Annotated in this window: 70 protein-coding genes and 1 tRNA gene (1 of these 71 cut by a window edge); 45 read left to right on the top strand and 26 right to left on the bottom strand. The window is 58.0% G+C overall.

Annotated elements, in window-relative coordinates; all coding sequences use genetic code 11:
- The 6 genes from CFBP6623_RS11075 to CFBP6623_RS11055 all read right to left on the bottom strand — a co-directional run.
- A protein-coding gene (locus CFBP6623_RS11075) for a hypothetical protein (protein ID WP_080841881.1) crosses the window boundary here: on the bottom strand, positions 1-239 show its 5' portion. The gene continues 106 nt to the left of window position 1, outside the view; 239 of the gene's 345 nt are visible here — the first part of the coding sequence; the start codon lies at positions 237-239; its stop codon lies beyond the left edge, outside the window.
- 67 nt (positions 240-306) lie between these two features.
- Entirely contained in the window at positions 307-489 is a 183-nt protein-coding gene (locus CFBP6623_RS11070) for a hypothetical protein (RefSeq protein ID WP_080841882.1), read from the bottom strand.
- A gap of 58 nt (positions 490-547) precedes the next feature.
- The gene (locus CFBP6623_RS11065) at positions 548-778 is read right to left on the bottom strand and encodes a hypothetical protein (RefSeq protein WP_080841883.1); all 231 of its coding nucleotides are present in this window, start codon (positions 776-778) and stop codon (positions 548-550) included.
- A gap of 55 nt (positions 779-833) precedes the next feature.
- Positions 834-1,025 carry a hypothetical protein gene (locus CFBP6623_RS11060; RefSeq protein WP_080841884.1) on the bottom strand — a complete coding sequence of 64 codons (192 nt, stop codon included), beginning with the start codon at positions 1,023-1,025 and terminating at the stop codon, positions 834-836.
- A gap of 58 nt (positions 1,026-1,083) precedes the next feature.
- Positions 1,084-1,230 (bottom strand): hypothetical protein, encoded by a 147-nt coding sequence (locus CFBP6623_RS26800; RefSeq protein ID WP_155276033.1) that lies wholly within the window; start codon positions 1,228-1,230, stop codon positions 1,084-1,086.
- Positions 1,231-1,232: 2 nt separating this feature from the next.
- Positions 1,233-1,655 carry a tellurite resistance TerB family protein gene (locus CFBP6623_RS11055; protein WP_080841885.1) on the bottom strand — a complete coding sequence of 141 codons (423 nt, stop codon included), beginning with the start codon at positions 1,653-1,655 and terminating at the stop codon, positions 1,233-1,235.
- A gap of 448 nt (positions 1,656-2,103) precedes the next feature.
- Here CFBP6623_RS11055 and CFBP6623_RS11045 point away from each other — a divergent pair, with 448 nt between their 5' ends.
- Positions 2,104-2,412, top strand: coding sequence for a hypothetical protein (locus tag CFBP6623_RS11045; protein WP_080841887.1), 309 nt, complete (start codon positions 2,104-2,106; stop codon positions 2,410-2,412).
- On the opposite strand, the gene CFBP6623_RS11040 is transcribed toward CFBP6623_RS11045, so the two are convergent.
- Positions 2,409-3,125, bottom strand: coding sequence for a helix-turn-helix domain-containing protein (locus CFBP6623_RS11040; protein WP_232370393.1), 717 nt, complete (start codon positions 3,123-3,125; stop codon positions 2,409-2,411). The genes CFBP6623_RS11045 and CFBP6623_RS11040 overlap by 4 nt on opposite strands.
- Before the next feature lie 77 nt (positions 3,126-3,202).
- Between CFBP6623_RS11040 and CFBP6623_RS11035 the strand changes: the two genes are divergently transcribed.
- The 32 genes from CFBP6623_RS11035 to CFBP6623_RS10885 all read left to right on the top strand — a co-directional run bounded on the left by CFBP6623_RS11035 (position 3,203) and on the right by CFBP6623_RS10885 (position 29,863).
- Positions 3,203-3,463: a carph-isopro domain-containing protein gene (locus tag CFBP6623_RS11035; protein ID WP_080841888.1), complete on the top strand. Its 261-nt coding sequence runs from the start codon at positions 3,203-3,205 to the stop codon at positions 3,461-3,463.
- 209 nt (positions 3,464-3,672) lie between these two features.
- Positions 3,673-4,170, top strand: a complete 498-nt coding sequence (locus CFBP6623_RS11030) for a hypothetical protein (RefSeq protein WP_080841889.1) — start codon at positions 3,673-3,675, stop codon at positions 4,168-4,170.
- Entirely contained in the window at positions 4,167-4,418 is a 252-nt protein-coding gene (locus CFBP6623_RS11025) for a hypothetical protein (RefSeq protein WP_080841890.1), read from the top strand. Before CFBP6623_RS11030 ends, CFBP6623_RS11025 begins: the two co-directional genes overlap by 4 nt.
- On the top strand, positions 4,418-5,803 hold the full coding sequence (locus tag CFBP6623_RS11020; protein WP_167379136.1) for an SAM-dependent methyltransferase: 1,386 nt from the start codon (positions 4,418-4,420) through the stop codon (positions 5,801-5,803). Before CFBP6623_RS11025 ends, CFBP6623_RS11020 begins: the two co-directional genes overlap by 1 nt.
- Positions 5,800-6,357: a hypothetical protein gene (locus CFBP6623_RS11015; protein ID WP_080841891.1), complete on the top strand. Its 558-nt coding sequence runs from the start codon at positions 5,800-5,802 to the stop codon at positions 6,355-6,357. The genes CFBP6623_RS11020 and CFBP6623_RS11015 overlap by 4 nt, the downstream gene beginning before the upstream one ends.
- A complete protein-coding gene (locus CFBP6623_RS11010; protein ID WP_232370394.1) occupies positions 6,354-6,995 on the top strand; it encodes a hypothetical protein in 642 nt (213 codons plus the stop codon). The genes CFBP6623_RS11015 and CFBP6623_RS11010 overlap by 4 nt, the downstream gene beginning before the upstream one ends.
- On the top strand, positions 6,992-7,285 hold the full coding sequence (locus CFBP6623_RS11005; protein WP_080841892.1) for a hypothetical protein: 294 nt from the start codon (positions 6,992-6,994) through the stop codon (positions 7,283-7,285). Before CFBP6623_RS11010 ends, CFBP6623_RS11005 begins: the two co-directional genes overlap by 4 nt.
- Positions 7,285-8,553 (top strand): helix-turn-helix domain-containing protein, encoded by a 1,269-nt coding sequence (locus tag CFBP6623_RS11000; RefSeq protein WP_080841893.1) that lies wholly within the window; start codon positions 7,285-7,287, stop codon positions 8,551-8,553. The genes CFBP6623_RS11005 and CFBP6623_RS11000 overlap by 1 nt, the downstream gene beginning before the upstream one ends.
- Positions 8,543-9,229, top strand: coding sequence for a transcription termination/antitermination protein NusG (gene nusG / locus CFBP6623_RS10995; protein ID WP_080841894.1), 687 nt, complete (start codon positions 8,543-8,545; stop codon positions 9,227-9,229). Before CFBP6623_RS11000 ends, nusG begins: the two co-directional genes overlap by 11 nt.
- A 241-nt stretch (positions 9,230-9,470) precedes the next feature.
- Positions 9,471-10,040: a hypothetical protein gene (locus CFBP6623_RS10990; protein WP_080841895.1), complete on the top strand. Its 570-nt coding sequence runs from the start codon at positions 9,471-9,473 to the stop codon at positions 10,038-10,040.
- A gap of 160 nt (positions 10,041-10,200) precedes the next feature.
- Entirely contained in the window at positions 10,201-10,935 is a 735-nt protein-coding gene (locus tag CFBP6623_RS10985) for a MerR family transcriptional regulator (protein WP_232370395.1), read from the top strand.
- Positions 10,850-12,631 carry a phage terminase large subunit family protein gene (locus CFBP6623_RS10980; RefSeq protein WP_080841897.1) on the top strand — a complete coding sequence of 594 codons (1,782 nt, stop codon included), beginning with the start codon at positions 10,850-10,852 and terminating at the stop codon, positions 12,629-12,631. The genes CFBP6623_RS10985 and CFBP6623_RS10980 overlap by 86 nt, the downstream gene beginning before the upstream one ends.
- Positions 12,631-12,825 (top strand): phage head-tail joining protein, encoded by a 195-nt coding sequence (locus tag CFBP6623_RS10975; RefSeq protein ID WP_080841898.1) that lies wholly within the window; start codon positions 12,631-12,633, stop codon positions 12,823-12,825. Before CFBP6623_RS10980 ends, CFBP6623_RS10975 begins: the two co-directional genes overlap by 1 nt.
- Positions 12,825-14,369 (top strand): phage portal protein, encoded by a 1,545-nt coding sequence (locus CFBP6623_RS10970; protein WP_080841899.1) that lies wholly within the window; start codon positions 12,825-12,827, stop codon positions 14,367-14,369. Before CFBP6623_RS10975 ends, CFBP6623_RS10970 begins: the two co-directional genes overlap by 1 nt.
- Complete coding sequence (locus CFBP6623_RS10965; RefSeq protein ID WP_080841900.1) at positions 14,356-15,006, top strand: hypothetical protein; 651 nt, start codon at positions 14,356-14,358, stop codon at positions 15,004-15,006. Before CFBP6623_RS10970 ends, CFBP6623_RS10965 begins: the two co-directional genes overlap by 14 nt.
- A gap of 98 nt (positions 15,007-15,104) precedes the next feature.
- Complete coding sequence (locus CFBP6623_RS10960; protein WP_080841901.1) at positions 15,105-16,766, top strand: hypothetical protein; 1,662 nt, start codon at positions 15,105-15,107, stop codon at positions 16,764-16,766.
- Positions 16,767-16,841: 75 nt separating this feature from the next.
- Complete coding sequence (locus tag CFBP6623_RS10955) at positions 16,842-17,165, top strand: DUF2190 family protein (RefSeq protein ID WP_080841902.1); 324 nt, start codon at positions 16,842-16,844, stop codon at positions 17,163-17,165.
- Between the two features lies 1 nt (position 17,166).
- Entirely contained in the window at positions 17,167-17,544 is a 378-nt protein-coding gene (locus CFBP6623_RS10950) for a hypothetical protein (RefSeq protein WP_080841903.1), read from the top strand.
- A gap of 8 nt (positions 17,545-17,552) precedes the next feature.
- Positions 17,553-18,299 (top strand): hypothetical protein, encoded by a 747-nt coding sequence (locus tag CFBP6623_RS10945; RefSeq protein WP_080841904.1) that lies wholly within the window; start codon positions 17,553-17,555, stop codon positions 18,297-18,299.
- Entirely contained in the window at positions 18,299-18,853 is a 555-nt protein-coding gene (locus CFBP6623_RS10940; protein ID WP_080841905.1) for a phage baseplate assembly protein V, read from the top strand. Before CFBP6623_RS10945 ends, CFBP6623_RS10940 begins: the two co-directional genes overlap by 1 nt.
- A gap of 9 nt (positions 18,854-18,862) precedes the next feature.
- Positions 18,863-19,060: a hypothetical protein gene (locus tag CFBP6623_RS10935; RefSeq protein WP_080841906.1), complete on the top strand. Its 198-nt coding sequence runs from the start codon at positions 18,863-18,865 to the stop codon at positions 19,058-19,060.
- Positions 19,011-19,388, top strand: coding sequence for a GPW/gp25 family protein (locus tag CFBP6623_RS10930; protein ID WP_080841907.1), 378 nt, complete (start codon positions 19,011-19,013; stop codon positions 19,386-19,388). Before CFBP6623_RS10935 ends, CFBP6623_RS10930 begins: the two co-directional genes overlap by 50 nt.
- A gap of 2 nt (positions 19,389-19,390) precedes the next feature.
- Positions 19,391-20,338 (top strand): baseplate J/gp47 family protein, encoded by a 948-nt coding sequence (locus tag CFBP6623_RS10925; protein ID WP_232370396.1) that lies wholly within the window; start codon positions 19,391-19,393, stop codon positions 20,336-20,338.
- Entirely contained in the window at positions 20,335-21,000 is a 666-nt protein-coding gene (locus CFBP6623_RS10920; protein ID WP_080841908.1) for a phage tail protein I, read from the top strand. Before CFBP6623_RS10925 ends, CFBP6623_RS10920 begins: the two co-directional genes overlap by 4 nt.
- Before the next feature lie 12 nt (positions 21,001-21,012).
- Complete coding sequence (locus tag CFBP6623_RS10915; RefSeq protein WP_080841909.1) at positions 21,013-23,277, top strand: hypothetical protein; 2,265 nt, start codon at positions 21,013-21,015, stop codon at positions 23,275-23,277.
- Positions 23,278-23,286: 9 nt separating this feature from the next.
- A complete protein-coding gene (locus CFBP6623_RS26795) occupies positions 23,287-23,460 on the top strand; it encodes a hypothetical protein (protein ID WP_167379137.1) in 174 nt (57 codons plus the stop codon).
- Between the two features lie 61 nt (positions 23,461-23,521).
- Entirely contained in the window at positions 23,522-24,547 is a 1,026-nt protein-coding gene (locus CFBP6623_RS26790) for a hypothetical protein (RefSeq protein WP_175415495.1), read from the top strand.
- Between the two features lie 9 nt (positions 24,548-24,556).
- The gene (locus tag CFBP6623_RS10905) at positions 24,557-25,126 is read left to right on the top strand and encodes a hypothetical protein (RefSeq protein ID WP_080841910.1); all 570 of its coding nucleotides are present in this window, start codon (positions 24,557-24,559) and stop codon (positions 25,124-25,126) included.
- A 125-nt stretch (positions 25,127-25,251) separates the two neighbouring features.
- Positions 25,252-26,718 carry a phage tail sheath subtilisin-like domain-containing protein gene (locus CFBP6623_RS10900; RefSeq protein WP_080841911.1) on the top strand — a complete coding sequence of 489 codons (1,467 nt, stop codon included), beginning with the start codon at positions 25,252-25,254 and terminating at the stop codon, positions 26,716-26,718.
- A 12-nt stretch (positions 26,719-26,730) separates the two neighbouring features.
- Entirely contained in the window at positions 26,731-27,243 is a 513-nt protein-coding gene (locus tag CFBP6623_RS10895) for a phage major tail tube protein (RefSeq protein WP_080841912.1), read from the top strand.
- A 75-nt stretch (positions 27,244-27,318) separates the two neighbouring features.
- A complete protein-coding gene (locus CFBP6623_RS10890; protein WP_080842516.1) occupies positions 27,319-27,588 on the top strand; it encodes a phage tail assembly protein in 270 nt (89 codons plus the stop codon).
- Between the two features lie 52 nt (positions 27,589-27,640).
- Complete coding sequence (locus CFBP6623_RS10885) at positions 27,641-29,863, top strand: phage tail tape measure protein (RefSeq protein ID WP_233282611.1); 2,223 nt, start codon at positions 27,641-27,643, stop codon at positions 29,861-29,863.
- Here CFBP6623_RS10885 and CFBP6623_RS10880 read toward each other — a convergent pair.
- On the bottom strand, positions 29,860-30,477 hold the full coding sequence (locus CFBP6623_RS10880; protein ID WP_080841913.1) for a hypothetical protein: 618 nt from the start codon (positions 30,475-30,477) through the stop codon (positions 29,860-29,862). The genes CFBP6623_RS10885 and CFBP6623_RS10880 overlap by 4 nt on opposite strands.
- A 62-nt stretch (positions 30,478-30,539) precedes the next feature.
- On the opposite strand from CFBP6623_RS10880, the gene CFBP6623_RS10875 reads away from it, so the two are divergent.
- The 6 genes from CFBP6623_RS10875 (at position 30,540) to CFBP6623_RS10850 (ending at position 33,774) form a co-directional block, all read left to right on the top strand.
- On the top strand, positions 30,540-31,004 hold the full coding sequence (locus tag CFBP6623_RS10875) for a phage tail protein (protein WP_080841914.1): 465 nt from the start codon (positions 30,540-30,542) through the stop codon (positions 31,002-31,004).
- Between the two features lie 4 nt (positions 31,005-31,008).
- Entirely contained in the window at positions 31,009-31,221 is a 213-nt protein-coding gene (locus CFBP6623_RS10870; protein ID WP_080841915.1) for a tail protein X, read from the top strand.
- 2 nt (positions 31,222-31,223) lie between these two features.
- Complete coding sequence (locus CFBP6623_RS10865) at positions 31,224-32,384, top strand: phage late control D family protein (RefSeq protein ID WP_080841916.1); 1,161 nt, start codon at positions 31,224-31,226, stop codon at positions 32,382-32,384.
- 44 nt (positions 32,385-32,428) lie between these two features.
- On the top strand, positions 32,429-33,070 hold the full coding sequence (locus tag CFBP6623_RS10860) for a M15 family metallopeptidase (protein WP_080841917.1): 642 nt from the start codon (positions 32,429-32,431) through the stop codon (positions 33,068-33,070).
- Positions 33,070-33,315 carry a hypothetical protein gene (locus CFBP6623_RS26785; RefSeq protein ID WP_167379138.1) on the top strand — a complete coding sequence of 82 codons (246 nt, stop codon included), beginning with the start codon at positions 33,070-33,072 and terminating at the stop codon, positions 33,313-33,315. The genes CFBP6623_RS10860 and CFBP6623_RS26785 overlap by 1 nt, the downstream gene beginning before the upstream one ends.
- Before the next feature lie 135 nt (positions 33,316-33,450).
- Entirely contained in the window at positions 33,451-33,774 is a 324-nt protein-coding gene (locus CFBP6623_RS10850) for a phage holin family protein (RefSeq protein WP_080841919.1), read from the top strand.
- Between the two features lie 112 nt (positions 33,775-33,886).
- Here the strand turns inward: CFBP6623_RS10850 and CFBP6623_RS10845 are convergent, their stop codons facing one another.
- From CFBP6623_RS10845 to CFBP6623_RS10805, 9 genes are all read right to left on the bottom strand, one after another.
- A complete protein-coding gene (locus CFBP6623_RS10845) occupies positions 33,887-34,939 on the bottom strand; it encodes a sensor histidine kinase (protein ID WP_080841920.1) in 1,053 nt (350 codons plus the stop codon).
- A 120-nt stretch (positions 34,940-35,059) separates the two neighbouring features.
- Complete coding sequence (locus tag CFBP6623_RS10840; protein ID WP_080841921.1) at positions 35,060-35,383, bottom strand: BrnA antitoxin family protein; 324 nt, start codon at positions 35,381-35,383, stop codon at positions 35,060-35,062.
- On the bottom strand, positions 35,383-35,628 hold the full coding sequence (locus CFBP6623_RS10835; RefSeq protein ID WP_080842519.1) for a BrnT family toxin: 246 nt from the start codon (positions 35,626-35,628) through the stop codon (positions 35,383-35,385). Before CFBP6623_RS10835 ends, CFBP6623_RS10840 begins: the two co-directional genes overlap by 1 nt.
- 63 nt (positions 35,629-35,691) lie before the next feature.
- Positions 35,692-36,000, bottom strand: coding sequence for a hypothetical protein (locus CFBP6623_RS10830; protein WP_137002525.1), 309 nt, complete (start codon positions 35,998-36,000; stop codon positions 35,692-35,694).
- A complete protein-coding gene (locus CFBP6623_RS10825; protein WP_080841922.1) occupies positions 35,997-36,305 on the bottom strand; it encodes a hypothetical protein in 309 nt (102 codons plus the stop codon). Before CFBP6623_RS10825 ends, CFBP6623_RS10830 begins: the two co-directional genes overlap by 4 nt.
- Position 36,306: 1 nt before the next feature.
- Positions 36,307-36,501: a hypothetical protein gene (locus tag CFBP6623_RS10820; protein ID WP_080841923.1), complete on the bottom strand. Its 195-nt coding sequence runs from the start codon at positions 36,499-36,501 to the stop codon at positions 36,307-36,309.
- Between the two features lie 74 nt (positions 36,502-36,575).
- The gene (locus tag CFBP6623_RS10815; protein WP_080841924.1) at positions 36,576-36,815 is read right to left on the bottom strand and encodes a hypothetical protein; all 240 of its coding nucleotides are present in this window, start codon (positions 36,813-36,815) and stop codon (positions 36,576-36,578) included.
- 374 nt (positions 36,816-37,189) lie between these two features.
- Positions 37,190-38,533 (bottom strand): DUF6602 domain-containing protein, encoded by a 1,344-nt coding sequence (locus CFBP6623_RS10810; protein ID WP_080841925.1) that lies wholly within the window; start codon positions 38,531-38,533, stop codon positions 37,190-37,192.
- 130 nt (positions 38,534-38,663) lie between these two features.
- Positions 38,664-38,740 (bottom strand) — tRNA-Arg (locus tag CFBP6623_RS10805).
- Between the two features lie 520 nt (positions 38,741-39,260).
- Between CFBP6623_RS10805 and CFBP6623_RS10800 the strand changes: the two genes are divergently transcribed.
- Both CFBP6623_RS10800 and CFBP6623_RS10795 read left to right on the top strand, forming a co-directional pair.
- Positions 39,261-39,767, top strand: coding sequence for a MarR family winged helix-turn-helix transcriptional regulator (locus tag CFBP6623_RS10800; RefSeq protein WP_046797848.1), 507 nt, complete (start codon positions 39,261-39,263; stop codon positions 39,765-39,767).
- A 251-nt stretch (positions 39,768-40,018) separates the two neighbouring features.
- Positions 40,019-40,294, top strand: coding sequence for a hypothetical protein (locus CFBP6623_RS10795; protein WP_046797849.1), 276 nt, complete (start codon positions 40,019-40,021; stop codon positions 40,292-40,294).
- A 52-nt stretch (positions 40,295-40,346) separates the two neighbouring features.
- Here CFBP6623_RS10795 and CFBP6623_RS10790 read toward each other — a convergent pair whose 3' ends face one another.
- Both CFBP6623_RS10790 and CFBP6623_RS10785 read right to left on the bottom strand, forming a co-directional pair.
- Positions 40,347-40,808: a hypothetical protein gene (locus tag CFBP6623_RS10790; protein ID WP_046797850.1), complete on the bottom strand. Its 462-nt coding sequence runs from the start codon at positions 40,806-40,808 to the stop codon at positions 40,347-40,349.
- Between the two features lie 102 nt (positions 40,809-40,910).
- Positions 40,911-41,915, bottom strand: coding sequence for a LysR family transcriptional regulator (locus tag CFBP6623_RS10785; RefSeq protein WP_046797851.1), 1,005 nt, complete (start codon positions 41,913-41,915; stop codon positions 40,911-40,913).
- Between the two features lie 255 nt (positions 41,916-42,170).
- Between CFBP6623_RS10785 and chvE the strand changes: the two genes are divergently transcribed.
- From chvE to araD1, 4 genes are all read left to right on the top strand, one after another.
- Entirely contained in the window at positions 42,171-43,235 is a 1,065-nt protein-coding gene (chvE, locus tag CFBP6623_RS10775; protein WP_046797852.1) for a sugar ABC transporter substrate-binding protein ChvE, read from the top strand.
- Between the two features lie 90 nt (positions 43,236-43,325).
- On the top strand, positions 43,326-44,864 hold the full coding sequence (gguA, locus tag CFBP6623_RS10770; protein WP_046797853.1) for a sugar ABC transporter ATP-binding protein GguA: 1,539 nt from the start codon (positions 43,326-43,328) through the stop codon (positions 44,862-44,864).
- Positions 44,861-46,057 carry a sugar ABC transporter permease GguB gene (gguB, locus tag CFBP6623_RS10765; RefSeq protein WP_046797854.1) on the top strand — a complete coding sequence of 399 codons (1,197 nt, stop codon included), beginning with the start codon at positions 44,861-44,863 and terminating at the stop codon, positions 46,055-46,057. Before gguA ends, gguB begins: the two co-directional genes overlap by 4 nt.
- Before the next feature lie 115 nt (positions 46,058-46,172).
- Entirely contained in the window at positions 46,173-47,168 is a 996-nt protein-coding gene (gene araD1 / locus CFBP6623_RS10760; RefSeq protein ID WP_046797855.1) for a 2-keto-3-deoxy-L-arabinonate dehydratase AraD1, read from the top strand.
- Positions 47,169-47,384: 216 nt separating this feature from the next.
- Here araD1 and CFBP6623_RS10755 read toward each other — a convergent pair whose 3' ends face one another.
- The 7 genes from CFBP6623_RS10755 to CFBP6623_RS10725 all read right to left on the bottom strand — a co-directional run bounded on the left by CFBP6623_RS10755 (position 47,385) and on the right by CFBP6623_RS10725 (position 52,882).
- The gene (locus tag CFBP6623_RS10755) at positions 47,385-48,017 is read right to left on the bottom strand and encodes a histidine phosphatase family protein (RefSeq protein WP_046797856.1); all 633 of its coding nucleotides are present in this window, start codon (positions 48,015-48,017) and stop codon (positions 47,385-47,387) included.
- A gap of 19 nt (positions 48,018-48,036) precedes the next feature.
- Positions 48,037-48,453 carry a VOC family protein gene (locus CFBP6623_RS10750; protein ID WP_046797857.1) on the bottom strand — a complete coding sequence of 139 codons (417 nt, stop codon included), beginning with the start codon at positions 48,451-48,453 and terminating at the stop codon, positions 48,037-48,039.
- A gap of 48 nt (positions 48,454-48,501) precedes the next feature.
- A complete protein-coding gene (locus CFBP6623_RS10745) occupies positions 48,502-48,966 on the bottom strand; it encodes a GNAT family N-acetyltransferase (RefSeq protein WP_046797858.1) in 465 nt (154 codons plus the stop codon).
- Positions 48,967-49,083: 117 nt separating this feature from the next.
- Positions 49,084-49,680: a class I SAM-dependent methyltransferase gene (locus tag CFBP6623_RS10740; protein ID WP_046797859.1), complete on the bottom strand. Its 597-nt coding sequence runs from the start codon at positions 49,678-49,680 to the stop codon at positions 49,084-49,086.
- 4 nt (positions 49,681-49,684) lie between these two features.
- Positions 49,685-50,506, bottom strand: coding sequence for a transglutaminase family protein (locus CFBP6623_RS10735; protein ID WP_046797860.1), 822 nt, complete (start codon positions 50,504-50,506; stop codon positions 49,685-49,687).
- A gap of 21 nt (positions 50,507-50,527) precedes the next feature.
- Entirely contained in the window at positions 50,528-51,469 is a 942-nt protein-coding gene (locus CFBP6623_RS10730; RefSeq protein ID WP_046797861.1) for an alpha-E domain-containing protein, read from the bottom strand.
- Positions 51,470-51,472: 3 nt separating this feature from the next.
- Positions 51,473-52,882: a circularly permuted type 2 ATP-grasp protein gene (locus CFBP6623_RS10725; protein ID WP_046797862.1), complete on the bottom strand. Its 1,410-nt coding sequence runs from the start codon at positions 52,880-52,882 to the stop codon at positions 51,473-51,475.
- Between the last annotated feature and the right edge of the window lie 413 nt (positions 52,883-53,295).

Here is a 53,295-nt window from a genome sequence, read left to right as displayed (position 1 = left end):
TCCTTGCGCTGGCCGGGGCGGTCTTTGTGGCGGGCGCTGAAACGGCCGGCATCGGCGGGAACCTCGCGCACCTCGTCGCCGACCTTGACCTTTTTCCAAAGGTGCCAGAAAGCGCACTGTTCGCAGGTGCGGCCAGCAGGCCCGGTTCCGGCAATGTGCGCCTGTCCAACATGGGTCGCGGCAATCGCCAAATGCGCGGCGTCTTCCTTGAGCTTGGGGGAAACTTCAACGTGGACCATGTCACGCCTCGCTTTTTACGGCGCGAGGCGCTTGAGGGGGCTGCTTAAGCATGACGGCTCCTTTCAGTCACGTGCTCCCGGCGGCTACGTGGTGGCGCTTGATCTCTGCGAGGCTGGCGGCGCAAAGCGCCGCGCCGCCGATGATTGCGAGGATGAGGACGCCGCACGCGCAGGCCAGAAAAAAGCGGCCATAGGCCGGCGCTGCCTGCTGTGGGCGCTCTGTCGGAATCATGGGATAAATCTGGATCAAGGCTGTCTCCATCCGTTCGGGAAACCGCCTCGCGTGAGGCGGAAACCGGAGCGGATGACTAGGCCGCGAAATCGCTGATGTTGGCGGTGAGGTCTTCGAGGCTGGAAACGGCTTCTTCAAGCGCGTCAATTGCCTCTTGGGCCGTGCTGCCTTTTTCGCCGTCCTGAAAAGATTCCGGCATGTTGTCGTAATATTCCTGCTCTTCGTCGCGGCAGGTTTCCAGTATGCCTTTGGCCTCATCGATCATCGCGGCGGCGCGTGCGATTTCCTTGCGGCGTTCCTTGTTCATGTTTTTCTCCGTTGATGCTGTTGGATGATGGCCCGAAGGCCATCGCCAAACCGCATCAGGCCGCAGCACGCGCGTCCTGAACGCGCATGTCATGGAGCCGGGCAGTAGCGGCATCGCCGCAGCGGTGGATTTCATCGGCGGTGAACCATTCCCGAAGGTCGGCTTTTGTGCAGCCTTCGCCCACGCGCTGGATGGCATCCGCCATCGCCTGCGTCAGTTCGGTGTCGTTTGCGGTATTGATGCGCATTCCGGTATCTCCTGATTGGGTTGGGGCGAGCCTTTTTCCTCATGCTCAGGAGGGCTTTTCAGCGGGACAAGCGGCCTGCGACGAAGCCGATTGCGACCAGCAGGACGCTGGAAACGAGGTCCATGGCGAAGGAAAAGAAGAGGGCCTGCATCGTGACGAGAAGGCCCGCCGCCGTCGCCAAGGCGATATTCTTCGCGGTCGCCATGGTTAGAGGTACTTGGCCAGATCAAGCCCGACAGTGGACGCGATCTTCGCGAGCACTGCTTTTTCGTCGTCGGAAATACCGCCGCTGTCTGCCACGTCCAGCGCGACCAGAAGCACAGTTTCGCTCATGTCGTGGTCGGCCTTGATGTCTTCGATTTCCTTGAAGAGACCCGCCTTGCCCACGCGGCCCACGGCGCGGCTGCACATTTTGTCCATCGTGGTTTCGATGGCGCGGGCATCGAACGCGCCGGAAAGGGCGGCGTTGGACTTCACTGCGGCGACAGCGGCCAGAAGCTCACTATCGTCAAGCTCGCCGTCAGCCGTGGCGACGAGGGCGGAGGCGGCGCAAACCGCTTCCAGAAAATCAGTCTTGCCGGAAAACTTCTTTGCCTTGTCACCGACGAGGCTTTTGAACATTGCAAGCATAAGTCTCCATCCTTCTTTCGTTGAGGGAGCCGGGCGGCTTGTTCACATTTCGAGGGTGCGCCGCCCGGCAGTCTGCCCGAGCCGCAACGAGGTTGAGCGGCTTGGTTGACTTGGAAAATAAATCCAATTATTAGTTTGTCAATCCATAATTGGAAATAAAATCCAATTTACGAAAACGACTCGACTCTCCATGCGTTTTTGCAAATATTAGAACGGAAGGAGAACAAAATGGGCTATGCGTTGATGAAATATAAGATGTTCACACTGTTTCTGCGGTGTGAAAACTGCCTTCGGGAGACGTCTAGGGCGATTGAAATCCCTCCTGGGGATGATAGCCCGCGCGACGTGGACGAGTTGCTTGAAAGCGGCTTCCTAGCGCAAATCCCGTTCGCGTGCGGTCCTTGCGGCAACCCGATTGCGCAATTGATCGGAGTAAAGGAGTAAAGCCATGCGGGAAACCGAAGTTCTGGAATTTGTTATTGTTCCACCGTACCCAAAGCGCCACCAGATAGCGGCCTCAGAGGCGCATTTCGCTGACTTCCTCAGACGGCGTTTCCGGGGTTACTCTTTCAAGGTGGCGGGGATCGCGCCTGTTGGGTCGGATGACGATGATAGTTTTCACGTCATCCCTGTTATGAGCTTTCTAGATGACGCGGGAAACATGCGGATGTGTGAACCGCCCCAGCCTTGGATTATCAATGAGATTAGCGACGCATGCCGCGAGTTTTCGGCAAACAAACGCCGTTGGCTTTCTTAAAACGACAAGTCGTTTATGACGCGGCGCGCAAGCGCGATAATCTCAACCTGTGTGCCGTCGTCCGCCGAATAGTCCCGATTTATGATAATCGGCTTGTGTCTTGCGTTCGTAGAGCGTGGGTGGAATTCGGTCCTGTCTTGATAGATTTCCACCTGCTTGACGGACCATTCGCGCGTCATGCCGCCGTCCTTTGACCGCTCCACTACGACCACCATGCCATCCCGCAGCACCACTTCATTGGCGATATCTTCGAACGATACGGCGACAATTCTGTCGCCTTCGAGGATTGGGCGGGGTTTCAGGTCGTTCATCGAATCCCCGGATACGTCGAATATCATCTGCCGCGCATGGGGGAACCGTTCATCGGGCGGCACGGAGACTAGTTCTCGCTCTCTTTGGTCGAAGGCGTCAACTTCTCGGAATGTTCCAGCTTCGACCCTGCCGATGACAGCGGCTGTAACAAGCTGGCCCTGAATGGGCTTGACGTTCTGATGGTCTGCTACCTCGATCCCATCTCTCAACCAGAGAAGCGAAACGCCCAACGTATTAGCCAAGATTTTCAGCGTATCGCCGCGAGGCTGGCTGATATCTCCGCGCAGATATTTGTTTACGCTGTCATAGGGAATGCCGGAGCGCTTCGAAAGCTCCTTCTTCTTCCAGCCCTTGGCGTCCATCGCCACTTGTAATCTTTGCCACCAATTCATGTTTGCCATCATAGAGCCGGAGTTATTTTCCGTTTTGGATTTCTGTTGCCTTGTAATTGGATTTTAAATCCATTATTGGTGCGTGCATGGACACGACGCCGACTCTCACAATTGCTGAAATCATCAGCCGCGCTGGCGGACCCAAAGCAATTGCGGACGCGAGCCGGTTGACTGCCGATCCCTTCTCGAAGGATGCGGTTTACAAGTGGGCTAAAGGCGGGATTCCAGATCGCCATTGGCCAATTATTATCGCGCTTACCCATCTGGAAGTTTCGGCGATCTATTCGGCAAATCTCGCGGCGAGGGGCAACGTCTTTCCGCAGCTTTTTCATGAGGCCGTAGAATGAACGGCCTCTTTTCCCTTTCGCGCGGCCAATCCTCCCGGCCTGCTGCGACCCGCGCCGGTGCGCTTTCCTTCTTCTCGCCCGGCGCGGGCAACTCTCGTTTTGCATGTGGGCCTCCGTAGCTTCCTGACGCCCTGAAACTCTCATCTCCAATCAATTCCCACCACGGGAAAAACGCCGGGGTTTTCCCGGCGCGGGAAAGGTATTGTCTCATGATTTCAAATGCATGGTTTCACCGCATCAAAGCCGCGCAACGTGACCTTATCCGCCTCGTGGGCGGTATCGAGCGTGCGGCGGACATTTCCTCGATCTCAAAAAGCCACATCGGGCGCATGAACAACGCGACCGACCCGGAGTTGATGCCGCTGCACGCCGTCTACGCGCTGGAAAGCGAATGCGGTGTGCCTGTTGTCACCTCTGCCATGGCGGAACTGAACGGGCGGCGGCTGTCGGACCCGGAAGGCGAACGCGCCGCCGACCAGTGCGTCGTCGTTGCCTATTCCGATATGGTGCGCAAGGCTGGCGATTTGATCTCCGGCGGCGCGGTCGCGATTTCCGACATGATGGTAACGGCTGCCGAAGCCACGAAGATGGACCGGGACGCGGCGGAACTGGAAGCCGGTCTGGCCGCGCTCCGCAAGGCGCTTGCGAGCGTCAAAGCCAAGGGCGGTCAAAAGGTCGGGCTTAGCGTCGTGGGGGGTGCGGAATGAAGCGCCAGACCGATCCGGCCATCACCGAACTGATGAAGCGCCCCTTGTCCGAACGAGCAAGGGGCTTTTTGCGTCATGTGAAATTCGAGGGCGGCAAGGTGGATTTGTCCGTCTGCGGCATCGCTTTCCACATTCTCGCCGAAGAGTGCCGCCGTTGCGGCTACGTCCATATCACCGCCGATGGCGATACCGCCAAGTTGACGGGCTTGGGGCAGGCGTATCTTGACCGTCTGATGAGGGCGCACTGATGGCCCCTTACAAGCAAGTCAAACTTCCCAAGCCCGGCCCAAGCGCCCTTGTCGTCATCACCGCCGCTGTCCGCAACGGAACCGTAACCGTGGAAACGCAGCAGCAGGGCGCGGCGGCAAACAAGTCTGTTAGTAACGGTTACCTGACGCGCGACAAGAAAAACGGGAAAACATACTACCCAACCGACCGCGCCCGCGAAATGCTGGCGATGCTGGAAGGCATTGCGGAGCCGGGTGACATGCCGGAACGCGAAACTGAAACCGCCGTGGTGCCGGTCGCGGATGCGTCCGGGCTGGTCGCCACGGTGGAGCGAGCGCGGGCGCTTCTCGATGACGGTGATATTATCAATGCCCGCATCGTCGCATCGGTCGCCTATAATCAGGCCAAGACCGCCGCACAGTTCGCCGAACAGATCGGCGCAACCGAAAAACTCATCGCAAAAGCGCGGCGCATGCAGGCGGACGCGCTGTTGATCGAAGCCCGCGCGAAAATCCTCATTGCCGACAAATGGGACGAGGCGCAGGCGTCGGGCGAGGCTTCGAAGGGCGGCAGACCGAAAACCCTTTCCGATGGAAAGGGTTTTTCCGTCGATGACACGGGCCTGTCCTACAAGGAAATCCATGAAGCCCGCAAGCTTTCGGCGGCGGAACATCGCGAACCCGGCATTGTCGAGCGGGCAATTCAGGCGCGTCTTTCCGCCGGTCTGGAACCGACGAAAGCCAATCTTCGCGCGGCAGTAGGCACGGCGAGCGCCACGAAGGAAGAACGCGGCGCAAACCTATACGAAACCCCGCCGGAAGCGATGTTTACGCTGCTGGCGCTGGAAGAATTTACCGCGACCGTGTTTGAGCCTGCCTGCGGGCGCGGCGCATGCTCTCGCATGTTGGAAGCCCATCATTATGGCGTGGTGCTGGCCGATATCAACGATTACGGCACGGCGGACAGTAACGGCGAATTGCAGGCGGTGCAGGACTTCTTGACCTCGCAACCGCTGGGAGCCGGCTCATACGATATCGTCACCAACCCGCCTTACGGCGACGTTCTGAACGCTTTCGTGGCCCATGCCCTGCGGGTCTACCAGCCGCGCAAAATGGCGCTTTTGCTCAACCTGAATTTCCTTGCCGGGTTCGCGGACGACGACCGGAATTTCGTCATGGACGATTGCCCGCCCGCGCGCGTCTACGTGTTCAAGCGCCGCCTGCCGATGATGCACCGTGACGGATGGGAGGGCAATAAAGCCTCCAGCCGCATGAACACGGCGTGGTTTGTTTGGGAGCGTGACGAGGCCGGAAATTACGGCAGCGCCACGGTTGTTCGCCGGGTGGACTGGAAGGATTTCCAGCCGCAGGAAGCGGCCGCGACGGCGGAAAGCGAGGCGGCATGATGACGCCAGCGCAGGCCGACCGCGACCGGGAAAAGGCCCGTCTCACGCGAATTGCGATGATCGCTGACAGGTGCAACGGCGACAATTGGGAAATCGATGCTGACGGCAAGCAAAGGCATGTAGTTGCCACCCGTTCGACTGGTGACCGGGTGATACTGTGCACGATTTACGAGGATGCGCTGCCTGATGAGGTTGACCTTATCAGTGGCGCTCTGTCCGACGCTATTCTTTTCCTAAGTCTTCGGCGTAGGGCGATTGCTGCTCTGAAAAATGGGCAATCCGTGCCGTTGGACTCACAGCAACACTATCAGTTGAGGGATGGTGATTTTGCTGCCAACGCGGCCATGCTTTGCGCGGAACCGCTGTTTCACCGCTTTCTTGAGCGCCGGGACCAGACGCGCGCGATCCACAATAAGGACCATGCCGACACGGTTTTGAAAAAGCTGCTCGGCATCACCAGCAAGACCCAACTCAATCGCGAAGAGCGGGCGCAGACGGCGTTTATTGATCTGCGCACGGATTTCGAGATTTGGGCAAAGAGGGTTTCGACGTGAGCGACCGCATCTTCCCAGAAGTTTCCATTTCATACGGCGACAAGTCCACCAAGGCCATGCAGATCACATGCGCCTGCTGCGGCGCTGTCGCCTATTTCCCGCATCAAACCGGGATCAATCGCAAGCCGCCAATCGCGGCAACTCAGCATTTCCAGAACAAGGGATGGGTGGTCGGCAGCAGTCCGCGCAAGGATTTTTGCCCGCTTCACGCCAGCCCGGCCAAGCGTAAAGGACAGAAAGCCATGGCTGACACCGTAGCGACAATTGCAGACAAGCCCCGCGAAATGAGCCGCGATGACCGGCGCATTATCAATGACAAGCTGGACGAAGTTTACGCGAAGGATACCTACAAATCCCCTTGGACGGATGCCGCCGTGGCGAAGGATTTGGGCGTGCCGCGTGATTGGGTGGCGCAGGTGCGCGAACAGTTCTTCGGACCGGCAGGCTCGAACCCGCTTTATGATGAGTTCCTGAAAGAGACGAGGCTGGTGGAAGTCGCATTCGTCGCCTGCGAGGAAGCTACCGCACATGCCGAAAAGGCTGCTGCCGACCAGCGCCGGGCGCATGGCGATCTATGCAAGGCGATGGACATCTACCGCGCTCTGGCGCGCAAGGTAGAGCGGGAAATCAGCCGATGACCGAACTCATGCCTATTGTTGAACTTCTGGCAGACTGCCAGACGGATGCGGCGCGCGCGGACTGGCTTTTGCGCGCGCCGCAGGGTGTTATTTATCGCGACCATACTGACATTCGGCGGGTTTTGCAGGCGGCGCATTTCTCGCTCGGCGTGGACGCGCTGGACGTGGAATTTGCGGCCATCAATGCCACGCGCCTGCCGGACGGCGGATTGCCGCATACGGTCGTTCTCGGGGTGCACGCCGTGCGCTCTTTCCTGCGCGACGTGGTACGGAAAGGCGGTGTGCGGTGATGGAACCAGATCACGGCGCAACGTCGCGTGCATGGTCTTGGCGGCACGCGGTTGCCAAATCCGGCTTGCCGCCTATTACGCGCCTTGTGCTGCATACGCTTGGCCTGAAAATGGATGCGACCGGCGGTTCCTGCTACCCGCCGATTTCGGACCTTGTGGACCTGACGGGCCTCGACAAAAAAACCGTCATGAAACACCTCGAAATCGCCGAAGAAAGCGGTTGGATCGTTGTCACGCAACACGGCTTTCGCGGCCAGAAATGGAAGCGGAACGAATACGTGGCGCGCTGGCCGGGCCGCGACCTTTCCGGCACTGCCGCCAGCGCTGATGAACAAGAAGGTGGTGGAAATCCTCCACCACCTTCCAATGATGCCGCGACCCGTCAAGGTGGTGGAACAGTTCCACCACGTTCTGCCGAAAAGGTGGTGGAAATGGTTCCCGAAGGTGGTGGAAATGACGACCGGAAGGTGGTGGAGGAGTTCCACCAAGATAAGAATCTTCCAGATACTCTTCCAAACAACTCTCCCTCCGCTGACGCGGAAGAGGGAGCTTTGAAAAAGGTTGATCGAAAGAAGATTGAGCACGCTTTCACGCTCTGGTTTGCGACGTGGAAAAAGGGCGATGTGGTGTATGCCCGCAATGCATGGTTCGCGCTTTCGCCGGAAGATCGCGCCGAATGCGTGGAGCGGACGCCCGCTTATCTTCGTTGGGCCAAGCCTTCCGAACTGATGGCCGCAGCGGTCTATCTCAAGAACCGCCATTGGCGTGACCTGCCGGAACATGCTCTTGCGGAGCCTGTGCAGACGCGGGGCATCGCCAAGGTTTGCGGCAAGCTCTGGATGGGGACGCGGCTTGAGGCTCTGTCGAAAGAGCCGACCGGCCCGCTGCACCTGACCACCTTTGACGAAACCCGTATCGCCAAGGGCATGATTTCCCGTGAACAGCTTGTGCACGAAAAGCGCCGTGACAACGGTTGGCCGGTTGTTAGCGCCATGCGGGACCATGCCCGCCGCCGGGAACCCTACACCACTTCGCTCGCACTTCTCCCCTTCGTACAGGACTTCCGGCAGGTGCATCGTGATAGCGATGTGTTTGCAGCGTGGAAGCGCCTGCATGAGCGCAATGGCTGGCCCTTTATCGAGTATGCGCCGGAATGGGTCTATCTCCCGCCTGTCGATGACGGGGCAGACGATCTCGAAGCGGCAGTTGATGCCGCACTCTCCAACTTCCTTTTCTCCATAAACGAGGGACGCTCCAATGATGCATAACGTGAAGATTTATGCCGCCAACAAGCCGGTCAACCCGGAGCTTTATGACCTGACACGCTTTGCGTCTCTGTTCGACCAGATGCAGAACACGAAGCGACTCACCGTCACCATGCTTTCCATGGCAGCGGAGAATCAGCCGGGCAAACACGAATGGTTCGTGGTGGAGACGAAGCACAAGGCGGAAAAAGCTGTTGAGGATGCGCTTGGCAAAGCCGGTGTGAAAACTTTTTTGCCTATGGAGAACTGCGGTAAACAGGTCTTTCGTGGCCGCGTTATCCATGATGTTTTGCGTCCGATGATGCCCGGTTATGTGCTGGTCAACATGGTTTACTCGCCCGCCGCAGTCTGCGGAATTGCCCGGCTGGAAGGTGTCGCGGGCTTCGTCGGCGGCATGATCGAGCCGCATCGTGTATCAGACGAGGAAATGAATCGATTCAAGCTCTTCGGTACTCAAGAGCTTGATCTTGATTTGGAGCACTGCAAGAGCTTCCGGCGTGGTGACAGGGTCCGCTTTAGCAGCGGTCCTTTCGCCGGGTTTACCGGCCACGTCACCAAACTGCGCAAGGACAAAGTGGTTGACGGGGAGCGTATCGCGAGCGGTGCAATCGTCTCTGTCGAGATGTTTGGTGCGGTCACGCCTGTCGAAACCTCTCTTGCATTGCTCGAACAGTTGTGACTATGCATAACGCAGGATGATCTGCTGATCCTGTGCAAGCGCGTCGGTCTTGACCGGCGAGTGGAGTTTAAACCTCCCACGCGGGTATGCCGGGTAGACCCTGCCTTGACCCTCTCGTCAGAGAGACCGATTCAAGGCCAGTGCGACAGCTATATCATCGGCGGACTTGAGCGAAGGCGACCCTAACCCGGTCGCCTTTTTCGTTTGCATAGGGTGTAGGCAACTTCCGGGAAATTTGAGGATGGCTGTTCTGTCCATGAAGTGGGCCGACCGCAATCTTGCGGAATACGGCGACCGGATAGCGGAACTGAAACGGCGCTTCCCGACAGTTCTGCCGCGCATCGTCAATCAGGTCGGCAACAGAACGAAAACCGTTGTCATCCGTGAACTGACGAAACAGACAGGCTTGCCGCGTGCCACCATCGTTAAGGCCATCGGCAATCCGGCAACCGCAAAGCCGGGCCGGTTCGTCTATGACATGACTACGCGGGGCGGCAACATTCGCCTCAAATATTTGCGCCCGAAGGAAACCGAAGCCGGTGTCGTGGCGCGACCATTTGGAAAGCCGACGCTCTATCCCGGCGCATTCCTGCGTGGCGGTCAGTTCCCCGACCGTAAGCCGGTGGCGCAGTTCAACGGACATGCCTATTACCGGCTCAATCGCTCCGGCACGAAGATCACCTTCGCTCGCTCGGGCGTCTTCATCCCGAAGGAAATGACTAGCGGCGCGACAGCAGAAGCATTCCAGCGCATTGCAGCGCCCTTGCTGAAAGAGCGGGTCGAAGCCGCCCTTGTCAAGCTGGTCCCCTGACCGGCCGCCCCGACCCCCAACCTCGACCCACCCCATACCCCCCTCGGTCGGGTCCTCCCCCAAAAGAGGCCAAGTAGCGGGTGTGGGCGACTGCGGGATTTCGCTCTGTGAAGAAAATTATAGGGGGGTTCCACCGCCCTTTCGATGGAATCGGAATCAGATGGCAAAGAGCTATCCTGACGAGTTGCGTGAACAGGTCGTGGCCTTCATGGACGAGGGCCATACGGTTCGGGAAGCGGCGGCAAAGTTCAACGTCAGCCCGAGTTTCGCGGCCAAATCGCACAAGAAACATGCGGAAGCGGGCGAAAGCCTCCCGCTGCTTAACGAAACGGCACCTGCCGAACCGGAAAAGCCCTCGCTCGATATCGAAATCACCGCATCCGAACTGGCGGAACTGCTGAAGGTTTCGAAGCGGGCGGTTTCGGATTTCGTAGAGCGTGGAATCGTGGTGAAGACAGAACGGAATCGCTTCGACCTGCGCCAATCTATCCAGCTTTATTGCGAGCATTTGCGCATTGTTGCCGCCGGTCGCGGCGGTGACGGCGCGGATGTTCTGACCGCCGAACGCGCCAGACTGGCGCGAGAACAGGCCAACCAGACGGCCATGAAAAATGCGGCCATGCGCGGCGAACTGATTTCGATGACGGACGTGCGGAACGAGTGGGTTTCGATAGGCCGACGCATCCGCAACGCTGTTCTGTCTGTGCCTTCGCGCTGTCGGCAGATGCTGCCGCATCTCACGACCTACGATGTGGACCTGATCGGCCAAGAAATCCGGTCGGCGCTTACCGAACTTGGTGACGAGGACGATGACAACGGCGCTGGCGACATTGCGGCGAGCGGTATGGGACAGCCTGTTGCCGCCGCCGAAACTTCGGCTGTCGGAATGGATTGAACATAGCGTCCATTTGCCGGAAGGCGTTTCATCGCTGACCGGCAAGGTTCGGCTGTGGCCTCCGCAGCGTGAAATTGCCGATGCCATTGGCGATAGCGCGATTGAGCGGGTAACGCTGGTCAAGCCGGTCCGTGTCGGCTTCACGACGCTGCTGACCAGCGCCATGGCAAGCTTCTGTTCTAACGATCCATCGCCGATCCTTTCGCTTCTGCCGACTGAGGCCGACTGCCGCGACTATATGGTTTCGGACGTGGAACCGATTTTCGATGCCTCGCCAGCGCTTCGCGGTCTTTTGACCGGCGACACCAGCGAAGGCGGACGCAACACCCTTCTTGCCCGTCGCTTTCCCGGCGGCTTCCTGAAAGTCATTGCCGCCAAGGCACCGCGCAACCTGCGCCGTCACAATGTCCGCATCCTCTTCATTGACGAGGCGGACGGCATGGATGCGACGAAGGAAGGGTCGCCGATCCTGCTGGCGGAACGCCGCACGCTGTCGTTTGCCGACCGCAAGATTGTCATGGGTTCGACGCCTGTTTACGAGGCGACCAGCCACGTGTTGCGGGCCTATGAGCAATCGGACAAGCGTATTTATGAGGTGCCTTGCCCCGAGTGCGGTCACTTCCATGAAATCACATGGGCCGATATCCATTGGCCCGAAGGTGAGCCGGAAAAGGCGTATTATGTTTGCGCCGAATGCGGCTCTGTGGTGGACGAGCGGCACAAGCCGGGCATGGTGGCGAATGGCCGCTGGCGCGCCCTTCGACCGGAAATCAAGGATCATGCCGGTTTCCGCATGAACGCCCTGATTTCTCTTCTGCCTAACGCCTCTTGGGGTCGGTTGGCGAAAGAGTTTGTCGCCGTAAAAAACGACCCTTCGACGCTGCAAACCTTCGTCAACACCATCCTTGCCCAAGGGTGGAAAGAGGACGGCGACGAACTGGACGATATCGAGCTTGCGGGCCGGGCCGAAGATTTCGGGCTGGAGAATATCCCGATCCAAGTGCTGATTATCACGGTCGGCGTGGACGTGCAGGATGATCGTCTGGAAGCAACCTTCGTCGGTTGGGACAAAGAGGGCATCCCCTATGTTCTCGGCCATACTGTTGTGTGGGGTCGCTACGATGACCATACCACGTGGGCCGAACTGGACGTTGCCCTGACGACGCAATGGGACCATCCGCTTGGCGGCAAGATCAAGGTCGATGCCGTTTGTGTCGATAGCTCGGACGGCGAGACGATGGAAACGGTCTATCGCTTCGCGTTCCCGCGCTTCAATCGCCGCGTTCTGGCGATCAAAGGTGCTGCGGGCAACCGGCCATGGATTGAACGCTCCAAAACCAACGTCAAGGGCGGACGGCTTTTCATCGTCGGCGTGGACGGCATCAAGAGCCACATTTTCGGCAGGCTGGTCCGGCCCAAGTCCATCCGGTTTTCGAAGGACTTGCCGGAAGTCTGGTACGAGCAGCTTGCGGGCGAAAAGATGGAAGTCCGCTATCTGCGCGGCCAGCCAAGCCGCCAGTTCGTTCCGATACCGGGCCGACGCCACGAAGCGCTCGACTGCACCGTTTATGCCTTCGCCGCCCGCCAGATGGTCAATGCCAATTGGGCGCACCGCGAGGGCGAGCTTTCGACACCGCCGGAACCGGCGGTCGCCACCTACACACAAGAAATCGCGAAACCGGAGTGGCTTGCATAATGGCGACTACAGACGATCAAATTGCTGCGCTTGAAGATGCAATCGCAATGGGCGCGCGAAAGGTGATATTCCACTCTGGCGGCACGCGCCGCGAGGTGGAATATCACTCTCTCAAAGAAATGATGCAGGCGCTTTCCGCCCTGAAATCCACCCGGTCGGGCGGCTCCCGTACTATTTACGCGGCGCTCGACTGATGGGCCTCGCGACCGTTCTTGACCGGACCATTGGTTATTTCTCGCCCGAAGCTGGCCTTCGGCGGGTAAAGCACCGCGCCGCGCTGCAAATCATGTCGCGCGCATACGCTGGCGCAGAAACCAGCCGCCTGAAATCCGGCAGGCGTGCACCATCAACATCGGCGGACGCAGAAATTGCGCGCGCCGGTCGGACCCTTCGGGACCGCATGCGCGATCTCGCCCGCAACAATCCTTATGCTGAAAAGGCAATTCACGAACTGGTCACCCACGCTATCGGTGACGGCATCATTCCCCGTTCGAAAAACAAGAAGCTCAATAAGCTTTTTGCGGAGTGGAGCAAGGTTTGCGATGCGGACGGCGATCTTGATTTCAACGGTATCGTCAACCTGACGGCCCGCGGAATGTTTGAAAGCGGTAACGGTCTGGTTCGCCGCCGCCGCCGCAGGCTGGAAGATGGCCTGCCTGTCCCGCTGCAATTGCAGGTGCTTGAAGTTGACCTGATTGACACCGCCAAGGAAGGTATTCTTTCGGATGGCGGCAAGATCATCCAAGGCATCGAATTTGATGCCATCGGCAGGAAGCGTGCCTATTGGATGTTCGGTTCGCATCCGGGTAACAGCTTCTTCGACCCGAAATCCACGATTGTTTCGAAGCCGGTTCCGGCGGCTGACATTGCGCACGCTTTCGAAAAGAAGCGGACGCAGGTGATGGGTGCTCCGTGGGGCACGGCGGCAATGGTCGATACCTACGATCTGGCGTCTTACGAACAGGCGGAATTGACGCGCAAGCGGCTGGAAGCCTGCCTTGTCGGCGTGATGACCGGCGGCGACGAAGCCGACCAACTTGGCATGTCAGTGACTGATAGCCAGCCCACCAAGCCCGGCATCTATGACGTGAACGGCAGGCGTGTCGAAAAATTCGAACCCGGCATGTTCTACAATGCCGTCGGTGGCCGGGGCATGGAGTTCTCGCAACCGGCGGTGACGGATAGCTATGATCCGTACAAGAACTCGATGCTGCACACCATTGCCGCAGGTTGGCGCGTTCCTCATGCGATCCTGTCCGGTCGGCTCGACAAGGTGAACTATTCGTCCAGCAAGGTTGGGCTGGAAGGGTTCCGCCGGACGATTTCCGCCGTTCAGTGGCTCATCATCATTCCGATGCTGTTGCAGCCTATTTGGGACTGGTTCTGCGAAGCAGCCTACTTCGCGGGCATCATCAAGACCCCAAAAGTTGCCGTGGAATGGTCGCCGCCGCGCTTCTACTCCGCCGACCCGCTGAAGGACGTGAACGCCCGCATCAAGGAAGTGCGGTCGGGCTTCCGGTCCCTCTCCAGCGTCATCGCCGAGATGGGCGAAAACCCGGATGACGTGCTGGACGAAATCGCGTCCGACGCCGCCAAGATCGACAAGCGCAAGCTTGTTCTCGACAGCGACCCCCGGCGGATGTCTCAGGCCGGGCAGGTGCAGCAGCGCGACGAAACAGACGACCCGCCCGACGACAAGTCGGAAGACGACAAGGACCCCGACGATGACGAAACTTGAACTGCGTAAAGCGCCTGCGTCCCTGCCGATGCAGGTTCGCGGACAGGACCTGAATGTTAGTTCGATCGATGCGGAGGCGCGCACCGTTACGCTGGTATTCACGACTGGCGCGGCGGTGCGCCGCCTGCGCTATACCGGATGGGACACGGCTGTGCCATTCGATGAAATCCTTGTCGTCAGCGAACGGGCGCTGGACCTGACGCGCATGAATTTGGGTGCGCCGGTTCTGGACAGCCATTCCCGGTGGTCCACCTTTTCGCAGATCGCCGTTGTTGAACGGGCGTGGATCGAAAAGGGCGAAGGATGGGCGACCATCCGTTTCCCCAAGGCCGGGATCGATCTCGCCGCCGACCGCATGTTCGGGCTGGTTTCTGACAAAATCATCAAGAATGTATCGGTGGGTTACTCCATCGATAAAATCAGGGTGGAGGAAGCGGCGAAGAAAGGCGAGGTCGAAAAGATTTTCGTGGAGCGCTGGACGCCAAATGAGATTTCATTTGTGACCGTTCCCGCCGATCCCGGCGCGCAGGTCCGATCCAGCGAAGCCACGTTCCCGCTTTCAATCCAGTCTGCCGCATGTCTCGACCTTCGGGCCGCTCGCATGCGCATGGCCGAAGCCGAACGCCGCTTCGGCTGACACTCATTCCAATTTTTCCAGTTCGCCGCCTGACTTCTACCGGGGATGCAGGGCGACGGCGCTTGTCCTGCCCGGTAATACAAAAGGAACCGCACGCCATGAAAAAGGCTGCATATGTTTTCGCGACCGTCGCCGCAATCGTCTGCTTCGGTCTCGCCTTCACCATTCTTTCCGCAGACCCTTCCCATGCTGCTTCGCTGATCGGCCACGATGCATTCGTGCAGACGCGCGGCATGCTGGATCATGTCTATCAGGCCACCCCGGCGCTGCTGGCGTTGCGGGCGACCGCCGCCGACCTGACGACGCGCGCCGAAAACAAGCGCAAGGAACTGGTGGAAGGGCTTTCCGATGAAGCGGCCCGCGCCATCGAAAAAGAGCATTCGGACATTCTCGCCGAACTCGATGGCGTCCGCGCCGGGATTGCAACGCTCGAAAATGCGGAGCGAGGCGGTACGGCCCCCGCGCCCCAGAATAACAATCCGCAGGCCGCAGCGCAGAACGCAGAGCGTGCCGAACGCGAGCGGATCACTACTATCGATGATCTGGCGGCGCGTGCGGGTTTTCCTGAATTTGCGCGTGACCATATCCGCTCCGGCACTTCGCTGGACAGCTTCCGGGGTCTGCTGCTGGATCACATGGTGACCAATGAGCGCACCGCACCGACCGACAGCCGCGTTCGCGTGCAGGTCGGCAACGACGAAGCCGATACCATCCGTTCGGCCCGTGTCGAAGCGCTGGCGTACGGTCTCGGCGCGCCGGTCCCGCAGGCCGGTCCGTCCGCCGCCGCTCGCCAGTATATGGGTCAAGGTCTGGTCGATATCGCTGCCGATTCCGTGAATTTTCATGGTCGCCGCATGCTGAATGCTCGCGATATCGACAACATCTTCAGCCGCGCCGCGCATTCGACTTCTGATTTCCCTGTGATCTTTGAAGGTGCAGTCAATCGCACGCTGGAACAGCGCTACGCACTGGCGCAGCCGACCTTCAAGCGCTTTGCCCGCAAGAAGAACTTCCGCGACTTCCGCCCGGATACGGTGGTCAAGACCGGCGATTTCCCGATGCTGGAAAAGATTCTGGAAAACGGCAAGATCAAGTTCGGGTCGTTCGGTGAAGGTAAGGAAGCCGTACAGGCATTCAGCTATGCGATTGCCCTGAACATCAGCCGCCCTATGCTCATCAATGACGATCTCGGCGCCATCGCCGAACTGCTGACGAGCTACGGCGCATCGGTCGCCCTGTTCGAAGAACTCACCTTCTATGCTGGCGCATACAACGGCAAGCTTGCGGACGGCAAAACCGTCTTCCATGCTGACCATAATAACCTTGCTGCTGCTGGTTCTGCCATTACCGTCGACAGCGTCGGCGAAGGCCGCAAGTCGATGGGTCAGCAAAAGTCGCTGGATGGCAAGCCGTTGCTGGCAAACCCGGCGCGTATCATGCTGGTCGGCCCGAACCAGTTGACCGAAGCGGAAAAGCTGCTGGCGTCGATCACGCCCGCAACGGTTTCCACGGTCAATATTTTCTCCGGCAAGTTCGAACTGGTGGAAACGTCGCAGATCGCTGACAATTCCTGGAATCTCTTCGCCGATCCCGTGACCGGCTCCAATTACCGTTGGGGCTATCTCGAAGGTTACGAGGCCCCGCGCGTCCGCATGGACGAGCCGTTTGGCTCGCAGGGTTTCAGCATGTCGGTTGAACACGACTTCGGTTGCGGCGCGACCGACTTCCGCTTCGGCTATCGCAACCCCGGCCAAGCGTAACCCGCTCGCCTGACTTCGTTGGGGGAGCCGCCCGGCTCTCCCTTTCCTGTCACGTTGATCGCAAGGAAGATCACCATGAAAAATTATCGAGGCCCCGCCGATACGGTGGAAGTCACCGCGCCCGCCGATGTCAATTCCGGCGACGGCGTTCTTGTCGGCAAGCTGTTCGGCGTGGCGCAGTTTTCCGCCAAAGCTGGCCAGCGCGTCAATCTCGCTCGAGAAGGCGTCTTCACCCTGCCCAAAACGAATGCGCAGGCATGGACCGAAGGCGCACTTCTTTATTGGGATGGTGCCAAGCTGACCACCGCCGATAATGCTGGCGCGAATACCAAGGTCGGTTACGCCGCCGCCGTCGCCGCCAATCCTTCGGCGACCGGCGACCTCATCTTGCATCAGTAAGATGGTGGACTGGCGAAAACTGGAAGCTGCCGTTGACCGGAAGGTTGGCGGCGCTTTCGGCGAGACGGTCCGCCTGTCGTTCTTGGTGAACGGCAAGACGGACCCGGCCCGCCCTCAGATCGTCATCCACTGCGAGGCATTGCACACGGAAGACGACACAACGCGCCCGGCAGGCAATGCCGTTAGCGGCCCTCATCGCGTTCGCTTCGCTGCGGCGGATGCCGTTCTGTTCATTGACCGCTCGACATACGAAGGCCCGGCGCTTCAATCCGGTGACCGGGTTCGTGCGATGGATCGGGCTGGCGAACCGGCTTGGTCGGTTGATTTCGTCAGTGACCGGCATAGCAACCTTATCGCTGTCGCCCTGAAAGAGATTTAGGAGCTTCCATGTCCTTTATCAATTTTGCCGCCCGCATCTCCGCCGTGGAGGCGACCAAGGGAAACACCATTGTCGGCTCGAACGTTCTGGACAGCGAAATCGGCGTACTCGATATCGCTGCCGATGGTTCATTGCGGACGGATAAGGACAAGCAATTTATCTCGGTTTACACCGACAGTTCTAAGGTCTCGGACGGTCTTGAGCTTCGCTCACTGTCGTCTCCCGGCCTTCTCGATATCGTCTTCGAGTCCGGGGTGGCCACGGCGCACGCGGTCACCGATTCCGAAACGGACGAAAGCGTTATTCTCGGCATGCCTGCGACGGACGCGACGTTTGAGTTTCTTCTTGATATGGCGCTTCGCCAGACTGGCGATGCCCTCAACGATCCCGATAATGAATGGGCGGCAATCTTCCGCTCACTCTGCCTTTCTTTCCAATCTGTTTCGCGGTCGCGCATCAGCGGCGATACAAACGGGATGCGGCTTGCCGCGCACCAACTGAAAGTCACCGCGAGCATGGTGGCCGAACCTTTGCGCGGCGAACCGCTTAATCCCGGTTCGCCCTTCGCCCGGTTCCTCGCCAAATGCGAAAGCGATCTTGCTCCGAATGATCCGTCCATGGCCGAAAAGATTGCCCTCATCCGGGCGCAGCTTTCCGGCGATGCCAGCGAATTGCAGACGGCAATGCGGCGATACGGTCTTATTCATGACGAGGCCGACGCCATGTTGATCACGCCTTACGAGGGGTCGCCGTAATGGCCAGTTTGGTGGACCAGATCACAGAACTTTATATGCGAATGGCGGAACTTGAGCGCCGGAACCGCAACCGGCGGCGCAAGGGAACGATTGCCGAAGTCAGCGACGACAAATCGAAATACCGCGTCAAGCTGTCGGAACAGGAGGACGGCAAGCCCTACCTGACGCCGTGGATCAAGGCGCGAACCCTCGCTGCCGGTGGCGTCAAAGTCGATGTCCTCTACAGCGTCGGCGAACAGGTGGATGTTGTTTCCGAAAACGGCGACATGACCGATGCGCAGATAGATTTCTCCACCTACAGCGACGACAACGCCCGCGAAAACAGCGACACGCCGTTTCATATCAAGATCGGCGATACCGTGATTGAAGCATCGGCGGGACAGGCGAAAGTTACGTCGCCGAAGGTGATTGTTGAATCGCCGAACGTGCAGCTTGGCGGCGACGGCGGCAAGCGTGTCGCCCGGCTTGGCGACAGGGTGCACGTCTCAAGCGGTTCGTCTACGGGCTTTTGGCCGATTGTCGAAGCCTCGGAAAAAGTCTTCGCGGTGGACTGAGGAAATCCCATGAAAAACTACAAGGTACGAACCGGCTGCGAAGTCGCCGGGCGCTGGCGGTCGGCTGGCGAAATCATCCCCTTGACCGACGACGAAGCCCGCGAGCTTGCGCCGCCCTTCGGCAATGTCGTTTTCCCTGAAAAAGAGGATAGCGCCCATGGCAAGCTCAACCGGCGTAAACGGCCAGACCGGCGCGCCGCTGAATGACTGGCCGCATACGCAGCAGTCAATCCGCAAAATCCTGAAAACGCCGAAAGGCTCGCGCGTCATGCGCCGAAACTTCGGCAGTGATATCCCTGATTTTATTGACAGCAAGATGACGCGGCGGAACGTGCTTGCGCTCTACTCCGCCGCAGCTACCGCAATCCTTGAATGGGAACCGCGCTTCCGCATGACTGCCGGGCGCGTGACGCAAGCGGATGCCGGTGGCGTCATCGCGCTCGATATCTTCGGCACCTATTATCCTCGCGGCCATCGTGGCGATTACTCCATTGCGGAGAGTGCCACCGTCCGCGTCATTTATCCGGGCAGATGACCATGGCGATTTACGCACCGACGACGATTGATGTTTCCCGCCTGCCGTTGCCCGATGCGATTAGCCCGCTGGATTTCGAAACGCTCTATAGCGAATTCAAAGTGCGCTTCGTCGCATTCTGGAACACGCTGCGGGCGGTCGATCCTTCGCTACCGGAATATGACGTGCAGGATCTCGAAACGGACCCGGCGGGTGTCGTCGGTGAAGCTTGGTCATACCTGCGCCTTCTGGACCGGCAAAACGTCAATGATACTTTCCGGTCGCTTCTCGCGGCATATGCGAAGGGGTCCAATCTGGACGCTATCGCCGCAAACCGGAACATTGTCCGCCTGACCGTGGTTCCCGCAACCGCGAATGCGGCGGCCATCATGGAGGGCGATGATGCGCTGTTGCGGCGTTATCTGCTGTCTTACGATCTGCCGTCCGCCGGTTCTGCCGGTCGCTACCTTTATGATGCGTGGACGGCTTGGCCGCAATCTGCTGACAAGGCGCTTGGGCTTTGGGATGCTCGGGTAAATGGCCGGGCTGTCCATGGCCGTCGCGGCGATACGGATGTTGTTGTCATCGGCCCGATGGGCAGGCTTCCGACTGCCTTGGAGCTGGATACGGTCCGGGCGTCGGTAACGAACCCAAACCGCGCGCCGGAAGCCGTGGCTATCTCGGTCATGGCCGCCGGGCGGACGGAATACGCAGTCTCGCTTGTCCTTGAAATTCCGGCGGTCGGGCCGTCTGCGGATATCGTCCGGCAGGAAGCGGAAAAGCGTGTCACCGCAGCGGCGACCGCCCGAATCCTGATCGGCGGCGAAATTCCAGAAGCCCTGTTTTCGGGTGCGGCCTTCGGTGATGGCGTTATCAGGGTGCGCGACCTCGCGCCCGTCGTCATCCAGCCCGACGCCTATAAGGTGCCGGTGATGACCAGCCTTAACATCACTGTCGAGGTGCGGGCATGAGCGACGTAGGTGTGTTGCTGCCATCATCGGCGGAGCCATTCGAAAAGACGCTTGCCGCCGGTATGTCGGATGATTTGCCGATACCTTACGCGGTGCTGATGGACCCGTACCAGACGCCTGCGCGGTTCCTTCCATGGCTTGCCGTGCATCACTCGGTCGATCTCTGGTTTGACGATTGGACCGAAGAGCGCAAGCGGGAAATGATTGCGCAGTGCGCCGGGGTTTCAACGCTCTATCCCGGGTCTCCCTTGGCGGCGCTGAAAGGCACGCTTGCCGGGCTGAAACGCTACCTTGCGTTTGTTGATGCGGAAATTGTGGACCGCATCGCCCATCCGAACCGCTTCACCTTCGGGCGGGCGGTGATTGGCCGGACCCCGATAGCGCATCAGCCATTCGTTGCGCATTACCTTGTCCGCGTCACGCTGACAGCGCCGAAGAACCGCTTTCAGATTGGCCGCAGCGCCTTCGGGCGAGCGGCGATGACGGCCATCAACCTTGAACCCATTCGCCGCGCCAAGCGCGCCATGACGACCGCCAAGACACCGGAGACGCTCTATTCGGTGTCCTTCGCATGGCGGCGCGGCATCACCTTTAACGACAATATTTTCATCGACGGAAGCCATGCCTTCGGCGGTTACATGGATCGCAAGCGGCTGGATTGAGGGTAACGACACATGCAGCGCACTTCCTTTGCAGAAGCTGAAATCGCCGATCACGCGGATTTCGAAGCTATGGGTTTACAGGCGCAATCCGCGACGGACGGTCTTTGGCTGGATGCCATCGGCTATCCCGCCCATTGGGCCGCTTTCACGGTGGCACGTAAATCGGCGCAGGAAATCACGGTTTCCGCTGGCCGTTTTGTCGCCGGGGAAATCGTTTATGCGCATGAAGCGCCGAACGATATGAACCTTCAGATTTATATTCCAGCGGCAGCTTCCGACCAGCGTTGGGTTGCGATCCTGCTGCGCGGTAAGGAAGTGACCGACACGGCAACGCGCCCGTTCGAAACTTCCGACGATCCTGAAACCAGCGTCATCGTCAACCGCACGACGCCAAAGACGATCCGCCGGGTTGTCGAATTGATCGTGCAGCCGGGCGAAGCGAATCCGGTTCCGGTTAAGCCGGTGGTGGCATCGACGGACGCATGCATCGCCTTTGTGCTGCTGACCTCGGCGGGCATCACCGCTATCGAGCCGGGCAATGGCGACCGCGTGAAGACACTATATGAAGTGGAAGGGCGTGTTGCGGCGCTGGAAGTCGATCTGGACGGCCTGTTCATGCGGACCGAGACCATTGAAACGCAGATCGTCAATATTACGGCCAAGCTGACCGAGATTCCGCGCCCCGTCGTCATTCGCCAAATGCAACGTGATATCGGTGCAGCCCGGTTGAAAGTCGATCTGCCGGACGAGGCGCGCGCCTATGTTTTTGATGATGCCCTTATTCCCGACCGTTGGGATATGACACATGTCGATTGGCTCGCGCGCATTGAAGAGGGCGTCCGCTTCGGTTTTGCAGCCGAAGCGCAGGCGCGGCTTGAGGTACAAGCCGAAGACGACCCCAAGATTTATTTCCGTGGTCGCCGCATGGTGCCTGCCTTTGACGAGGTGACGCGCATTGCAAACACCTCGCTTGATGCCACGCTCAACATTTCGCAGTTGGTGCATACGGAAACCTCGCTGGTTCGCAAGGAAGCTTCCCGCGTACGTCTTACCTATGGTCCGACGATGGGCGCATGCGAAAACGCGGCGGGGTGGGCAGGCCTTGGCGGCGATTCCAGGGTGGGGCAGATGCTCAATGTCGGCGGCGAGACCTTCGAAGTGGTCTATATCGGCGGCAACTTCGGTCCCGGCCATCAGACTTACGGCGTTCGCCAGCTTCGGTATGAAATCTATAGCGAACCCTATTGGGAGTACGTCACCGAAGAGGTTGGCATCAACGGCTCTATCTGCGCGCAGTCGTTTCTCGTCGCGCAGCCCATGCAGGTCACAAGTCTCGACCTGTCGTTTGCCCGCGTCGGTATCGACGGCGATGTGCATGTGTTCATCGTGGAAACCACGACCGGCGGTGTACCGCGTTTTGACGCGGTGCTGGCGCAAGGCATGCTGAAACATGCGGAGCTTACCGTTGGCTGGAACAAGGTGGAATTGCCCATCACGTTGCTGGAAAGCGGAAAGCGGTATGCGTTCGTGACGGTAACAACCGGCGCGCATGCGCTGCATATTTCCGGGTCGAACAAGTATACTGGCGGCACGCAGTTTCTCACCACAGACGGCGCGTTTGCTCAAGGATCGACGGAAACGGATATCTGCTTCCGGCTGAATGCCGCCCGCTATCGCAGCCCGCGTACGGTCATTCCGATGCAGGCTTTGAACCTCGCGGACGGCATGACGCAAATCGACATGCTGTTTGCCGGTTGGGTGCCGGGTGGTTGCGCGCTTGGATGGGAAATCCGGCCTTCCGGTGCGACCGTCTGGACGGAACTGGATGATGGCGACCCGGCAACGAACCCGCTTGTCGGGCTTCCCGCTTCGGTGGAATTGCGCATGGTCATGATGGGTACTGCTGATTTGCAGCCGATGATCCAGCTTGACCAGAAAGCGGTTTCCCGTGTTGCCCGAAACCGCAACAGCATGCGTGCCGTCAGCAAGAGTTTTCCATTCGGGTTTTCTAGCACAAGTATTCAGACGCAATACACGCTGGATTCCTTCGATCCTGCCCGGCACGCCTTCACACCCGCCATCATGGTCGGAAACACGGTCGTCAACCCGGACAGCACCGAAATCACTGTCGATCCGCAGATGCCTGCGCGTCGGACCTATCTTTCAACCTACACGCTCGGCGCTGCGGCCAATGCCGCCCGGATGCGTCCTGCGGCAACCACCAACAATGTAGCGTCCGTGCCGTTCGTGCAGGACGCTTTCATTGCCGCACTTTAAGGGGTTCCAATGGCTAGCAAGATCGACCCGGAGAAATCCTACGATGTGAAACTCTCGCGCATCGTCAAGCGCGGACGTTTCACATTCTATCCGTTGAACGAAATCAACATGCGCGGTTCGCTGGTGATGGCGATCATCGAGCAGGAAGGTGACGAGGTGCTTGACTATGCCAGAGAGGTCTGACGGCTATCAGCTTCCCTCGTGGCCGAAGACGCTCATCGACCGGCTGTTGTGGAATGCCACGATGGCCGACATTGATGAGCGTCTGACTGCCCGCGAGCAGCTGGAAGCATCATTTGAACGCCTCATGGCAGAGGGCGTGCAGGCGTCACTCGATTACATTCAGGTCAATGTTGCGCCGCAGATTGCCACCCTGCAGCAATCAATTTCGCTCGCACAGGAGCAAATTGACCAGATCATTGTCGGCGGGACCGCGCCGAATGCCCTCAAGCTCGGTGGGAAAGAGGCTGCATGGTATGCGTCAGCGCAGGCCGTACAAGACGCCATACAGGATGCTTCGGAGGCTGTTGATACCAAGCTCGCCGACTATCTGCGCGCCGATCAGAAAGACGTTGCGGATGGGGTAGCGCCACTCGGCCCGGATGCAAAAGTGCCGCAGGCCAATCTTCCGGCGCTGACGACAACCGCCACAGTGGGTGCAGCCGTCGCCGGGGCGAATGGCAAGGCAACGCCTGACGACGGCGATTTCTTCGCTGGCGTTGCGGCTGGTGCTTCCACCATGTTCAAAACGACATGGGGAAACATCAAGGTTGCGCTTACCACGCTCTTTGACGGGCGATACTTGAAACTGATTGGCGGCACCTTAACGGGCAACCTCCAGATCAGTAACAACGCTCCCACGGTCCATCTGCGGGACACCGACAACAATCAGACCCGAAACTTGCACCATAACGATGGCAACATCGGCTTTGTCGCAAGTGACGGGAATTGGGCATTCCGGGTATCCGATGACGGGGCGATGTGGTCTCGCTCGATAGGTGACATCAATAGCCGGATCGAAGACCGTGCCTACGCTCATGCAAACGAGCGCGGTCAGGCTTGGGCTAATGACCGCGTGGCGAACCTTAATTCCCGGTGGGTGTCTCGTGGTGAATTCACTATGAGTTACAACTTATGGCGGGAAGCTCCAGCAGGAAGCGCGGTGACTGGCTTTTATGTCGAGAGCAACAACTGGATGAAGCACTTCTGTTACCGCTACTTCCAACTGTTTGATCCGGTGCGCGGCTGGATCACGGCACATAACGCTTGAGGTGAACCCATGGAAATCGTCAACTTTGGACACTTCAAGCTCACCAGTACGAGCGGCATCATGTTCTTCAGCAATGAGGACGGCCACGACTGGTATGATATCCGGCACGGTCTTACGACATGGGACGAACAGGGCAACTTCCTCACGGCCATTTATGGCGCGTGGGCGATGGTCGACCCGGTGACATTCAAAGTCACCAACGTTGAGCAAGACCCCTCACGTATGGTTCCCAACGACAGGATTGTTTTGGGCATTGACGCCGACCCGGACGATATTGCGGATGGAACGCTCTATCAGGGCGGTGTGCTTGTTGACGCTCCACCAGAACCGGCAGTTTTCAATAACATCTCAGCCCGTCAACTTCGGCTCACCCTCGTTAGGAACGGCATTTCCGTAGAATCGGTGGAAGCTGCAATCGCCGCAATGCCGGAAGGTCTTGCCAAGGAAGAAGCGAAAATCGAGTGGTCTTCTACTGGCAATTTCGAACGCTCTCACCCGACACTTCTGCTAATTGCCGCTGCACTCAGCCTGACTGAAACGCAGGTTGACGCAATGTGGCGACAAGCGGAAATCGCCTAACGCCAGACCGGCCATTGAACTGTTGAAAATACACCCCGCCGCCATCGGCGGGGGCGCTTCCTCATCTCCGGGTTTGAGCCGGAACCCTTCTTCAAAATTTGGAACCTTCAAAGGAGACCAGCAGAATGGTTGACCTGTCCTATCATCATGGCGTCAAGCTTGTAGAAAGCGCCGACACCCCAGCAATCGCAGGCGTGACCCGCAGCGGAATTACCTTCGTCAACGGCATCGCACCAGACGCGGACCCTGCCGCCTTTCCTCTCGATTATCCGACCATGGTTCGGTCGTTGACGGCGGCGGCGGCGCTCGGCGCAGCGGGAACCCTGCTGCAAGACCTTACCACTATTTTCGATGAAGGCGGCTCTTGGTGCATCGTCAACCGTGTCCCCGACAGCGCCGACCCGGCAACGCTGCAAAACAACCTCATCGGCGATCCCGTGGCCCGGACTGGCATCTATTCCGCACTCCGCGCCAAGGCCCTGACCGGCTATCAGCCGCGTGTCATCATCACTGCCGGAGATACCGGCGCGTGGATTGAAGACGGCGTTGTTTCGGTATCGCTGACTTCGCAGGGCGACAACCTGACGGAAGCGCCGGTCGTAACCGCGACGGGCGGCGGCAATGATCCCGGCAAGGTGTTGCCGACGCTGGAAGCCGTGATGGGGACCGGGGCTGACGCCGACAAGGTTGTTTCGGTCAAGGTCGTTACGCCCGGCAAGAAAATGTCGCAAGCGCCTGCCCTGACCTTCACGGGCGGCGGGGCGGATGCTGGCAAGGTGCTGCCGACCGCCACCGCCAATGTCGGTGACGTGGCGAACCCCTTCGTTTCGGCGCTGAATGCCATCACCCCGAAAATCCGCGCGCGCGCCTATATCTCCGGGCCGAACACGACCGACGCCGAAGCCGTGCGCTTCCGTCAGACGGTTAACGGCGGGCGCATCCTCATCATCGACCCGAAGGTGATCAAGAACGTCAACGGCGTGCCAGTGACCAAGCCTGTTGCCGCCGTCTTCGCTGGCGTCCGCGCACGTGTCGTCGCATCGTCGGAAGGTTTCTCCGGTTCGGTGTCGAACAAGATCATTCGTACCATCGACGGCGTGGCGCGGACGATCTCCTATCCCGATGACAGCAACTACCTGAACGAAAATCAGGTCGCCACGATCATCAATGAGCGCGGCGGTTTCAGGACGTGGGGTAGCCGTCTCGCAATTGATGATCCGCTGTGGCAGTTCGACAGCGTGCGCGCCACCGCCGATATGGTCAATGAAGCCCTTGAAGACCTCTATTTCTTGCATGTGGATCGCAAGACTCGGAAGGGCAATTTCAAAATGCTCATCGAAGACGGTAACGCGGCTATGCGTGTCTTCACGAACAACGAAGACATTCTCGGCGGTAGCGTCTGGCTGTCGTCCCAGAATGATCCGACGCTTATGGTCAACGGCAAGACCCTGCTGGGTGTGGAGTTCGAGCCGGTCGGTCTGATGGAGCAAATCCACATCACTACCCATCGCAATCCAATCGTCCGGTATCAGTTGCTGATTGACGAGGTGAACGGGGCAATCGAAATCGGCGCGCTCTCGGTCGCCGCGTAAGGAGCTTTTCACATGGCGCAAAAAACTCTCCCGGCCTACATCCTGCGGAACTGCATGCTGTGGGCCGACCGTCAAAGCAAGCTCGGGCAGATCGGCGATATCACACCGCCGGTTCCCGAAGCCGTCCGCGAGGATGTCCGCAATGCCGGGATGATCAAGGCCCGCAAGGTCCATCTCGGTTACAACGCGCTGGAATTCAGCTTCAAGATGCCGGGCATGGACCCGCAGATTTTGAAGCTGCACGGTATCAAGATCGGTACGGAAACGCCCTTCATGATTACCGGCGCACTGGTGGACGAGGACGGCACCACGCATAGCGCGGTGATGACCATTCGCGGCAGGGTCTTCAAACCCGATGCCGGCACGTGGAAGCCGGGCGAGCTTTCCGAAAACGACTACGGCGTGGACGTGAACTATTACAAGCTCGAAATCGACGGCGAAGAAATCTACGAGATGGACGATTTCGATTTCAAAGTCGGCGGCGTCTCGCAGTTCGGCGATATCCGCAACGCCTTGCTGCTGTAGCGGCTCGCCCTCCCTTCACTCTCCATTCCTTCCAATCCGGCCCGCGTGATGCGGGCCATTTTTTCAGGTGACACCATGGATTCCGTAAATGTACCGCTTGCCAAGCCGGTGGAGCATGATGGCAAGACCTATTCCGAACTGACGTTCCGTGAACCGGAAGTCGGCGACCTCCTGTTGGCGGATAGCTCTTCTCCTGGCATCGGCCAGATGGTCACGCTGCTGGCCCTCATTTCCGATGTTCCGCTGCCTGCCTTCAAAAAGATCAAGGGCAACGACTTTAAAATCATCGTCGCCAAGACAAAACCACTCTTGGGAAACGACCCGACGAACACGACTGGCGGCTAGTCGCCGTCTGCGTCGCCGATACTGCAAAAACATCGCTCGACGTCATTGAGCGATGGCCCGCCCGAAAGCTCCTTGCATATTTCAACACCTGCAAGGAGTACCGGAAAATCATGAGAGAATGACCATGGCTGTCCAGCAAAGCACTCTTCGCGTCTCCCTCCTTGATGATGTGTCTGCCCGCGCGAAGCACATCACGCGGTCGCTGGACGGCCTGCGGGCGCAATCTGTTTCTGCCTTCGCCCCCATGCGCGGTTTGATCGGGCAGGCCGTGGCGCTCGGCGCTGGTTACTTCGGCGTCACGCGTGGCTTCGAGGCGACGGCGGGCGCAGCCATCAGTTTCGAGTCTGCATTTGCAGACGTGAAAAAGGTGGTCGAAGCCAATGACGAACAGTTTGAAAACATGCGCCGCAGCATCCGGCGCATGTCCGGCGAAATCCCGCTCGCCGCAAATGACATTGCCGCGCTGTTCGCTGCCGCAGGTGAAAGCGGTATCGCGACCGAAGACTTGCAAAGTTTCGCGGAAATGGCGGCGCGCGTCGGCATCGCCTTCGATCTCGGCGCAGGTGAGGCAGGCGAAAGCCTTGCCAAGCTGAAAACGCAGCTTGGTTTGACGGTCGCGGAAACCGGCGACATGGCCGATGCCATCAACCATCTGTCGAACAACATGGCGTCCAAGGCCAAGGACGTGACCGAGTTCATGTTGCGGGTCGGCTCCTTCGGTGAAATGGGCGGCTTCGCAAAAGAAGAACTTGCGGCCATGGGTAGCGCCATGATCTCCGCCGGTTCGGATGCCAGCACGGCGGGAACCGCCATGTTGAACGTCATCCGTAGACTGACGAAAGGCGAGTTTGCCCAAAAGTCGCAACGGGACGCGGCCAAGGCGCTAGGGCTGCATCTGCCCTCCATCGCCAAGGATATGCAGAAAGACGCGAAAGGCACCATGCGCAAGGTGCTGACGGCGATTGCGAAAGCGCCGAAGGATAAGCAGGTTTCCTTGCTGTCCGAATTCTTCGGCGACGAAGCCCGCGCCTTCATGCCGCTGGTTGGCAATATCAAGCTCTTGGATCAAGCGCTGGACAGCGTGGCCGACCGCACGAAATACGCAGGCTCGGCATTCAATGAGTACATCCAGCGCGCCAGCACCACGCAAAACGTTCTGGACCTGCTTGGGAACAAGATTTCCAATGTCTTCGAGGAAATCGGCGACAGCATGTTGCCGACCATCCGCGAGGGCGCGCAGGGCATCGGTGAGGTGCTGGACACGCTCGGCAACCGCGTGACGATCTTCGACCAGATCACGAATTTCACGAAGGGATTTGCGCAGGGCTTCGGTTATACCGGCGGCATGAAGGAGTTCATGAACGATCTCGGCGACCTGTTGCTTGGTCCTGTCGATCCGAACGCCGCCGACCGCATTGGTGCAATCTTCATGCGGGCGAAGGAGTGGGGCGCATCCATCCGCGAATTGAACGATGCGATAAAGGATAACCCTATCGCCAAGTTTTTTGCGGAAATGTCTGGTTATGGCTTCCAGCTTTTTGCGTGGGGCATGGGTATTTCCATGTTGGCTGGCACCATTCGAAAGTTGGCGGCGGCGCTGTTTGTGTTGTCTGGAGCAAGCACATTGCTCGGGGCGCTTAAAGTCGCGGGGGGAATTGCTGCTATTGTTGGCGGTAGTACGCCCGCTGCTGCTGCCGGAACTGGGGCGGCAACAGCAGCTACTGCCGCGGCTGTGGGCGGCGCTGCCGGTGGATGGTCTTCCATCCTCTTGGGGCTTGCTCGCATGGGGGTGTATGGTGCTGCCGCTGGCGGGGCCTACGAATTGGGCAAAGCAGCCTATTCCGGCAACACACCCTACAGCCAAGGAAAAGCACTGTTGCCGGGTGTCGAAGATGCTCTCCACGCTATAGGCAGCTTCTTCTCATCCCTGCCCACCGATCCAGCGCCGCCCTCAGTTTCGACACAATTTGCGTTGGATGCGGCGAGGGCTGCGCGCGCGAACGGTTTTGGCGGCAGCACGGAAAACTTGCCCGGAAAAACTGCCGATGATCTTGGTATCAAGTCCGTGAGGATCGATGCCGCCTCGCTATCTGAAATGACGAGGCCAACTGCCACGCAGGATGTGCGTATTGTCAACCCGCAGCCGCCGAACGTAACGGTATATGCGACCGCCACCATAACCGGTATTGCCGACTCCAAGGAGGCAATAGCGGCGGCGGCTACCGATCTCGGCAGCCAGATTGCCGCAGGTACGGAAGGGTTGTTTAGCGATTAATCAATGAGAACGGCGTCCGCTACGATGCCGTTCTGAAACATTACATTTCCCACCTTGCCTTGCACTGTGGCTCGGCAACCCATGCTGCATTGTTCCAGTAACTTTTTTCGTTGGTCTCGCGGCACCTTCTTAAAGTCAAGAGGCAAGGGATTTGCGTCCATCATTCCATCTTGGAGCATTCCCATGTCGCCGAATATCTGGACGTTTGCTTGGGTTTCGATCTCTTGTCCTGCCATTTTTTGGATGTCTAACTTCAGGTCGATCAACGATATCTCGGAATATCGTGACGTCTTTCGTGGTTTCCATTTAGCAATCTCTTGCAAACCTACATCCATAATCGCTTGCTTCGGCGTCGCTTTGCAGCTTGCTGAGACTGCAAAGAGGTATTTGTTGAAATCCGTATTGTCGACCGTCGCTGGCGTTTGCTTGGTCACCGCCAAGTACGCTCCAAACAAAAAAGTCGTGGCTGATCTGTAGTCGGCGGACATGTCGCTGAAGGTTTTACCTTTGTTCTTTTCATATTCGGCCTCGTAAGCGGCGCAGTAAAGGTTGCTGGCGTGTGCTCCCGTGCTGGTGATTAGAAGCCCTGCCACTAAAAAAACTATTCGTTTCATCTCTTTCCCCCTTGGAAGCCCATAGATCGCTTACAGCGAAATTCGAAACTTTTGGAGTCCCTATGGCTGGTCACACATCAATGATGCTCGGAGGCTTCGCCTTCGAGGGTTTGGGTTTTGGATATCAGGGCGTCAAGCGCAAGGTGAACACCCCTTGGGTGGATATGCCTGTCGGCCAAACCCTTAACCAGCAGCAATGGACCGGCCCGACTTCCGACGAAGTGACAATTTCGGGTGTTCTTTTTCCCGAAGAGTTTGGCGGGCAATCGCAGCTTGACGGTATCATTGCCGCATCCATGGCGGGAACGGAGATGATGCTTGTGACCGGTGATGCGGCGCAGGGTGTCATCCAAGGTATGTTTACGGTGCAGTCCGTGGAAGAGGACCGCAGCTACATTAACCGCCGTGGCGAGGCCGGGCGTAACGCCTATTCCATCACGCTCAAGCGCTCTGGCTCCGGCACATTGCCAAGTGCGGGCGGTCTTGTGGATCGGGCTGCATCCTTCCTGTCTGAACTGTTCCGGTGACCACATGGCGACAATTTACACCACACGGCAGGGCGAGACTGTTGATCTCGCCTGCCTCGCTTTCTATGGGCGCACGGCCAAAGTGGTCGAAGCCGTTATTGATGCCAATCCGGGTCTTGCCGCGCTCGGGCCTGTTCTTCCTCTCGGCACGAAAATCACCATGCCGGACATACCCGCCACCAGCACGGCCAAGCCGTTGACCAGCCTTTGGGACTGACCATGAAACCGCGCGTGGAAGTGAGTATCGACGGCGTGCCGGTGGCAGGCCATTTCTATGAGCGTTTGCTCTCCCTGACCGTCACTGACGAAGAGGGCATGAAATCCGACACGGTGGATATTGAACTGAATGACGGCCCGCCGAACTTTCTTGCGATCCCGCGTAAGGGTGCAATCATTTCGGTCAAGATGGGTTTCGGTGATGATCTCGTGCTGAAAGGCGTCTTCACTGCGGACAAAGTCAATGTCGATTGCCTGCCTTATAAAATGTCGATCTCTGGCAGGGCTGCGGACCTTCGCAGCGGAAAGCTGAAAGAGCGGCAGGAAAGGTCATGGGATAAAACGAAGCTAGGCGATATCCTGTCACAGATCGCCAACGAAAGCGGGTTAAGCCCCGCCGTTGATGAAGACCTTGCGGACTTCCAATATGAATGGCTGGCGCAGCAGGACGAAAGCAATATCAATTTCCTGCGGCGGCTTGCGGAACGGCATAACGGTCTTTTCGCCGTCAAGCAAAAGCGCCTGATTTTCACCCGGCTCGGCTCCGGTCTTTCTGCGTCGGGTGCGCCGCTCGGCTCGATCATCCTGACGCCCGAGAAAATCAAGGTCGGAAGCCTGAAAGTCGAAATCAACGACCGTACGAAATACAGCAAGGTCGTGGCGTACTATCAGGATTCCGACAAGGCCGAACGGGTGGAAATCGACGCCGATGCGGACGCAGACGGCGATAGCGTTTATCGTTTGCCGGAACCCTATGCATCGCCCGCCGAAGCCGACAAGGCCGCGCGGGCCAAGGCCAAGGAATTGCAGCGCGGCGAAGGCTCGGTTTCTGTCACCGTTATTGGCGATGCGGGGATTGATGCAGGCTTGCCCTTGTTGTTCGCCAATGTCCGCCCCGGCGTGGACGGTGTGCCTTACATCATCAAGACGGCGAAAACGGCCTACATGAAAACCGGCGGTCTTGAAGTGGCGGTTTCGGGCAGGCTCTACGATGGCAAATCCGCAACCGAAAAATCGGCCGGAACGGAAAACGGCGGTGCCAATGCCACTTCGGACGCCTCGAAAGCAACCGGCAAGGTTGCCCCCAACAGTGCGCCCGGAACTCCGGCCACGCCTTCCTCTTTCCTGACGCCGCGCCGCTTCGGGCGGACGGACGAGAACTAACCGGCATCCAGCCGACAATCCCCCTTGAAAATTTGGAGACTATAATGGGTTACGTGCTTTCCCAACGCAGCCTTGCGCGCCTTGACGGCGTGCATCCTGACCTCGTGCGCGTTGTGAAGCGCGCCATTCAGATCACCGACATTGATTTCGTGGTGACGGAAGGCGTGCGGACGCTGGCAAAACAAAAGGAAATGGTGGCGACGGGCGCTTCCAAGACGATGAACAGCCGCCATTTGAAGGCCGCGAACGGTTACAGTCATGCGGTCGATCTGGCCGCGCTGGTCGGCGGTAGCGTGGTTTGGGACTGGCCGCTTTATGCCAAGCTCGCCAAGGCCATGAAACAGGCGGCAAAGGAACTTGGCATTCCGCTGGAATGGGGTGGTGACTGGAAGTCCTTCAAGGATGGCCCGCACTTCCAGTTGCCGTGGAAACAATACCCTTCTGCTGGGCCGGTCGCTGGCAAGAAATATATCGCTGAAACCGAGACGCAGGCCAAGTCCAAGGCGCTGGCGATCTTGGGCGGTGGCATCAGCACCGCCGTTCCGGTCGGACAGGAGCCTTTGACGAAGGCTGTTGAGGTTGTCTCGGCGCAGCAGGGCGAGCTTTCCTCAGGGGAATGGGCGCGAATGGCAATCGCCGTCTTCATCGTCGGTATCTCCGTCTATCTGGCGTGGCGGAAACTCTGATGCGGTTTTTTGACGCTGCATTGATCGGGGGCGGCATCGTCATCGGTGCCGCTCTCATGGCTGCGCCCGCCTACTTTGTCGGCAAGGGGGCAGGAAAAGCCGAAGTCGCGGTCGGACTCCAGGATGACCGTATCACTATTCTCAAAGACGGACAGAAGATCGATGAAGGCGCTTTGCAAGCTGACGATTTTGATTTGTGCGGGCTTCTCGGCGGTTGCATGCAGCCCGACCGTGAAGGCGATTGAGCCTTGCGATTTGCTTGTGCCGATCAACCCGCGCCCGGAAACAAACACCTATCTTGTCACCCACGACCGGAGCGCCGCCGTTGATATCGCCCGGCATCGCGGACGTTATGCCCTCTATTGCGGAAGGCCCGACTGATGCCGGAGAAATACACCTCTTTCATCGAATTGGTGAATGCATGGCTTGGTGGTGCCTTTACCACTCTTTTCGCAGCCGTACTCGGGCGGGCGATGTGGCACGGCAATGAGGCCCGAAAGGGCCGCCGCAAATTCTTCGGCATCGAATTGTTTTGGGAATTGCCGGTGGCGATAGGTATGGCGGTCATCGGCGAAAGTGCCGCCTCATATTTCAGCTTCGGGCAAACAATCTCTACCGGCCTGATTGCGCTTCTGGCTTATCTTGGGCCGCGCGGTGTCGAAGCGATCATCCTCAAATGGGTTGACCGGCGCATGGCCGATTGATCTATCCGGTACTACATAGTCAAAAGCCGTCCGGTTCGCGCCGGGCGGCTTTTTGCGTTTCTGGCGCTTGCGTCGGGAATGACATTCTAATTTCTCGCTCCAATCGCCGCTTTTATGATGGGTCTGGAATCCCGAACGCGTCGCGCGGAAGAGTGAGCTTGATCAGAAGCCCATGCGGTTGCCACTCCCTCGACACCTGAGCATTCAAGGCTCGTATCAACATTTTCTCCAGCGTCGTGCCGAAGCCTGATTCTTTGCTCCCTGCGTCGGGCTCTGGCATCGTGTTCGACTCCAGCCACATGATCTGGAAACAGTCCGGCGCAGACGTGAGCGTGATGTCCAGCCGCCCTTCCGAAGCCGAAAGCGCGCCGTACTTAACGGCATTGGTAGCGTATTCATGGAACAACAAGGCAAGGCTGGTTAACCGGTCCGCGCTGATGTGAGTATCGTCGCCGTGCAGGTGCCATCGCCGCGTGTCTCTCCCCTCAAACGGAGAAAGCAGATGTGTCAGAAGCGTAAAAAACGTGGTGTTTTGATCCGCGGATGAAACCCCGCCGCTGAAGCTGGGCAATGTCATTTGGTGAGCATGCGATAAAGATATCAGGCGATTCTTCATGCCTTCGGCAAGTTCCTCCGGCGTGCTCGCGGTGCGGGCCGCCAGTGTTATGATGCTGCTGGTAATTGCGAAAAGATTTTTTACCCGGTGATGCATCTCCCGCAACAACATACCCTGCTGCTCTATCACCCGTTTCCGCTCGGAGATATCACGAGCAATCTTGGACGCGCCCACAATCTTGCCGTCGCTGCCCCTGATTGGCGAGATCGTGAGAGATATGTCGATAAGCGTACCGTCCTTGCGGCGGCGCACCGTTTCGAAATGGTCAACCCGCTCCGCCGCCTTGATGCGAGCAATAATAGCTGGCTCTTCGTCCAATCGGTCCTCTGGAATAAGTATGGTGATCGGTCGTCCCACTACTTCAGTCGCCGTGTAGCCAAACAGACGCTCTGCGCTCAAATTCCAAGTGGTGATGATCCCGTCTAGCGACTTGCTGACGATCGCATCGTCGGAGGATTCAACGATGGCCGCAAGGAAGGCCGCCGCATCGTGGCCGGGCTGTACTGCACTAACATCACCTAGAAATCTCTCTAGTTGGTTTTCTCTCATCTCGTCCCGCCACAATACGGCGTCCCCTCTTTCGCCGACAAGAACTCCCTTGGAATAGAGAACAACAGTTTCTACAACAGTGCAATCCAGTAACGAGGGTGATATCTTAGCCGACACCTCCTAGCGAAGACCGGATAGCTTTCGCAGATCGCTATTGAGGCGTGACTGCCATCCCTTGCCCATCGCCCTGTAATGTTCCACCAAGTCAGGATCAAGACGGATCGTAACCGGCATCTTTGGTGCATCCGCCTTCGGCCTACCACGGCGCGCAATCTCCCGATCAATGCTCTTGGCAAGATCGGGGAAAGCCTCGCGGAATGGCTTTGCTTGCGCCATATCTTCATCCGTGGCTTCGGGGGCGTCCGGGTCGGACGCAATCATTTTCTGAATTTCTGCCTCTTCCTCATTCTTGAGGGGGCGTTTCGAAGAAAATTTTACGGGCATTAGAGCCTCCTTTCCTTGGCGCTGGCTGGCCGCATGGAAATGACGGACAGAGCCTGCGAACCTAACGGGCGGAACACCACCGCAATGATGATACGGCCCTGAAACTCGCCTACGGCCATAAAGCGGTCTTCCTTGGCTGGAAGGACGATTGAGCCTGCAAAGAACTCAATCGTCAGATCGGCGAAGTCTAGACCGTGTTTCTCGATGTTCGTCAGCCGCTTCGTTTCGTCGTAAGTGATTTTCATATTTTGTATGTACATTAAATAGCCTGCATGCGCAAGATTTTTGTACATACAAAAAATATTGATTTAGGTCGCGCCGCTTCGTCCGCTTGTGGCTGTCATCCGCTGCGCCAGAACTTCTATTCTTCGCGTCCGCTCGATATCGCGTTGTTTGGCAGCTGGTGAGTCTGTTGGCGAATGATCCGGGCTTAAGTTGGCTTGTCCCAACCCATGGCAATACTCGCACCTCCAGCGCCTGTTAATAAAGCTTTGCTCGGGTGGCATTTTCTCCAGATCGACTTTGACGACGCGGTTGCATGGGTCGCAATAGGCCGTCACGGTGTAGCATTCTGCCCATAAATAACCGTAGGTGCCGGGCTGCGGTTCATAGCTCATGGCCAGTCCCTCTTTGTGCGCGCCAGAACAAAGCTGTTTTTCTCACGGTTGCCGCAGCCAAGGCACCGCAACAGCGGTTCCATGGATATGATTGGCCGGAATTTTCCATAACGGCGCTGTAGCGCCCACCTGTCCAACATGCCGACGTGTTTGCTGCGCCAGCATTGCGCGCCGACGACATACCATTGCGGCAAATCGGCCAAGGTCGCCGAGTGGTCGCGCTGCGGCACGAAGATGCCTGTCGGCTTCGGCGGCATATTGTCGTTGTTGCCGCCGGTTAGATCGATGCCGCGACGGTGGCGCATGTCATTCCCGCTCGGCGCTCGGCTTCCATCCGCGCGTATATCCCCGGCCCATGGCTACGACGGCGATGGATAGTTGATTTTGCAGATGGTTGATTTCGTCCAGCAGCGTTTCCACGGCGGCAACAGCATCGCCGTCATGGCACTGGATGACATAGGCCGCGATATCGTCCGGCTGTTTGGTTGCATTCGGGCGCACGTTTCCAATCTCCTGTTTCAGAGCCGCAAAGTTTCCCCTGTCGTGAAAAAGGCGCGCGCCCCCGCGCCGGTAAATCAGTCTGGCATAAGGTCGGCAATTTGGCCGTGCTGGACCAGCAGGCGAGGGTTGGCCATGCTGCCGCTTTCTTCGTCCACGGTAACAGCGTATGCCGCAACGCCGATATGACGCGGTGCCATGGCGCTTGCAATTTTTTCTGCGGATGCTTGGCTGGTTGCAGGTCGCATGTCGCCCGGCACAATGCCCCCGCGTCCCTTTTTGAACTGTACTACGATGATTTTTTCAGCGTCAGACATATCTCTTGCTCTCTCGTTTGTTCTATAAATGTTCTCATTTTAGAAGAGAGTCAAGACGATGGATTTCCGTCCTGATTGGGAGATTGATGGAGATAACCGGCGAGCGGGATGGAGTCGAACCATCTCATGTTTCCACCCGGAACTTGTGTCTTCGTTTCCACCGGGGATTTGTGCCAGCGCGCCAACCGAGCGCCCGCTTGCCTAGGAATTTCCATAGCATGAATTAAAGGTTTTGGAACGAAAAGGATTGCGGTTCCTGCGCTCGTAAAGTTTTACAGCGCTATTGAAAACATTGAGAGAATTTCGACACGAAAAGACGAGTTTTACCCCTAGCGTGTTGAAATCGTAGCGATAGATCGAGCTTCCCAAGCTGCTTAAGTGTTGCGTTTGCTTGGTGCCTTAGTCCTGTGTCCTCTCGTCTTTTGCGCTGTTCGAGACAGTTGGGCGCACTTGGGACAGCCGGAAATTAAACCCAATTCGGACGCATAAACATGCGGCAGCCAAATATCCATTCCACCGGTTCTGATGGACTCGAACGACGGGGATTGGAATGTTTTGTCGCCGTAGGAAGTTTCAACTAAGAGGATTTCGCTCAATGGACGGTTTTCGGGATTAAAGACCCGCACATCACCTCCCTGTCGCCTAGAAACCTCTTCATCGTGCTGGTGACCGTACGCTGCATCTAGGACCTTCGTCCAGTTGACAGGCTCGCTGGCGCTACATGCCTCAACAATCTTTTCCAAATTTTCGGAACTTATTTTGCGGGCGAAATCGCCGTGCTTCTGACATACGCCCACCTCTGCAAATTGGCCGTAGGTGAATTCGTAGGACTTATCAGCTGAAATTAAGGGCAATCGAAAATACGACTCGACCGCGACCGGCCATACGTAGGTGTGTCGCAAAAGCATAATTAGGCACGCATAAAACGAATACAAGGAAAGTCCGTCGTAGTCGGGTTGCCCGTAAATTTTGAGTTCTTCGATTCTTTCAAGATAAGGATTTAGGATATATCCACCGGTTTCATCACCGTATCTCCACGCTCCTCTGTCCAGTACGACTATCGCGTTCGGAAGGCTATGCCTGGGGTTTTTGTCGCCAAAATCTTTCAGGGCTGCTGTGATGCTGTCCCAGTCCAAGTCTGTCGTGAACGCGAATAGGACAGCAAATCCGCGTTCCGATTTTGTCGATTCGGTAAATCTGATGCCGCCGAGATTTTCATTGCGAGGGCGGGCAAGGTTTTTGAATGATGCAAGATTATCTAACGCCGAAGTCAGTTCCTTCTTACTCAGGTTGGACTTGACTTGTATGACCCCATAAACGCTCTCAATTGGGTGCACTTCATAGACGTCTTCTCTGTTCATCAGGGTTAGGGACTCTTTCGGATCGAAAAGCGCAATGTCGATCTCTTTGCTGATATGTCCCGTTGGGGAAACTACCCTTACACTTCGCTCTGAAACTCCGTACTGTTTTGGAAGATAACCGCTCTCGCTTAAAAATCTTCGGAGGATTGTTTCGCGGATTTGGCCAAGGTCGCGGGGGTGCTTAACGTCCTTCGATCTTTGGTAGTCGGCGAGCATCTGGGCTTGATAATAAAGGAACTCTCGTTCCAGCCCATGAAATTCCCGGTCCTTGGACCTCTGAGCGATAGCCCGTTCTGCTTTGGCGCGGAGGCTCGCGCGCAAAAAATCCATTCGGCTTTTATCTTCATCTTTTGCCATAGTTTTTTCGGCGCTCGCTGGTTTTGTAGTCTCTAACGAAAATTTTGCATCAGGAAAGCAAGCTGCTTCCTATATGCTTCCTGTAAAATTATTCGGGGGTAACCAATATGCGAGAAAGGCCCGGAAAATATGGCGCACCCGACAGGATTCGAACCTGTGACCTTTGGAATCGGAATCCAACACTCTATCCAGCTGAGCTACGGGTGCAGCGGTCACGCTTGAATCGCGTGCAGCGGTTGGTTCATACCCCAGCTTTCTTTCCGCATCAATGTCTAAAAATCAGAGATTTGCGAAACGGCACCTGTTTTTCTGCCGGGGTGAGACGCGATTTGTTGCGGGGTGCCTATGCCTTTGTGGGGGGTGGGGAAACAATGCGTCGTTTGGCGTATTGCTTTTTCTGTTGAAATCGGGTTTCCCCTATAAGTAGTATGTTATCGCCTGATCCGGCAGCTGTTTTGCCGTCATCATGAGCAGGTGGCGAGATTGGTGCAATGCCTTTCAAACACGGCGCGGCAGGTGGTGCCATACCCTCAAAATCGGCGGGTAAATAGTCATATTTTTCTCGGTCTTCAGATGGCGGCCTGGAAGTGGGATTTGGGGTTTTGCGGATTAACTGTCAAATTATTATACAATATTAGTATCATCTACATTTATTTGGGATACAGTTTTGGAACGTTGTCGGTTATGATTTCGGCAGGGTAAAGGAACGAATCAAGCGGGGGATCGGATGGCTTTGCGATTGGCACATAGCAACGGGCCGCGGGCGGAAAAGGCCGAAAGCGACGGAGTGCAGCCGGTGCATCTTACAGCGATTGACTATGGATTGTTGACGACGGCGATCGGCTATCATTTGCGACACTCGCAACTTGCCGTGGCAAACGGGTTTTCCGATGTGCTGGCAGAACGGGGATTGCGACCGGCCGATTTTTCCGTTCTCGTCATTGTCGGTGGCAATCCTGGCCTGAAACAAAGCGATGTGGCGGAAGCGCTCGGTATCCAGCGTGCCAATTTTGTCGCGATCGTTGACAGCATGGAAGAGAAGGGGCTGCTTGTCCGTCGCCGGTCGGAAGAGGACAGGCGTGTTCATTTTCTCGACATGACCGAGGAAGGCAGCCGCCTTCTCGACAGCCTTTCCGATTCATGGCGCGACCGTGAGGAAAAGCTGATCGACAGGATTGGCGGCAAGAAAGCCCGCGACCAGTTGCTGTCGCTGCTTGGGCGTCTGCGGGGCTGAACGCCGCTATCGGCGATGGGGCCGCTCTGGAGAGGCGACGACCCGAAAAGTGCGGGTCGTGCCGGTTTTTCGGCCCGCTGGGCCGTGCATGGGGATTTGCCCTTCCGGTATTTTCACGACAGCCTGATTGGTGGCGGCTCGATTTGCGTTGCAATTTTCCTGTGAAACGGCCAAGACGACCTGCATATGCCTTTGGTCACCCGATGCCGTAAGAGTTCGGTGGGCCGGAAAAGGCCGGAAACGGGAACGCCATGCTGAACATCGATACCAGCCATCCGCTTTATCGCCCTTTGTGGGTCAGGTTGCTGATCGTTGGCTTTTGCGCGGCCTGGGCTGTGATCGAATTCGTCAATCGCGAGTTTTTCTGGGGAACGATCGTCGGCGGCATCGCCGCCTATGCTGCCTATGAGCTGCTGGTGAAATTCAAACCCGTGAGCGTCAATGATGCGGCCAAGGGTGGAGCGGACAAGTCTGCGCCAGACGAACCCGCCGATAACGCGCCCGTCGACAAAAACGACGCTGGCTGACATCGGCATATGCTGCGGCAGGCGCTGCCGGCCTTGCATTCCATTTCATGATTTAGGTTTTCAGCATCCGGATCGCCTGGTCGATCAGCAGATTTGCCGCCGTCATGCGCAGGGTCGCATTGTGCCGGAACTCCGGTTTCACTCCGTCCGGGTGGTTGAGGCGGGCGAAGGCGCGGCGTTTTTCCGCAAGCGTTGCCGCGGTGTCGGTTTCATGGATCGCCAGTTCCATTGACACATCCGCGAGCGAAGTCTTTTCGAGATGGGCCGGCATGGGTTCCGGCTCTGGTTCCGGCTGGGGTTCAGGCGGTGGCGCCGGATCGGCCAGAAAGGCCAAATAGGCGTCGAGGCCGCCGTTTCCCGGTTGCGGTGCAGCAGAAGGTGAGCTGACGACAAAACCGGAGTTGAAACCGGCGATGCGGTGGTTGACCGGCGGCGGCGGTTCCGCGGCTTCTTCTTCTCTTTCCTGCTTCAGTCTTTCGACGACCGACTGGAAGACGGATTGTCCGAAAAGCATGCGGCTGTTCCCCTGCGCCGGCCCGTAAATCCGGCCTGTTTATAAGATGAAGGTGGCGTCTGGCTTTCCACGTCGTTGCGGGCCTCTCGTGACGGCCTGTCATCATGGGCCGGTCAGCTTGCGGCTTTCATCCAGGACCAGATCGTAAAGCAGCCGGGCGCTGGGCGGCAAAACGCGGCCTTTGGTGGTGATGATGCTGTAGGGCTTGACCACAAGTTCGAAATCCGTCGGCAGGATGCGGGTGCGGCCGATGTCGGCCTGCTGGCCTGTCACGAATTCGGCCATGTCCTGGGCGATCGGCGCAATCGCATTGGTGTTGCAGATCAGCGCAAGTGTCAGCAGCATGGACGGCGTGTTGATGATATTGCGCGGCATACCCACGCCATGGGTGAGGAACACGTCTTCCATCGTTCTGCGCAGCAGGGCGCCCGGCGGCTGGAAAACCCAATCGTAAGCGGAAAGATCGCCCAGCGTTACCGGCTCGCCGCCAAGCAGGGGGTGGCCTTCGCCGACCACCAGACAGGCGCGCTCGATGCCGATTTCATGGATGGAAAACAGGCCGGGGTCGAAATCGTCAGGGATGCGGCCGATGATGAAGTCGTGACGCGCGGCCAGCAATTCCCGGGCCAGCACATTGCTGCTTTCCACCTGCACGTTGATCTCGATGCCGGGATAGGTGTCCGTCGCCCGCTTGATGGCGGGAACCACAAGGCTGATGGCAGGTGCTGTGACGGCGCCGATATAGACCGAGCCGCCGCTGCCGGATTTCATCTGGTTAAGCTCGCGGCTCGCCTCGCGCAGTTCCAGCAAGATGGTGCGCGCCCGCCGCGCCAGCGCCTCGCCGAATTTCGTCAGCACCACGCCGCGCGAGGCCCGTTGACAGAGCGGGCTTTTGACGATGGCTTCCATTTCGGAAAGCATGCGCGAGGCCGCCGGCTGTGTTATGTTCATGGCGGCTGCCGCGGCGCTGACCTGCCCGTGCTCCTCGATCATGACCAGCATGCGCAGATGGCTCATCTTCAATCCGGCGCGCAGAAGCGGGTTGTCTTCAAAGACGAAAAGCGCGTCTGTTGTTTGCGTCTGCTCATACACTTTCTGGTTGCTCATTCGCCGTTTTATACCCCTCATCGGTTATTGTATCGATTTAATATAGCATAATTGATATAGGTAAGCCGATATATTCTATTTGACAGTTATATGGATTCAGAACAGTTTGCGGGATGCCGGGGAGGAGCGGCATCTGTTCCATTTCGCAGCTGCGAGATCGGGACGGGCCGAACGCGGCTCCTTCCTCTGACGGCATGAATTTCATGGTGCGCCGCAGCAAGCGGGCACCAGAGAAGGGTTCAAGGGAGAGAGTTAATGAAGTCCATTATTTCGCTGATGGCGGCTTGTGCCATCGGTGCTGCTTCCTTCGCAGCACCGGCTTTCGCACAGGACAAGGGTTCCGTCGGCATTGCCATGCCGACCAAGTCTTCCGCTCGCTGGATCGATGACGGCAACAACATCGTCAAGCAGCTGCAGGAAGCCGGTTACACGACCGACCTGCAATATGCCGACGACGACATTCCGAACCAGCTGTCCCAGATCGAAAACATGGTCACCAAGGGCGTGAAAGTCCTCGTGATCGCCTCGATCGACGGCACCACGCTGTCGGACGTTCTGAAGCAGGCTGGCGAGCAGGGCATCAAGGTCATCGCTTATGACCGCCTCATCCGCAACAGCGGCGACGTCAGCTACTACGCCACCTTCGACAACTTCCAGGTTGGCGTTCTGCAGGCGACTTCGATCACCGACAAGCTTGGCCTGAAGGACGGCAAGGGTCCGTTCAACATCGAGCTGTTCGGCGGTTCTCCTGACGATAACAACGCCTTCTTCTTCTATGATGGCGCAATGTCGGTTCTGAAGCCTTACATCGACAGCGGCAAGCTGGTCGTAAAGTCCGGCCAGATGGGCATGGACAAGGTCGGTACGCTGCGTTGGGATCCGGCAACGGCCCAGGCCCGTATGGATAACCTGCTGTCGGCTTATTACACCGACGCCAAGGTTGACGCCGTTCTGTCGCCTTACGACGGTCTGTCCATCGGCATCATCTCCTCGCTGAAGGGCGTTGGTTATGGTTCGAAGGACCAGCCGCTGCCGGTCGTTTCCGGTCAGGACGCTGAAGTCCCGTCGGTCAAGTCGATCATTGCCGGCGAACAGTATTCCACCATCTTCAAGGACACCCGCGAACTCGCCAAGGTGACCGTGAACATGGTCAACGCTGTTCTGCAGGGCAAGGAGCCTGAGGTAAACGACACCAAGACCTATGAAAATGGCGTCAAGGTCGTTCCGTCCTACCTGCTGAAGCCCGTTGCAGTAACCAAGGAGAACTACAAGCAGGTTCTCGTCGATGGCGGTTACTACAAGGAAGACCAGCTGAAATAAGCTCGACACACATGCGGGGATGACTTGGCGTCATCCCCGTTTTTCCATAAAAATAAAAACGCCGGAATTAATCGGGCGCTGGATTGCGATATGGCCAATACCATTCTCGAAATGCGGAACATCACCAAGACGTTTCCGGGCGTGAAAGCGCTTGAGAACGTCAACCTCAAGGTTAAAGAGGGTGAGATCCACGCACTCGTCGGTGAGAACGGCGCGGGGAAGTCGACCTTGATGAAGGTCCTTTCCGGTGTTTACCCCGCCGGCACCTATGAGGGCGAAATCCACTATGAAGGCGCAGTGCGGAATTTTCGCGCCATCAATGATAGCGAAGATATTGGTATCATCATCATTCACCAGGAACTGGCGCTGGTGCCGCTCCTGTCGATTGCGGAAAACATCTTCCTTGGCAACGAGGTCGCCTCGAACGGCGTCATCAGCTGGCAGCAGACCTTCAACCGGACCCGCGAACTCTTAAAGAAAGTGGGCCTGAAGGAATCGCCGGAGACGCTGATCACCGATATCGGTGTGGGCAAGCAGCAGCTCGTCGAAATCGCCAAGGCGCTGTCGAAGAGCGTGAAGCTGCTCATCCTCGACGAGCCGACCGCCTCGCTGAACGAAAGCGATTCCGAGGCGCTGCTCAACCTTTTGATCGAATTCCGCAAGCAGGGCATGACCTCGATCATCATCACCCACAAGCTCAACGAAGTGCGCAAGGTGGCCGACCAGATCACCGTTTTGCGCGACGGCATGACGGTGAAGACGCTCGACTGTCATCAGGAAGAAATCAGCGAGGATGTCATCATCCGCAACATGGTGGGACGCGATCTGGAAGATCGTTATCCGCCGCGCGACGTGCCGATCGGCGAGACCATTCTCGAAGTCAAGAACTGGAACGCCTATCACCAGCAGCACCGCGACAGGAAGGTTCTGCACGATATCAACGTCACCGTGCGCAAGGGCGAAGTCGTCGGCATTGCCGGGCTGATGGGGGCAGGGCGCACCGAATTCGCGATGAGCGTGTTCGGCAAGTCCTACGGCCACAAGATCAGCGGCGAAGTGCTGATCCATGGCAAACCCGTGGATGTGAGCACCGTGCGCCGCGCCATCGATGCCGGTCTTGCCTATGTGACGGAAGACCGCAAACATCTCGGCCTCGTGCTCAACGATAATATCCTGCACAACACCACGCTTGCCAACCTGGCCGGCGTGTCGAGTGCCAGCATCATCGACGACATCAAGGAAATGAAGGTGGCGAGCGATTTCCGCACGCGCCTGCGTATCCGGTCCTCGGGCATCTTTCAGGAAACGGTCAATCTTTCGGGTGGCAACCAGCAGAAGGTGGTGCTGTCCAAGTGGCTGTTCTCCAATCCTGATGTGCTGATCCTCGACGAGCCGACACGCGGCATCGATGTCGGCGCGAAATATGAAATCTACACCATCATCAACCAGCTCGCTGCCGACGGCAAAGGCGTTCTGATGATATCATCGGAAATGCCCGAACTGCTCGGCAATTGCGACCGCATCTACGTCATGAACGAAGGCCGCATCGTCGCTGAATTGCCGAAGGGAGAGGCGAGCCAGGAAAGCATCATGCGCGCTATCATGCGCTCAGGGGAGAAGAACTCATGAGTTCGGCAAACACAACAAGCGAAGAAAGTAACGTCATCTCGATCTCATCCTATATTCGCTCGAATATCCGCGAATATGGCATGCTGATCGCGCTCGTCGCCATCATGGTTTTCTTCCAGTTCTACACCGGCGGCATTCTGTTCCGCCCTGTGAACCTGACCAACCTTATCCTGCAGAACTCGTTCATCGTCATCATGGCGCTGGGCATGCTGCTCGTCATCGTCGCCGGGCACATCGACCTTTCGGTCGGCTCCATCGTTGCCTTCGTCGGCGCGATCGCGGCCATATTGACCGTGCAATGGGGCATGAACCCGTTCCTGGCGGCGCTGATTTGTCTCGTCATCGGCGGTATCATCGGTGCTGCCCAGGGTTACTGGATCGCCTATCACCGTATTCCGTCCTTCATCGTCACCTTGGCGGGGATGCTGGTGTTTCGTGGCCTGACGCTGTTCGTGCTCGGCGGCAAGAACATCGGTCCTTTCCCGACCGATTTCCAGATCATCAGCACCGGCTTCCTGCCTGATATCGGTGGTATCGAAGGTCTCAACACCACTTCGATGATCCTGACCCTGCTGATCACGGTGGCGTTGTTTTATCTGGCATGGCGTCGCCGCGTGGTGAACGTGAAGCATGGCATCGACGTGGAGCCGTTCGGTTTCTTCATCGTGCAGAATCTGCTGATCTCAGGTGCTATCCTGTTCCTGGGTTACCAGCTTTCCACCTATCGCGGCCTGCCGAACGTGCTGATCGTGATGCTGGTGCTGATTGCGCTTTACAGCTTCGTGACGCGCCGCACCACCATCGGTCGCCGTGTCTACGCCATGGGCGGCAATGAGAAGGCGACCAAGCTTTCCGGTATCAACACCGAACGCTTGAGCTTCCTCACCTTCGTCAACATGGGCGTGCTGGCCGGTCTTGCCGGCATGATCATCGCGACCCGCCTCAATTCGGCAACGCCGAAGGCCGGTGTGGGCTTCGAACTTGATGTGATCGCAGCCTGCTTCATCGGCGGCGCTTCCGCATCGGGCGGCGTTGGCAAGATCACCGGCGCGGTCATTGGTGCTTTCATCATGGGCGTCATGAACAACGGCATGTCGATCGTCGGTCTCGGCATCGATTTCCAGCAGATGGTCAAGGGCCTCGTGCTGCTCGCCGCCGTGTTCTTCGACGTCTACAACAAGAACAAGGGCTGATCGGCCCACCCAAATCGCAAATCAAAAAAGTGGCCGGTTTCCGGCCACTTTCATAAGGTGCAGGCGCAAGGCGCCGACGAAGATAAGGCGCGTTGCGCCGCAGGAAGGAAATCCCGTGCTCATTTCACAGATCAAAGATGCCAGTGGCAAAATCATTGTAGCGGTTCGCGAAGACGGCGGACAGGCGCAGGTCGTCAAGGGTGCCGGTTCGGTCTACGCGCTTGCCATGGAAGCCGCCAATAGCGGCAAGAGCCTTGCCGATGTCATTTCCGCCCATGGTCTCGGCGATGCCGTCGACCTCGAAGCGGCCTATGCCGAAGGCCGTTTCCTGCCGCCGATCACCCATCCCGATCCGGCGCATCTGCATCTGACCGGCACGGGGCTTACCCATCTCGGTTCGGCCGCAACCCGCGACAGCATGCACAAGAAGACCACGGAAGCGGCGGAAGAAAGCCTGACGGATTCCATGAAGATGTTCCGCATGGGTCTCGAAAACGGCAAGCCCAAGGCTGGCGAAAAGGGTGTGCAGCCCGAGTGGTTCTACAAGGGCAACGGCCATGTGGCGGCAGCACCGGGTGCAGCGCTCACCTCGCCATCCTTTGCGCTGGATGGCGGCGAAGAGCCGGAAATGGCCGGCATCTACGTCATTTCGGACAAGGGCGAACCCGTGCGCATCGGCTTTGCCGTCTCCAACGAATTTTCCGATCACGTCACCGAGCGGGTCAACTATCTCTATCTCGCCCATTCCAAGCTGCGCCCGGCAAGCTTCGGCCCGGAAATCCGCGTCGGTGCCGCACCTTCGGATATTCGCGGCACCTCGCGTATCCGCCGCGGCGACAAGGTCATCTTCGAAAAGCCGTTCGTCTCGGGTGAAGACAACATGTCCCACACCTTCGCGAACCTCGAATACCACCACTTCAAATACGGCCTGTTCCGTGCGCCCGGCGATGTGCATGTGCACATGTTCGGCACGGCAACCCTTTCCTTCGCAGATGGCATCAAGCCGGAGGCCGGCGACGTCTTCGAGATCGAGGCAGCCGGTTTCGGCCTGCCGCTGAAGAACCCGCTGGCCGTGGACGCGGAAGAAGAGATCGCCGTTCGGCAGATCTGATCTGCGGGCTGATTTTGAGAATGCCAAGGGGGGTGGGGTCATCACATGGTAATCCCACCCTTCGACGTCATCCTCGGGCTTGACCCGAGGATCTGCAACAGACTGACCTACGAGGCGTGGTTAGATCCTCGGGTCAAGCCCGAGGATGACGCTAGAGGTTAGGCCTTATGTCCAATTGTCCCTTTGCGTGCGGGCAATGTTCAAGCGGATTGCTTCTCAACCGTCGTCGTCTGTCAGATGCGAAACATCCGCCAGTGAAACGACGGCGCGATTTTGCCAATAGTCGTCTTCCTTCAAATGCGTGATGCTGCCAGACCGTGCCGGAAAACTGACATGGCCGACGCTTTCGATCGGCATCTTGATCCATGCCGCGATGACGAAAGTCAGAGCAAAGCCATGGGTAACGATGACCTGCGCGGGGCAGGGGCGTGATATAATGGTGTTCACAGAGCGGTACACCCTTTCGGCCACTTCACGTCTCGTTTCACCATCAGCAATTCCGCCGCGATGATCCATACGGTTATGATGAGGGGCGGGGATCTGGCGGGCGTCGAGCCACTCCTGCGGCATACCGCCGGCTGAACCGTAGCTTATTTCCCGCAGGTCATCTGTGCTTTCAAAAGGGTGCTTGAGGTGTTCAGCGATGATTGCAGCTGTCTGGGAGGCTCGGAGGAGATCGGAGCTGAAGATTTCAACTGGGGCGTTGCCGATCATCGCTGTAAGCTTGGCGGCTGTCGCCTCCGCATCGGCCCTGCCCTTGGGTGTCAGCTCGGTATCATACCAGCCTCCGACTTTGTTCTCGACATGGTGCACGGATTGAGTGTGCGTGACGACAAAGATGTTCTTCATAGCATTTTTCCCAGTATTTTCAGGCTTGCTCAATCCCCCACAGCTTGCCTTCGCCGACCTCCACTGAATTACCCGCGGGATCGCGGACATAGACGGAATAGCTGTCATTCGGCCAGCGATGGTAATGTTCGACGGGAATTCCAAGCGCTTCGAACCGGTCCTTCCAGCCATCCACTTCCGATTTATTCTTTGCATAAAAGCAGAAGTGGCCCTGGCCCACCGCCCCATGGCGCGGGATCTGATTATCGGGGTCTGCCCGGCGGGATTGCTGCGGATCGAAGATCAGCAGCATTTGCTGGCCGCATCTGAAGAAAACGAATTGGCCGGGCAGTCTGCGCACCACCTCCAGCCCGAACACATCGCGGTAAAAGGTCTCGGCGGCGTCGAGATCATCCACGTAGATTGCGGTTTCCATGACGGCTGTTGGCGGGTGCATGTTTCCTCCGGTATCTACTGTTGTCCGACACTGGAAGTGGCGGGACGCTTATGTTTTGGTGCTGAAGGTCAGCACGGTCAGATCGTGTTTGCCGACGCCGCGTTCCAGAACCGTCCAGCCGCAATTGATGTAATAGGCTTCGAGATCGCTCTGGCAGCAGAGATAGCTGGTATGATGGCCGAGTTCGGCGGCCCTTTGCGTGGCGGCCTGCATCAGGGCCTGGGCCACACCTGAGCGCCGTCGGTCTTCTTCCACCCAGAGAGCGGCAACCCACGGCAGATATTGCGGCCGCTCCTCCAGATCGCAATGGATAAGGAATGCGGAGCCGACGTAAGCCTCACCGTCATGGGCAACGAAACCGGTGGGCAGTGCATGGGGGTTGGTCATGTCCTTCAGGTGTTCGGCGACGTCGCCGACCTGAAGGCCGCTATCCTGCCACCATGCCGTCCAGACGCGCTGCGCGATGACGGGGCCGTGGGACTGGCAGTCGCGATAGTCGGAAATAGTGTACAAGGCCGTCTCCCGGTCGGCTTCCTTCCCGCGGGCTGAAGCCGGATCATGCTTTCAAATCAATGCGGCGATTTAAACGGTCGGGAGACGCTTTCGCAACCGGCAAGTTCCGGAAATGGATCAGGACTTCGTTGCCGTGACATGCAGCCAGTCGGTCGGCATCTTGTCGTAACCGCTGCCGTGGCGGGATGTGATCTCGATGATCGTCCAGTCAAATTGTCCGTAGACATTTTCGAGCCAGGCTCTGGAAGGATAGTTGTAATAACGGCCAAACGTGTCGCGGCCTTCCGCCTCTCCGGCCTTGAAACTGGCGTAAAACACACCGCCCGTTTTCAGTGCCCCGTGAATACGGCCGATAATGCCGGCAAGTGCTGCGCGTGGCACATGCAGCAGGCAGGCATTGGCCCAGACACCGTCATAACGTTCTTTGTCGTCAATATCCTCGAACAGCAACGTCGCGACGGGAATTCCAAGCCGGGCTTGCGCCGCTTTGGCGATCTCGGGTGTTCCATCGGTGGGGTGAACGTTGAAACCGGCAGCCAGCATAAATTCGCTGTCCTGCCCACCGCCGCATCCGAGTTCGAGAATGCTTGCACCCTCCGGCAGCTGCGCCAGAAATGTCTCCAGATGCGGACGATCCGCCGCCTGTCCGCGCGAGGTGTATGCCGCGGCGTTACCCGTATAGAAGCCGATCGTTTCGTCGTCCTTGCCGGTCATGGTCTCAGCTTTGCGACTGGCTCTGGCTCTGCGACTGCTGCACGGTGACAGTCACATTCAGCGTCTCACCGGCGGGGCCGATGCGCATGCCTGATATCGGCGCGCAGTCGCGGTAGCACAGGCCCGACGCGATGCGGACATAACGGTCATCGGGGCAGATATTGTTGGCGGCGTCGAAGCCGACCCAGCCAAGCCCCTGAAGATGCACCTCGGCCCAGGCGTGGGTGGCCGTCTGTTCCTCCACCTCTTCCATCATCAGATAACCGGAAACATAACGGGCCGGCAGGCCCATCAGCCGGGCGGCGGAAATCAGGATATGAGCATGGTCCTGGCAGACGCCCTTGCCAGCTTCCAGCGCCGCTTCCGCCGTGGTTTCAATGTCGGTCGAACCCGGAACATAGTCCACCTTGCGGTGAATATTCTCCATGAGGTCGTGCAGGCGTGAGAGTTCGGTATCGCCCGTGCTGACTTTTACCAGTTCACGCACCAGCTTTCCCGGCTTGGTGCGCGGCGTCTCGCGCTGGAAGAGCCAGAGCGGCGCATTGCCGACATGGTGCCCGAACACGCCGGCTTTGTCTTCGGTGGTGACGAGACCGCTTGCCACAACCTTGACCTTGCGTTGCGGCCCCTCCGTTTCCACCAGCGCAACCCGGTTGCCGAAATGGTCGTCATAGGTCACTTCGACGGTGGCGCCATCGACCGAGACGTCCCAGTTCTCCACCGTCTGGCAGGGGCCGGTCTGCGGTGTCAGGCGCAGCCGCTGCAACGCATAGGGCATCGGCTCGTCATAGACATATTCCGTCGTATGGGTGATTTTCAGACGCATAAGCTGTCCCCGTCCACGCGCTTATTGATAAAAGCGGTAGCCTTCCATGATTTCCTGTCCCAGCTGCCCGTTCCGGTTGATAAATCTCTCCAGAAACTCGTGCAGACCTTCATCCATGACGCGGTTGATCGTCGTCTTGCGCAGGCTGTCGCGAATGCTCTCGGCCGTCTCATGCGCCTTGTGCCTTTCGCCGTAGTCTTCTGCTATATAATTGAGGTTGCTGGCGATCTTCTCGTAACAATAGGCGAGCGAACGCGGCATGCGGCCATTGAGAATGAGGAAGTCAGCAATATTGGCCGGCTTGTATTCCGCATCATAGACCCAGCCATAGGAACGGTGCGCCGAGACCGAGCGCAGAATGGATTCCCATTGTGCATTGTCGAGCGAGGAGCCGACATGCGCCACAGCCGGCAGCAGCACGTAATATTTGACATCGAGAATGCGGGCGGTGTTGTCTGCGCGTTCGATGAAGGTGCCGATGCGGGAGAAATTGTAGAGATCGTTGCGCAGCATAGATCCATGGAAAGCGCCGCGCACCAGACCGGCGCGGTGTTTTATGCCGTCGATGGTCTGCGGCATGTCCGCCGGCTTTACCCTGCGCTCGAGACTGGTCTTCAGCTCGATCCAGAATTCGTTGGTCGCTTCCCAGGTCTCGCGCGTCAGCGCGGTGCGCACCATGCGGGCATTGTTGCGGCCCGCCTCGATGCAGGAGAGGACGCTGGAAGGGTTGGCTTTATCCCGCAGGAGATAATCGATCGCATCCGCCGTCGTTACCTTGTCGTGCGTTTCGAGAAAGGCCTCGTGCACGCCGGCGCTTTGCAAGACGCCGTCCCAGTCCTCATCGCCGCTGCCTGAGCGCGTCAGTGAAACGCGCAGGCCCGCATCGATAAGCCGGGCGATGTTTTCAGCGCGCTCGATGTACCGGAACATCCAGTAGAGCCCGTTTGCCGTTCTGCCCAGCATGGCTTAGTCCTCCAGTACCCATGTATCCTTGGTGCCGCCGCCCTGGCTGGAATTGACCACCAGCGAGCCCTGCTTAAGCGCGACGCGGGTCAGGCCGCCGGGAATGATCTTCACCTTGTCCGACACCAGCACATAGGGGCGCAGATCGACATGGCGCGGCGCGATGCCGTTCTTCACCATGATCGGCACGGTGGAAAGCGACAGCGTCGGCTGCGCTATGTAATTGGAGGGGCGGGCTCTCAGCTTTTCGGCAAACAGCGCCCGTTCCTTTTTCGTTGCCGTGGGGCCGACCAGCATGCCGTACCCCCCCGAACCGTGGACCTCCTTGACGACCAGTTCGGCAAGATTGTCGAGCACGTATTTCAGGCTGTCTGGCTCCGAACAGCGCCATGTCGGCACGTTTTCCAGGAGCGGCTTGCGGCCGGTATAAAATTCGACGATCTCAGGCATGTAGGAATAAACGGCCTTGTCATCGGAAATGCCCGTGCCGGGCGCATTGGCGATGGTGATGTTGCCGGCGCGGTAGACATCCATGATGCCGGGCACGCCGAGTGCGGAATCTGGCCGGAAGGTCAGCGGATCGAGGTAGTCGTCATCGACGCGGCGATAAAGCACATCAATCGCTTCATAACCGCGGGTGGTGCGCATCTTGACCTTGCCGTCCATGACACGCAGGTCGGAGCCTTCCACCAGTTCCACGCCCATCATGTCGGCGAGGAAGGAATGTTCGTAATAGGCGGAATTATAGATGCCGGGGGTGAGCACCGCTACACGCGGCTTGCCAGTGCAGCCGGGCGGGGCGAGCGAGGCGAGCGATTGCCGTAGCAGATAGGGATAATCTTCCACCCGCCGCACGCGGTTTTCGTGGAAAAGTTCCGGGAACATCTGCATCATCGTCTCGCGGTTCTCCAGCATGTAGCTGACACCGGAGGGCGTGCGGGCATTGTCTTCCAGAACATAAAACTGGTCTTCACCGGTGCGGACGATGTCAGTGCCGACAATGTGGGTATAGACGCCGCCGGGCGGCGTAAAACCGATCATTTCCGGCAAAAAGGCTTCGTTTTTCTCGATGATTTCGCGGGGGATGCGGCCGGCGCGGATGATTTCCTGCTTGTGGTAGATATCGTCGAGGAAAGCATTGAGGGCGAGAACACGCTGTTCGATGCCCTGGGCCAGTTTGCGCCACTCCCGTCCGGAGATGATGCGCGGGATGATATCGAAGGGGATCAGTTTTTCTGAACTGTCGGCATGGCCGTAGACTGCGAAAGTAATGCCGGTTTTTCGAAAGATGTTTTCCGCGTCTTTTGATTTCTGGATCAGGTGCGACCTGTCCTGTCGGCTGTACCACTCGTTATAGTTTTCATATGGGCTTCGCGGAGTGTTGTCCGCATTTATCATTTCGTCAAATGCCAACTTCGATGTCCCCTTTTTTACCATATGAATACAAGGCCAAATGCAATGCAAGAACTATGCGGACCTCCTCATGAAGATTTTTTGTCGCCCTAGAGTTTTAAAAAAGAAGCGTTTTTTCGGTTTCAGCCTATAAATGCGGCATCGTCAAAATGGTTGCGCGGCGCGGCAGGGCGGAAGGGCATGATGGTGCTGTGCGCGCTGTGGGCGAACGCACAAAATTTGTTCGTTCGTTTTCGGTTGATGGATCGCAGATACCGCATCAGAAAAACTGAAAGATGTGATCACGAAAACGCCTTTGACCTTTGGCGGGGATGGCGATACCGCCTTGGCAAAGGGTCCGGGTGCCGCCGCAGGCCAGATGACACGCCGGCCTGCTCTTTCGCCGGTGTGCCTTGGCCGAAATATCAATTCGC

Source organism: Agrobacterium tumefaciens, from assembly GCF_005221385.1.
GTDB classification, from domain to species: Bacteria; Pseudomonadota; Alphaproteobacteria; order Rhizobiales; family Rhizobiaceae; genus Agrobacterium; species Agrobacterium tomkonis.
This window is presented reverse-complemented; position numbering and strand designations above follow the sequence as displayed.

Bases quoted from the DNA above. Each gene is read 5' to 3' on its own strand.
- CFBP6623_RS10850 (WP_080841919.1), top strand. From the start codon at position 33,451: ATGCCGGAGAAATACACCTCTTTCATCGAATTGGTGAATGCATGGCTT.
- nusG (WP_080841894.1), top strand. From the start codon at position 8,543: ATGATGCATAACGTGAAGATTTATGCCGCCAACAAGCCGGTCAACCCG.
- CFBP6623_RS10960 (WP_080841901.1), top strand. From the start codon at position 15,105: ATGAAAAAGGCTGCATATGTTTTCGCGACCGTCGCCGCAATCGTCTGC.
- CFBP6623_RS11025 (WP_080841890.1), top strand. From the start codon at position 4,167: ATGAAGCGCCAGACCGATCCGGCCATCACCGAACTGATGAAGCGCCCC.
- CFBP6623_RS10945 (WP_080841904.1), top strand. From the start codon at position 17,553: ATGTCCTTTATCAATTTTGCCGCCCGCATCTCCGCCGTGGAGGCGACC.
- CFBP6623_RS10955 (WP_080841902.1), top strand. From the start codon at position 16,842: ATGAAAAATTATCGAGGCCCCGCCGATACGGTGGAAGTCACCGCGCCC.
- gguA (WP_046797853.1), top strand. From the start codon at position 43,326: ATGGCCAATACCATTCTCGAAATGCGGAACATCACCAAGACGTTTCCG.
- CFBP6623_RS10980 (WP_080841897.1), top strand. From the start codon at position 10,850: ATGACAACGGCGCTGGCGACATTGCGGCGAGCGGTATGGGACAGCCTG.
- CFBP6623_RS10885 (WP_233282611.1), top strand. From the start codon at position 27,641: ATGGCCCGCCCGAAAGCTCCTTGCATATTTCAACACCTGCAAGGAGTA.
- CFBP6623_RS11030 (WP_080841889.1), top strand. From the start codon at position 3,673: ATGATTTCAAATGCATGGTTTCACCGCATCAAAGCCGCGCAACGTGAC.
- CFBP6623_RS10975 (WP_080841898.1), top strand. From the start codon at position 12,631: ATGGCGACTACAGACGATCAAATTGCTGCGCTTGAAGATGCAATCGCA.
- CFBP6623_RS10785 (WP_046797851.1), bottom strand. From the start codon at position 41,915: ATGAGCAACCAGAAAGTGTATGAGCAGACGCAAACAACAGACGCGCTT.
- CFBP6623_RS11045 (WP_080841887.1), top strand. From the start codon at position 2,104: ATGCGGGAAACCGAAGTTCTGGAATTTGTTATTGTTCCACCGTACCCA.
- CFBP6623_RS10905 (WP_080841910.1), top strand. From the start codon at position 24,557: ATGGAAATCGTCAACTTTGGACACTTCAAGCTCACCAGTACGAGCGGC.
- CFBP6623_RS10735 (WP_046797860.1), bottom strand. From the start codon at position 50,506: ATGCGTCTGAAAATCACCCATACGACGGAATATGTCTATGACGAGCCG.
- CFBP6623_RS11020 (WP_167379136.1), top strand. From the start codon at position 4,418: ATGGCCCCTTACAAGCAAGTCAAACTTCCCAAGCCCGGCCCAAGCGCC.
- CFBP6623_RS10860 (WP_080841917.1), top strand. From the start codon at position 32,429: ATGGGTTACGTGCTTTCCCAACGCAGCCTTGCGCGCCTTGACGGCGTG.
- CFBP6623_RS11015 (WP_080841891.1), top strand. From the start codon at position 5,800: ATGATGACGCCAGCGCAGGCCGACCGCGACCGGGAAAAGGCCCGTCTC.
- CFBP6623_RS10795 (WP_046797849.1), top strand. From the start codon at position 40,019: ATGCTGAACATCGATACCAGCCATCCGCTTTATCGCCCTTTGTGGGTC.
- CFBP6623_RS10965 (WP_080841900.1), top strand. From the start codon at position 14,356: ATGACGAAACTTGAACTGCGTAAAGCGCCTGCGTCCCTGCCGATGCAG.
- CFBP6623_RS10755 (WP_046797856.1), bottom strand. From the start codon at position 48,017: ATGAAGAACATCTTTGTCGTCACGCACACTCAATCCGTGCACCATGTC.
- CFBP6623_RS11060 (WP_080841884.1), bottom strand. From the start codon at position 1,025: ATGCGCATCAATACCGCAAACGACACCGAACTGACGCAGGCGATGGCG.
- CFBP6623_RS10865 (WP_080841916.1), top strand. From the start codon at position 31,224: ATGAAACCGCGCGTGGAAGTGAGTATCGACGGCGTGCCGGTGGCAGGC.
- CFBP6623_RS10940 (WP_080841905.1), top strand. From the start codon at position 18,299: ATGGCCAGTTTGGTGGACCAGATCACAGAACTTTATATGCGAATGGCG.
- CFBP6623_RS11005 (WP_080841892.1), top strand. From the start codon at position 6,992: ATGACCGAACTCATGCCTATTGTTGAACTTCTGGCAGACTGCCAGACG.
- CFBP6623_RS10920 (WP_080841908.1), top strand. From the start codon at position 20,335: ATGAGCGACGTAGGTGTGTTGCTGCCATCATCGGCGGAGCCATTCGAA.
- CFBP6623_RS26785 (WP_167379138.1), top strand. From the start codon at position 33,070: ATGCGGTTTTTTGACGCTGCATTGATCGGGGGCGGCATCGTCATCGGT.
- CFBP6623_RS10970 (WP_080841899.1), top strand. From the start codon at position 12,825: ATGGGCCTCGCGACCGTTCTTGACCGGACCATTGGTTATTTCTCGCCC.
- CFBP6623_RS26795 (WP_167379137.1), top strand. From the start codon at position 23,287: ATGGCTAGCAAGATCGACCCGGAGAAATCCTACGATGTGAAACTCTCG.
- CFBP6623_RS10990 (WP_080841895.1), top strand. From the start codon at position 9,471: ATGGCTGTTCTGTCCATGAAGTGGGCCGACCGCAATCTTGCGGAATAC.
- CFBP6623_RS10895 (WP_080841912.1), top strand. From the start codon at position 26,731: ATGGCGCAAAAAACTCTCCCGGCCTACATCCTGCGGAACTGCATGCTG.
- CFBP6623_RS10835 (WP_080842519.1), bottom strand. From the start codon at position 35,628: ATGAAAATCACTTACGACGAAACGAAGCGGCTGACGAACATCGAGAAA.
- CFBP6623_RS11035 (WP_080841888.1), top strand. From the start codon at position 3,203: ATGGACACGACGCCGACTCTCACAATTGCTGAAATCATCAGCCGCGCT.
- CFBP6623_RS26790 (WP_175415495.1), top strand. From the start codon at position 23,522: ATGGCCGACATTGATGAGCGTCTGACTGCCCGCGAGCAGCTGGAAGCA.
- chvE (WP_046797852.1), top strand. From the start codon at position 42,171: ATGAAGTCCATTATTTCGCTGATGGCGGCTTGTGCCATCGGTGCTGCT.
- CFBP6623_RS10880 (WP_080841913.1), bottom strand. From the start codon at position 30,477: ATGAAACGAATAGTTTTTTTAGTGGCAGGGCTTCTAATCACCAGCACG.
- CFBP6623_RS10830 (WP_137002525.1), bottom strand. From the start codon at position 36,000: ATGAGCTATGAACCGCAGCCCGGCACCTACGGTTATTTATGGGCAGAA.
- CFBP6623_RS10915 (WP_080841909.1), top strand. From the start codon at position 21,013: ATGCAGCGCACTTCCTTTGCAGAAGCTGAAATCGCCGATCACGCGGAT.
- CFBP6623_RS10825 (WP_080841922.1), bottom strand. From the start codon at position 36,305: ATGCGCCACCGTCGCGGCATCGATCTAACCGGCGGCAACAACGACAAT.
- CFBP6623_RS10900 (WP_080841911.1), top strand. From the start codon at position 25,252: ATGGTTGACCTGTCCTATCATCATGGCGTCAAGCTTGTAGAAAGCGCC.
- CFBP6623_RS10845 (WP_080841920.1), bottom strand. From the start codon at position 34,939: ATGAGAGAAAACCAACTAGAGAGATTTCTAGGTGATGTTAGTGCAGTA.
- CFBP6623_RS11055 (WP_080841885.1), bottom strand. From the start codon at position 1,655: ATGCTTGCAATGTTCAAAAGCCTCGTCGGTGACAAGGCAAAGAAGTTT.
- CFBP6623_RS10815 (WP_080841924.1), bottom strand. From the start codon at position 36,815: ATGTCTGACGCTGAAAAAATCATCGTAGTACAGTTCAAAAAGGGACGC.
- CFBP6623_RS10985 (WP_232370395.1), top strand. From the start codon at position 10,201: ATGGCAAAGAGCTATCCTGACGAGTTGCGTGAACAGGTCGTGGCCTTC.
- CFBP6623_RS10750 (WP_046797857.1), bottom strand. From the start codon at position 48,453: ATGCACCCGCCAACAGCCGTCATGGAAACCGCAATCTACGTGGATGAT.
- CFBP6623_RS10875 (WP_080841914.1), top strand. From the start codon at position 30,540: ATGGCTGGTCACACATCAATGATGCTCGGAGGCTTCGCCTTCGAGGGT.
- CFBP6623_RS11040 (WP_232370393.1), bottom strand. From the start codon at position 3,125: ATGGCAAACATGAATTGGTGGCAAAGATTACAAGTGGCGATGGACGCC.
- CFBP6623_RS10730 (WP_046797861.1), bottom strand. From the start codon at position 51,469: ATGCTGGGCAGAACGGCAAACGGGCTCTACTGGATGTTCCGGTACATC.
- gguB (WP_046797854.1), top strand. From the start codon at position 44,861: ATGAGTTCGGCAAACACAACAAGCGAAGAAAGTAACGTCATCTCGATC.
- CFBP6623_RS10935 (WP_080841906.1), top strand. From the start codon at position 18,863: ATGAAAAACTACAAGGTACGAACCGGCTGCGAAGTCGCCGGGCGCTGG.
- CFBP6623_RS11000 (WP_080841893.1), top strand. From the start codon at position 7,285: ATGGAACCAGATCACGGCGCAACGTCGCGTGCATGGTCTTGGCGGCAC.
- CFBP6623_RS10890 (WP_080842516.1), top strand. From the start codon at position 27,319: ATGGATTCCGTAAATGTACCGCTTGCCAAGCCGGTGGAGCATGATGGC.
- CFBP6623_RS10740 (WP_046797859.1), bottom strand. From the start codon at position 49,680: ATGACCGGCAAGGACGACGAAACGATCGGCTTCTATACGGGTAACGCC.
- CFBP6623_RS10930 (WP_080841907.1), top strand. From the start codon at position 19,011: ATGGCAAGCTCAACCGGCGTAAACGGCCAGACCGGCGCGCCGCTGAAT.
- CFBP6623_RS26800 (WP_155276033.1), bottom strand. From the start codon at position 1,230: ATGGCGACCGCGAAGAATATCGCCTTGGCGACGGCGGCGGGCCTTCTC.
- CFBP6623_RS11065 (WP_080841883.1), bottom strand. From the start codon at position 778: ATGAACAAGGAACGCCGCAAGGAAATCGCACGCGCCGCCGCGATGATC.
- CFBP6623_RS10870 (WP_080841915.1), top strand. From the start codon at position 31,009: ATGGCGACAATTTACACCACACGGCAGGGCGAGACTGTTGATCTCGCC.
- CFBP6623_RS10840 (WP_080841921.1), bottom strand. From the start codon at position 35,383: ATGCCCGTAAAATTTTCTTCGAAACGCCCCCTCAAGAATGAGGAAGAG.
- CFBP6623_RS10810 (WP_080841925.1), bottom strand. From the start codon at position 38,533: ATGGCAAAAGATGAAGATAAAAGCCGAATGGATTTTTTGCGCGCGAGC.
- CFBP6623_RS10800 (WP_046797848.1), top strand. From the start codon at position 39,261: ATGGCTTTGCGATTGGCACATAGCAACGGGCCGCGGGCGGAAAAGGCC.
- CFBP6623_RS10950 (WP_080841903.1), top strand. From the start codon at position 17,167: ATGGTGGACTGGCGAAAACTGGAAGCTGCCGTTGACCGGAAGGTTGGC.
- CFBP6623_RS10790 (WP_046797850.1), bottom strand. From the start codon at position 40,808: ATGCTTTTCGGACAATCCGTCTTCCAGTCGGTCGTCGAAAGACTGAAG.
- CFBP6623_RS10925 (WP_232370396.1), top strand. From the start codon at position 19,391: ATGGCGATTTACGCACCGACGACGATTGATGTTTCCCGCCTGCCGTTG.